The 57,671-nt window shown below is 64.2% G+C and carries 44 protein-coding genes and 1 pseudogene (2 of these 45 cut by a window edge); 21 read left to right on the top strand and 24 right to left on the bottom strand.

All coding sequences use genetic code 11. The features are described from left to right. On the bottom strand, positions 1 to 344 hold the start of the coding sequence (locus tag R2N16_RS11885) for a LysR family transcriptional regulator (RefSeq protein WP_316665875.1). The gene continues 574 nt to the left of window position 1, outside the view; only the first 344 of its 918 coding nucleotides appear in the window; its start codon is at positions 342 to 344; its stop codon lies off the left edge, out of view. A 133-nt stretch (positions 345 to 477) separates the two neighbouring features. Here R2N16_RS11885 and R2N16_RS11880 point away from each other — a divergent pair, with 133 nt between their 5' ends. From R2N16_RS11880 to fahA, 3 genes are all read left to right on the top strand, one after another. Next, positions 478 to 1,875: an MFS transporter gene (locus tag R2N16_RS11880; protein ID WP_316665874.1), complete on the top strand. Its 1,398-nt coding sequence runs from the start codon at positions 478 to 480 to the stop codon at positions 1,873 to 1,875. A 55-nt stretch (positions 1,876 to 1,930) separates the two neighbouring features. Then, the gene (gene hmgA / locus R2N16_RS11875; RefSeq protein ID WP_316665873.1) at positions 1,931 to 3,286 is read left to right on the top strand and encodes a homogentisate 1,2-dioxygenase; all 1,356 of its coding nucleotides are present in this window, start codon (positions 1,931 to 1,933) and stop codon (positions 3,284 to 3,286) included. 316 nt (positions 3,287 to 3,602) lie between these two features. Continuing rightward, complete coding sequence (fahA, locus tag R2N16_RS11870; RefSeq protein ID WP_316665872.1) at positions 3,603 to 4,874, top strand: fumarylacetoacetase; 1,272 nt, start codon at positions 3,603 to 3,605, stop codon at positions 4,872 to 4,874. 39 nt (positions 4,875 to 4,913) lie between these two features. Here fahA and R2N16_RS11865 read toward each other — a convergent pair whose 3' ends face one another. Together R2N16_RS11865 and R2N16_RS11860 are read right to left on the bottom strand one after the other, a co-directional pair. Then, positions 4,914 to 5,552, bottom strand: a complete 639-nt coding sequence (locus tag R2N16_RS11865; RefSeq protein WP_316665871.1) for an FMN-binding negative transcriptional regulator — start codon at positions 5,550 to 5,552, stop codon at positions 4,914 to 4,916. 103 nt (positions 5,553 to 5,655) lie between these two features. Then, positions 5,656 to 6,813, bottom strand: coding sequence for an acyl-CoA dehydrogenase family protein (locus R2N16_RS11860; protein ID WP_316665869.1), 1,158 nt, complete (start codon positions 6,811 to 6,813; stop codon positions 5,656 to 5,658). Positions 6,814 to 6,937: 124 nt separating this feature from the next. On the opposite strand from R2N16_RS11860, the gene R2N16_RS11855 reads away from it, so the two are divergent. Beyond that, the gene (locus tag R2N16_RS11855) at positions 6,938 to 7,855 is read left to right on the top strand and encodes a LysR family transcriptional regulator (protein WP_316665868.1); all 918 of its coding nucleotides are present in this window, start codon (positions 6,938 to 6,940) and stop codon (positions 7,853 to 7,855) included. On the opposite strand, the gene R2N16_RS11850 is transcribed toward R2N16_RS11855, so the two are convergent. Further along, the gene (locus tag R2N16_RS11850; RefSeq protein ID WP_316665867.1) at positions 7,856 to 8,773 is read right to left on the bottom strand and encodes a LysR family transcriptional regulator; all 918 of its coding nucleotides are present in this window, start codon (positions 8,771 to 8,773) and stop codon (positions 7,856 to 7,858) included. It abuts the gene before it with no gap. A 124-nt stretch (positions 8,774 to 8,897) separates the two neighbouring features. On the opposite strand from R2N16_RS11850, the gene metE reads away from it, so the two are divergent. Continuing rightward, entirely contained in the window at positions 8,898 to 11,228 is a 2,331-nt protein-coding gene (gene metE, locus R2N16_RS11845) for a 5-methyltetrahydropteroyltriglutamate--homocysteine S-methyltransferase (RefSeq protein ID WP_316665866.1), read from the top strand. Positions 11,229 to 11,302: 74 nt separating this feature from the next. Here metE and R2N16_RS11840 read toward each other — a convergent pair whose 3' ends face one another. The 3 genes from R2N16_RS11840 to R2N16_RS11830 are packed head-to-tail and all read right to left on the bottom strand — an operon-like array spanning position 11,303 to position 13,065. Further along, positions 11,303 to 11,965: a DUF799 domain-containing protein gene (locus tag R2N16_RS11840; RefSeq protein WP_316665865.1), complete on the bottom strand. Its 663-nt coding sequence runs from the start codon at positions 11,963 to 11,965 to the stop codon at positions 11,303 to 11,305. Beyond that, on the bottom strand, positions 11,965 to 12,330 hold the full coding sequence (locus tag R2N16_RS11835; protein WP_316665864.1) for a DUF4810 domain-containing protein: 366 nt from the start codon (positions 12,328 to 12,330) through the stop codon (positions 11,965 to 11,967). Before R2N16_RS11835 ends, R2N16_RS11840 begins: the two co-directional genes overlap by 1 nt. A 51-nt stretch (positions 12,331 to 12,381) precedes the next feature. After that, positions 12,382 to 13,065 carry a CsgG/HfaB family protein gene (locus tag R2N16_RS11830; protein WP_316665863.1) on the bottom strand — a complete coding sequence of 228 codons (684 nt, stop codon included), beginning with the start codon at positions 13,063 to 13,065 and terminating at the stop codon, positions 12,382 to 12,384. Between the two features lie 425 nt (positions 13,066 to 13,490). Between R2N16_RS11830 and R2N16_RS25505 the strand changes: the two are divergent. Both R2N16_RS25505 and R2N16_RS11820 read left to right on the top strand, forming a co-directional pair. Beyond that, positions 13,491 to 13,643 (top strand): annotated as a pseudogene (locus tag R2N16_RS25505) (hypothetical protein); the annotation flags it as partial. A gap of 534 nt (positions 13,644 to 14,177) precedes the next feature. Further along, positions 14,178 to 16,055 carry an ankyrin repeat domain-containing protein gene (locus R2N16_RS11820; RefSeq protein WP_316665860.1) on the top strand — a complete coding sequence of 626 codons (1,878 nt, stop codon included), beginning with the start codon at positions 14,178 to 14,180 and terminating at the stop codon, positions 16,053 to 16,055. A gap of 55 nt (positions 16,056 to 16,110) precedes the next feature. Here the strand turns inward: R2N16_RS11820 and R2N16_RS11815 are convergent, their stop codons facing one another. The 5 genes from R2N16_RS11815 to yddG all read right to left on the bottom strand — a co-directional run bounded on the left by R2N16_RS11815 (position 16,111) and on the right by yddG (position 23,303). Continuing rightward, a complete protein-coding gene (locus R2N16_RS11815) occupies positions 16,111 to 19,206 on the bottom strand; it encodes an efflux RND transporter permease subunit (protein ID WP_316665859.1) in 3,096 nt (1,031 codons plus the stop codon). Then, complete coding sequence (locus R2N16_RS11810) at positions 19,203 to 20,354, bottom strand: efflux RND transporter periplasmic adaptor subunit (RefSeq protein ID WP_316665858.1); 1,152 nt, start codon at positions 20,352 to 20,354, stop codon at positions 19,203 to 19,205. The genes R2N16_RS11815 and R2N16_RS11810 overlap by 4 nt, the downstream gene beginning before the upstream one ends. After that, on the bottom strand, positions 20,351 to 21,910 hold the full coding sequence (locus tag R2N16_RS11805; RefSeq protein WP_316665857.1) for an efflux transporter outer membrane subunit: 1,560 nt from the start codon (positions 21,908 to 21,910) through the stop codon (positions 20,351 to 20,353). The genes R2N16_RS11810 and R2N16_RS11805 overlap by 4 nt, the downstream gene beginning before the upstream one ends. Positions 21,911 to 22,054: 144 nt before the next feature. After that, positions 22,055 to 22,210: a DUF3309 family protein gene (locus R2N16_RS11800; RefSeq protein WP_316665856.1), complete on the bottom strand. Its 156-nt coding sequence runs from the start codon at positions 22,208 to 22,210 to the stop codon at positions 22,055 to 22,057. A 172-nt stretch (positions 22,211 to 22,382) separates the two neighbouring features. Continuing rightward, entirely contained in the window at positions 22,383 to 23,303 is a 921-nt protein-coding gene (gene yddG / locus R2N16_RS11795; RefSeq protein WP_316665854.1) for an aromatic amino acid DMT transporter YddG, read from the bottom strand. 179 nt (positions 23,304 to 23,482) lie between these two features. Between yddG and R2N16_RS11790 the strand changes: the two genes are divergently transcribed. Together R2N16_RS11790 and R2N16_RS11785 are read left to right on the top strand one after the other, a co-directional pair. After that, positions 23,483 to 24,364, top strand: a complete 882-nt coding sequence (locus R2N16_RS11790; protein WP_316665853.1) for a Rossmann-like and DUF2520 domain-containing protein — start codon at positions 23,483 to 23,485, stop codon at positions 24,362 to 24,364. Positions 24,365 to 24,455: 91 nt separating this feature from the next. After that, positions 24,456 to 25,682 (top strand): CynX/NimT family MFS transporter, encoded by a 1,227-nt coding sequence (locus R2N16_RS11785; RefSeq protein WP_316665852.1) that lies wholly within the window; start codon positions 24,456 to 24,458, stop codon positions 25,680 to 25,682. Between the two features lie 22 nt (positions 25,683 to 25,704). On the opposite strand, the gene R2N16_RS11780 is transcribed toward R2N16_RS11785, so the two are convergent. The 5 genes from R2N16_RS11780 to R2N16_RS11760 form a co-directional block, all read right to left on the bottom strand. Next, positions 25,705 to 26,250, bottom strand: a complete 546-nt coding sequence (locus R2N16_RS11780) for an NADPH-dependent FMN reductase (protein ID WP_316665851.1) — start codon at positions 26,248 to 26,250, stop codon at positions 25,705 to 25,707. 74 nt (positions 26,251 to 26,324) lie between these two features. Next, positions 26,325 to 26,882 carry a DNA-3-methyladenine glycosylase I gene (locus R2N16_RS11775; RefSeq protein ID WP_316665850.1) on the bottom strand — a complete coding sequence of 186 codons (558 nt, stop codon included), beginning with the start codon at positions 26,880 to 26,882 and terminating at the stop codon, positions 26,325 to 26,327. A gap of 10 nt (positions 26,883 to 26,892) precedes the next feature. After that, entirely contained in the window at positions 26,893 to 27,864 is a 972-nt protein-coding gene (locus tag R2N16_RS11770) for a magnesium and cobalt transport protein CorA (RefSeq protein ID WP_316665848.1), read from the bottom strand. Positions 27,865 to 27,893: 29 nt separating this feature from the next. Beyond that, a complete protein-coding gene (locus R2N16_RS11765) occupies positions 27,894 to 28,391 on the bottom strand; it encodes a MarR family winged helix-turn-helix transcriptional regulator (protein ID WP_316665847.1) in 498 nt (165 codons plus the stop codon). A gap of 60 nt (positions 28,392 to 28,451) precedes the next feature. Continuing rightward, positions 28,452 to 30,044 (bottom strand): MFS transporter, encoded by a 1,593-nt coding sequence (locus R2N16_RS11760; protein ID WP_316665846.1) that lies wholly within the window; start codon positions 30,042 to 30,044, stop codon positions 28,452 to 28,454. 238 nt (positions 30,045 to 30,282) lie between these two features. Between R2N16_RS11760 and R2N16_RS11755 the strand changes: the two genes are divergently transcribed. After that, positions 30,283 to 41,604 (top strand): LWXIA domain-containing protein, encoded by an 11,322-nt coding sequence (locus R2N16_RS11755; protein ID WP_316665845.1) that lies wholly within the window; start codon positions 30,283 to 30,285, stop codon positions 41,602 to 41,604. 62 nt (positions 41,605 to 41,666) lie between these two features. Here R2N16_RS11755 and R2N16_RS11750 read toward each other — a convergent pair whose 3' ends face one another. Together R2N16_RS11750 and R2N16_RS11745 are read right to left on the bottom strand one after the other, a co-directional pair. After that, a complete protein-coding gene (locus R2N16_RS11750) occupies positions 41,667 to 42,665 on the bottom strand; it encodes an NADP-dependent oxidoreductase (RefSeq protein ID WP_316665844.1) in 999 nt (332 codons plus the stop codon). A gap of 157 nt (positions 42,666 to 42,822) precedes the next feature. Beyond that, positions 42,823 to 43,404 carry a TetR/AcrR family transcriptional regulator gene (locus R2N16_RS11745; protein WP_316665943.1) on the bottom strand — a complete coding sequence of 194 codons (582 nt, stop codon included), beginning with the start codon at positions 43,402 to 43,404 and terminating at the stop codon, positions 42,823 to 42,825. A gap of 318 nt (positions 43,405 to 43,722) precedes the next feature. Between R2N16_RS11745 and R2N16_RS11740 the strand changes: the two genes are divergently transcribed. From R2N16_RS11740 to R2N16_RS11695, 10 genes are all read left to right on the top strand, one after another. Then, positions 43,723 to 44,316, top strand: a complete 594-nt coding sequence (locus R2N16_RS11740; RefSeq protein WP_316665843.1) for a TetR/AcrR family transcriptional regulator — start codon at positions 43,723 to 43,725, stop codon at positions 44,314 to 44,316. Positions 44,317 to 44,411: 95 nt separating this feature from the next. Beyond that, positions 44,412 to 45,116 (top strand): SDR family oxidoreductase, encoded by a 705-nt coding sequence (locus R2N16_RS11735; protein ID WP_316665842.1) that lies wholly within the window; start codon positions 44,412 to 44,414, stop codon positions 45,114 to 45,116. Between the two features lie 103 nt (positions 45,117 to 45,219). Then, on the top strand, positions 45,220 to 46,221 hold the full coding sequence (locus tag R2N16_RS11730) for an NADP-dependent oxidoreductase (protein WP_316665942.1): 1,002 nt from the start codon (positions 45,220 to 45,222) through the stop codon (positions 46,219 to 46,221). Between the two features lie 75 nt (positions 46,222 to 46,296). After that, positions 46,297 to 47,559 carry an NADH:flavin oxidoreductase/NADH oxidase family protein gene (locus R2N16_RS11725; RefSeq protein ID WP_316665841.1) on the top strand — a complete coding sequence of 421 codons (1,263 nt, stop codon included), beginning with the start codon at positions 46,297 to 46,299 and terminating at the stop codon, positions 47,557 to 47,559. A gap of 191 nt (positions 47,560 to 47,750) precedes the next feature. Continuing rightward, positions 47,751 to 48,599 carry an alpha/beta fold hydrolase gene (locus R2N16_RS11720; RefSeq protein WP_428984121.1) on the top strand — a complete coding sequence of 283 codons (849 nt, stop codon included), beginning with the start codon at positions 47,751 to 47,753 and terminating at the stop codon, positions 48,597 to 48,599. A 92-nt stretch (positions 48,600 to 48,691) separates the two neighbouring features. After that, on the top strand, positions 48,692 to 49,537 hold the full coding sequence (locus R2N16_RS11715; RefSeq protein ID WP_316665840.1) for an alpha/beta fold hydrolase: 846 nt from the start codon (positions 48,692 to 48,694) through the stop codon (positions 49,535 to 49,537). A 66-nt stretch (positions 49,538 to 49,603) separates the two neighbouring features. Beyond that, entirely contained in the window at positions 49,604 to 49,978 is a 375-nt protein-coding gene (locus R2N16_RS11710) for a helicase (protein ID WP_316665839.1), read from the top strand. Positions 49,979 to 50,053: 75 nt separating this feature from the next. Then, on the top strand, positions 50,054 to 50,254 hold the full coding sequence (locus tag R2N16_RS11705) for a hypothetical protein (RefSeq protein ID WP_316665838.1): 201 nt from the start codon (positions 50,054 to 50,056) through the stop codon (positions 50,252 to 50,254). A 228-nt stretch (positions 50,255 to 50,482) separates the two neighbouring features. Then, positions 50,483 to 51,307 carry an SDR family NAD(P)-dependent oxidoreductase gene (locus R2N16_RS11700; RefSeq protein WP_316665837.1) on the top strand — a complete coding sequence of 275 codons (825 nt, stop codon included), beginning with the start codon at positions 50,483 to 50,485 and terminating at the stop codon, positions 51,305 to 51,307. A 113-nt stretch (positions 51,308 to 51,420) separates the two neighbouring features. After that, positions 51,421 to 51,876 carry a porin family protein gene (locus R2N16_RS11695; RefSeq protein WP_316665836.1) on the top strand — a complete coding sequence of 152 codons (456 nt, stop codon included), beginning with the start codon at positions 51,421 to 51,423 and terminating at the stop codon, positions 51,874 to 51,876. Between the two features lie 96 nt (positions 51,877 to 51,972). Here the strand turns inward: R2N16_RS11695 and R2N16_RS11690 are convergent, their stop codons facing one another. The 5 genes from R2N16_RS11690 to R2N16_RS11670 form a co-directional block, all read right to left on the bottom strand. Then, positions 51,973 to 52,974: a transketolase family protein gene (locus R2N16_RS11690; protein WP_316665835.1), complete on the bottom strand. Its 1,002-nt coding sequence runs from the start codon at positions 52,972 to 52,974 to the stop codon at positions 51,973 to 51,975. Further along, the gene (locus R2N16_RS11685) at positions 52,971 to 53,822 is read right to left on the bottom strand and encodes a transketolase (protein ID WP_316665834.1); all 852 of its coding nucleotides are present in this window, start codon (positions 53,820 to 53,822) and stop codon (positions 52,971 to 52,973) included. Before R2N16_RS11685 ends, R2N16_RS11690 begins: the two co-directional genes overlap by 4 nt. A gap of 49 nt (positions 53,823 to 53,871) precedes the next feature. Next, positions 53,872 to 55,197, bottom strand: a complete 1,326-nt coding sequence (locus R2N16_RS11680) for an MFS transporter (RefSeq protein ID WP_316665833.1) — start codon at positions 55,195 to 55,197, stop codon at positions 53,872 to 53,874. A gap of 97 nt (positions 55,198 to 55,294) precedes the next feature. Next, positions 55,295 to 56,044 (bottom strand): SDR family NAD(P)-dependent oxidoreductase, encoded by a 750-nt coding sequence (locus R2N16_RS11675; protein ID WP_316665832.1) that lies wholly within the window; start codon positions 56,042 to 56,044, stop codon positions 55,295 to 55,297. A 148-nt stretch (positions 56,045 to 56,192) separates the two neighbouring features. Next, positions 56,193 to 57,086 carry a LysR substrate-binding domain-containing protein gene (locus R2N16_RS11670; RefSeq protein WP_316665831.1) on the bottom strand — a complete coding sequence of 298 codons (894 nt, stop codon included), beginning with the start codon at positions 57,084 to 57,086 and terminating at the stop codon, positions 56,193 to 56,195. A gap of 497 nt (positions 57,087 to 57,583) precedes the next feature. Between R2N16_RS11670 and R2N16_RS11665 the strand changes: the two genes are divergently transcribed. Further along, positions 57,584 to 57,671: the start of a Crp/Fnr family transcriptional regulator gene (locus tag R2N16_RS11665; protein ID WP_316665829.1), read on the top strand. Its footprint extends 632 nt past the window's final position; the window shows 88 of its 720 coding nt (coding positions 1-88); it begins with the start codon at positions 57,584 to 57,586; the stop codon falls past the right edge of the window.

Here is a 57,671-nt window from a genome sequence, read left to right as displayed (position 1 = left end):
ACCGGCATGAAATACACCTCGCCGACGTCGCTCATCGCAATGGTGAAGGTGCGAGTGGAACTGGCGGCTTCAAAGTGCGTGCGCTGGCCGAAGGCGCGTTGAAGTGTGTCGAGCGCTGTGGCCACTGGTTCGGCCAGTTGCTCGGCAAGTGCGGTCGGCATCATGCCGCGCGGGGTGCGCACGAAGAGTTCGTCGTCAAAGGTCTGGCGCAGGCGCGACAGCGCGTTGCTCACCGCCGGTTGCGACAGGCCCAGCCGCTCGGCCACGACGGAAATGCGCTTTTCGCGCAGGATTTCCTGAAACAGCACCAGCAGGTTCAGGTCGACATCCCGCAGATTCAGCATGGCGGCGCCTCAACATTCACAATATCAATATCATGCATTCTCGCATTGATATTCCAAATTTTCATCCAATCCGGACAATACGCGCATACCGAAAAGCCAGAACAGAGCGGCAACGCCGCCACCGGAGACCACCATGCGCCCTGCCCCCGTCGCCCAAGAAGCGCCATCCGCGCCGATCGACCTCGCTCGCCTGATTGATCAGGGCAAGGTCGGCGGCTTCCAGATCCTGCTGCTCGCCATCTGCGGGCTGTGCCTGATCATCGACGGCTTTGACGTGCAAGCCATGGGCTATGTGGCGCCGGCCATCATCAAGGACTGGAACATCACCAAGGCGAGCCTCGGACCGGTCTTTGGCGCAGGGCTGTTCGGCATGCTGGTCGGCTCGCTGGTGTTTGGCGTGCTGGGTGACCGCTTTGGGCGGCGGCCGGTGCTGATTGTTGCCACGTTTTTCTTTGCGGCGTGCATGCTGGCCACCACACAGGTGGAAACGGTGCGGGCCCTGCTCGTCCTGCGCTTCGTCACGGGCCTGGGGCTGGGTTGCATCATGCCCAACGCCATGGCGCTGGCCGGCGAGTTCAGCCCGGCGCGCTCTCGCGTGACGTGGATGATGCTGGTGTCGTGCGGCTTTACCGTCGGCGCGGCGCTTGGCGGCTTTGTCAGCGCGGCGCTGCTATCGCGCTTTGGGTGGCATGCGGTGTTTCTGGTGGGTGGGCTGGTGCCGCTCGTCATTGGCGTGATGATGGTGCTGTGGCTGCCAGAATCCCTGCAATACCTGGTGCTCAAGGGCCGTGGGCAAATGGGGCAAACGCACCACCAACGTCTCGCTCGCTGGCTGAGCAAGCTTGATCCGCAACTGCAGGTGAACGCGCAGACGCAATTCGTGGTGCCCGAGGCGCCCGCGCGCGGCATGCCGGTCTCCGCGCTGTTCACGGAGGGCCGCGCCAAGGTCACGCTCGTGCTGTGGGTCATCAACTTCATGAATCTGATCGACCTGTACTTCCTGTCGAACTGGCTGCCCACGCTGATTCGCGATGCGGGTTATCCGACGGATACCGCCGTGCTGGTGGCGACCGCGCTGCAGGTGGGCGGTGTGATCGGCACGCTCACGCTGGGCCGGCTGATCGATCGGCTGGGCTTTGTGCGCGTGCTGGCCGTGTGCTTCCTGATCGCCTGCGTCACCGTGGGGCTGATTGGCCATGTGGCGGCTGCGTTGCCCATGCTGGTGGCGATGGTGTTCGTGGCCGGCTTCTGCATCGTCGGCGGGCAGCCTGCGGTGAATGCGCTGGCCGCCACGTATTACCCCACCACGCTGCGCGCGACCGGCATCGGCTGGAGCCTGGGCGTGGGCCGCATCGGCTCCGTCATTGGCCCGGTGATCGGCGGGCACCTGATTGCCATGCAGTGGGGCGGCCCAGCGTTGTTCTCGGCTGCGGCGATGCCGGCGCTGGTGTCGTTCGGCATGGTGCTGGCGCTCACGCTGGCCGACAGTGGCCCGGACACCGCACGGTTTGCTGCGCGCAAGCCCGCTTGAGTGCCTGCCAACGACTACGCTTTCCCTTGACGACGTTTTCTCCAAGGACTTCACCATGAACATGCTCGCCCCGACGGCCAAAAGCGCATTCACACCCGCGTCGCTGGACCGGCCCGCTTACCAGAGCGGCTTCGGCAACGAGTTCGCCACCGAAGCGCTGCCTGGCGCTCTGCCACACGGTCAGAACTCGCCGCAGAAGGCGCCGTACGGCCTGTATGCGGAGCAGATTTCCGGCACGGCGTTCACCGCGCCGCGTGCGCACAACCGCCGCTCGTGGCTGTATCGCATCCGTCCGGGTGCCGTGCACCTGCCGTTCGAGGCAATGGCGCAAGGCCGCTTCCACAGCAACTTCAACGAAGTGCCGCCCTCGCCCAACCAGTTGCGCTGGGACCCGCTGCCGACACCGGCTGCCGGTACGGACTTCATCGACGGCATCGTCACCTTCGCCGGCAATGGCGGGCCGGACGCGCAAACCGGCTGCGGCATCCACCTGTACGCCGCCAACGCGTCGATGACCGACCGCTTCTTCTACAACGCCGACGGCGAACTGCTGATCGTCCCACAGCAAGGCCGCCTGCGTCTGCTGACGGAAATGGGCGTGATCGACGTGGAGCCGCTGGAGATTGCTGTCATCCCGCGCGGCGTGCGCTTGCGCGTCGAGTTGCCGGACGGTGAAGCGCGAGGCTACATCTGCGAGAATTTCGGGGCGATCTTCCGCCTGCCGGACCTGGGCGTGATCGGCTCGAACGGCCTGGCCAACCCGCGCGACTTCCTCACGCCGCACGCATGGTACGAAGACCGGGAGAGCGCTTCGGGCAGCTTTGAACTCGTCGCCAAATTCCAGGGCAACCTGTGGCGCGCCAAGATCGGCCACTCGCCGCTGGATGTGGTGGCCTGGCACGGCAACCTCGCGCCGTACAAGTACGACCTGCGCCTGTTCAATACCATTGGTTCGATCAGCTACGACCACCCGGACCCGTCGATCTTCCTCGTGCTGCAAAGCCCGTCCGACACGCCGGGCGTGGACACCATCGACTTCGTGATCTTCCCGCCGCGCTGGCTGGCGGCCGAAAACACGTTCCGCCCGCCCTGGTTCCACCGCAACGTTGCGAGCGAATTCATGGGCCTGATCCAGGGCGTGTACGACGCCAAGGCCGAAGGCTTTGTGCCTGGCGGCGCCAGCCTGCACAACTGCATGAGCGGCCACGGCCCGGATGCCGACACGTTCGAGAAAGCCAGCAACGGCGACACCACCAAGCCGCACAAGGTGGACGCGACGATGGCCTTCATGTTCGAGACGCCCGGAGTGATCCGCCCAACACGCTTTGCGGCCGAATCGGCGCAACTGCAGGCCAAGTACTTCGAATGCTGGCAAGGCCTGAAGAAACATTTCGACCCGACCAAGCGTTAAGCACGATCGACGAATTCACATTGACGCCTACGCGAGCATCCAGAAGGTGTGGCCGTACCCTGCCCTAGATGGCGCCTTGAATTTCTGTTGCAGAGAGGAAAAAGGAAGGAGCCTTGTCTGAGCGCAGCGAGTTTGGCTCCTTCCCCTCTCTGCGACATAAATTCAAGGGGAGGTCGCCATCTCGGGCGCGCCTTTCTTTGCTTACTTTCTTTGGCAAGACAAAGAAAGTAAGTCGCCCCCGGCAGGGGGTGAAACGCAGGCTGCACCAGCAACGTCAAGCAATAACTGACTCAACAAACAAATCACCGCCCCCATCATGACCACCCGCCAATTAAGCTGGCTAGAATCCGCCAACACCCCCGACACCCATTTCCCCCTGGAAAACCTGCCCTTCGGCATCTTCTCCACCAAGGAAAACCCGTCGCCGCGCGCGGGCGTGGCGCTGGGTGATCAAGTCATCGATCTCGGCGTACTGGATGACGCCGGGCTGCTGCCCGCATCCACGCGCGGCACGTTCCGCACCGGCAAGCTCAACAGCTTCATTGCGCTGGGCAAGCCCGTATGGACGGAAACGCGCAAGAAGCTGCAAACCCTGTTCAGCGTGGCCGACACCCACGTGCGCGACAACGCCACGCTGCACGCGCGTGCACTGGTGCCGCAAGCACACGCCGTGATGCACCTGCCGATCGACATCCCGGGCTATACGGATTTCTATTCGTCCCGCGAGCACGCCACCAACGTCGGCCGCATGTTCCGTGATCCCGAGAATGCGCTGCTGCCTAACTGGCTGGAAATCCCGATCGGCTACAACGGCCGCGCAAGCTCCGTGGTGGTGAGCGGCACGCCGCTGCACCGCCCGATGGGCCAGATCAAGCTGCCGGACCAGCCGCGCCCGATCTTCACGGCCTGCCGCAAGCTGGATTACGAGTTGGAGATGGCCTTCGTCGTCGGCAAGCCGAGCGCGCTGGGTGAGCCGGTTTCCGTGGATGCGGCACCGGATCACATGTTTGGCGTCGTACTGCTCAACGACTGGAGCGCGCGCGACATCCAGCAATGGGAATACGTGCCGCTCGGCCCGTTCAACTCGAAGGGTTTCGGCACATCGATCTCGCCGTGGATCGTGACGATGGATGCGCTGGAGCCGTTTCGCGTGGCCAACCCGGCGCAATCGCCCGAGCCGCTGGAATACCTGCGCCAGAACCGTCCCAACGCTTACGACATCGCCCTCGAAACGGCACTGCGCCCCCACGGTGGCGAGCGCAGCACCATCGCCCGCACAAACTTCCGCGCGATGTACTGGACGATGGCGCAACAGCTCGCGCACCACACCGTGTCCGGTTGCAACGTGCGCGTGGGTGACCTGATGGGCTCGGGCACCATCAGCGGCACGACGCCGGATTCGTACGGCAGCCTGCTGGAGCTGACCGTCAACGGCAAGCAGCCACTTGATCTCGGCAACGGCACCACGCGTGCCTTCCTGGAAGACGGCGACGAAGTCATCATGACCGGCTGGTGCCAGGGCAACGGCTATCGCGTGGGCTTTGGGGAAGTGCGCGGCGAAATCCTACCGGCGCGCAGCGCGAAGTAATGCCTCAAAGTGCGGCGGACCGGCAGTCCGCCGCCTTCATCACGCTGGCTTTGCCGGCACCACGGCCAGCATCGCATCGCCGATCACGTGCTCGCCGCGGGCCTGGAGCGCCTCACCAGCGCCACGTGCATCGCGCGCTTCCCGGTTCTGGCCGAGCTTGAGCTTGCCTTCAAGCGCCGTGATCTCTATCTCGAGCCCGACAATCATCTTGAGCAGATCGTCGACGTAGCCGGCGGGGGCATCGGACATCTTCCAGGGCGCCGGCTGCACAGCCTCATGGGTGCGTGTCAGGCGGGCGACCACGCCGCGCACGAAGCGCTCGTCATCGCGAACGGTGATGCGCCCATGCGCATGCGCCACGCGGTAATTCCATGTCGGCACGTGCTTGTGATGCTCCTGCTTGCTCGGATACCACGTCGGCGAGATATACGCATCGCCCGCGCGGAAGATGACCAGCACCTCATCGCCATTGGCCACGTCTTGCCACACCGGGTTGGCGCGCGCCACGTGGGCATGCAGCGTGCCCAGCTTGCCTTCTTCGGGCAGCAGCAGAAACGGAATGTGGTTTGCGTCGAGCCCATTCTTGCCGTGTGTGACAAGCGAGCCGAATGGGTTCTGCGCGATCAGGTCGTGCAGCGCCTCGGGGCGTGATTCTTCAAAGTGGGCAGGCACGTACATGGCAACTCCGGCAACAACCGCGCAATCGACAGGGGAGCGCCCATTCTGAACCGGATCGTGGCCCCAACATAGAGCCAGATCTGATCAGATTGCTAGAGCCAACCTAGTCGCGCAGCAGGTTCTTGGCGATGATGAGCTGCTGGATCTGCGTGGTGCCTTCGTACAAGCGCAGCAGGCGCACATCGCGATAGAAGCGCTCGGCCTTGTACTCGGCAATGTAGCCCGCACCCCCGTGAATCTGCACCGCGCGATCCGCCACGCGGCCGACCATCTCGGTGCAGAACATCTTGGTGCACGAGGCCAGCATGCTGACTTCGTGATCCTGTTTGCCGACGGGCTTGGCGTCGTAGCGGCGCGCGCAGTCGCGCACCATCGACATGCCAGCGTACAGCTCCGCCTGGCTGTCGGCCAGCATGGCCTGGATCAACTGAAAGTCGGCAATGGGCTGACCGAATTGCTTGCGCTCCTTGGCGTAGGCCACGGCATCGGTAATCAGCCGGTGCGCCATGCCGCATGCCAGCGCCGAAATGTGCAGGCGGCCGCGGTCCAGCACCTTCATCGCCGTCTTGAAGCCCTGCCCCGCCACGCCACCAATGATGTTGGCGGCGGGCACGCGCACGTTATCCAGCATCACGTCGCACGTCTTGGTGCCGCGCTGGCCCATCTTCTTGTCGGGCTTGCCAAGCGTGATGCCCGGCGTATCGGCCGGCACGATAAAGGCCGAGATGCCGCCCGCGCCTTCGCTGCCCGTGCGCGCCATCAGCGTGAATGCCCCGGCACGCGGCGCGTTGGTGATGAATCGCTTGGTGCCGTTGATGACGTAGTGATCGCCGTCCAGCGTGGCGCGCGTCTGCAGCGATGCCGCATCCGACCCCGCGTTCGGTTCCGTGAGCGCGAACGAGATGATCAGCTCGCCGCTGGCAATGCGCGGCAGGTAGTCGGCCTTCTGCGCGTCGGTGCCGTCCATCAGGATGCCCTGCGAACCGATGCCGACGTTGGTACCGAACACCGAGCGGAAGGCCAGCGCCGTGTGGCTCAGGTCGTACACCACCTCGCACTCCTGCGCCATCGCCAGGCCAATGCCGCCGTGCTCTTCCGGAATCGACAGGCCGAAGAGGCCCATCTCTTTCATGTCGGCAACGATGTCGGCGGGCACGTCATCCTCGTCTTCGAGAATGTTTTCCGCCGGCACGAGCCGCTCCTGGATAAAGCGCTGCACCGATTGCTGCAGCAGGCCGAAGGATTCGTCGTCGAGCGCCATGTCGCTGGTTCCTGTGGGATGTTGTGCCTGATCTTACCGGGTTGGCATGTTTTGACAATCCGGCCGCCCATCAACAGAATGTCGAATTCGATTCACCAATGCAGCGCGCCAGGATAAGCCCGATATGGACCTGAATGCACTCAAGCTCTTCGTCGAGATCGTCGATGCGGGCAACCTGTCGGCGGCGGCACGCCGGCTGCAGACCACGCGCTCCAACGTAAGCCACCGGCTCAAGGCGTTCGAGCGCGCGCTGGGCGTGCAGCTGCTACGCCGGACCACGCGCCGCGTCGAGCCCACGGAAGTGGGCGCCGGCATCTACGAACACGGTCGCAGCATCCTGCGCGAAATGGCCGCCGCCGATGCGCTGGTCTCCTCGCTGGGCAAATCGCTACAAGGCAGCGTGCGGCTGTCGGTGCCGACCGGGCTGGGGCACTTGCTGGTGTCGCCGCTGCTGGTGGCGTTCAAGCGCGCGTATCCGGATATCCGACTGGATGTGCGATTCGACAACCGGGTCTCCGACCTGATTGGCGAAGATGTGGATGTGGCGCTGCGCATCGTCTCGAACCCGCCGGAATCGCTCGTCGCCACGCTGCTCGATGAAGTCGACTGGGTGCTGTGCGCCGCGCCGGATTACCTGGCCGCGCATGGCGTGCCGAAAACGCTCGATGCGCTGGCCAATCACACCATCGTCAGCGCGCCGGCCGTTGGGCAGCCCCTGCGGCTATCGGCACACCTGGGCGATACGCGCTCGCTCGTCACGCTCGACCCGGGCGTCTCGTCCGATAACTATCTGTTTTTGCAAGCCGCCGTGCGCGCCGGCAACGGGCTGGGCATCCTGCCCTATTACGCGGTCGCGGACGATCTACGTGAGGGGCATGTAAAACGCGTGTTGCCGAACTATCGATTCAGCGTCTTCGGCAGTCGCCTTTACATGCTGGCGATGCCAAGCCGGTATCGGACGCTGGCCACGCGGCATTTGCTGGATTTCTTGAAAGACGGGCTACAAGGCAAACTGCCGCGCCTGCCCCAGAAGCGCGCCTGATTACACCTCCAACGGCCTCAACCCCGGCAACTGCGCAAAGCAGATCGACTTGGCCGTCTCGATAAAGTCCTGCGCGAACGGCGCCTGTGCGTAGTCGCGCGTCATGGCGGCGTAGAGGTCGCTCCACAGGCCTTCCTTGCCGACGCGCTTGGCCACAACGTATTCGTAATCGACGTAGTTCTTGATACCCCAGCTCGGCAGCGCGGCCAGCCCGCGGCGGCTGGCAACGAGCTGGAGCACGGCGATGGTCAGTTCGGCTGTGCGGCGGCTGAATGCGATTCCGGCGGGTGTCAGCACCTGCCGGATCAGGTCGATGCGCTCTTCGGGCACCGGGTACGTGATGAGTGTCTGGTCAGTAAAGTCCTTCGCGTCCAGCCACTTCTTGCTTTGCAGCGCGTGGTCGACCGGCAGCACGGCGAGGATCTCGAAGCGGAACAGCGGCGCGAACACGACACCCCGTCGCATCTTGGCGTCGGAGCCGATGACGACGTCGGCGCGGCCGTCCTTGAGCAGTGCGAGCGGATCGGTGTGGAAGCCCGAGACAAGGTCCATCTCCACTTCGGGCCAGCGCTGGCGGAAGGTGTCCATCACGGGCATCAGCCAGTCGAAGCATGTGTGGCATTCGAGCGCGATGCGCAGCGTGCCCGCGGCACGGCCCTTGATGCGTTCGAGGTCTCGCTCGGCGGTCTGGATGTCGGCGACGACCTTTTGCGCGAGTTCAAGCATGCGCTCACCCGCTTCGGTCAACTCGACCGTCTGGCCCTTGCGGCGCACGACGGCCAGCCCATAGTGCGACTCCAGCGCGCGCAACTGATGCGACAACGCCGATTGCGTCAAGTGCAGCCGCTCGGCGGCGCGCGAGACGGAGCCCCCGTCGGCCAGGGCGATCAGCGTGCGTAGATGGCGGATTTCAAGCATGTTCGTGCGACGTCCAATGTATGAATCTCATTCAATGTTATCGAAAATAATATCATTTGATTCATGACACAGGGTCGCCCATCATCGCAGGACTGAAAAACAAATCGCCTCTCCTGCGACCACTATGACGACCATCCATACCCTCGGCTACCCGCGCATCGGCGCGCAACGCGAGCTGAAGTTCGCCCTCGAATCGTTCTGGAAGGGCGCCTCGTCCGAAGACGACCTGCGCGCCACCGGCCGCGCTTTGCGCGAGCGCCACTGGAATGCCCAGCGCGACGCCGGCCTCGACTTTGTCACCGTGGGTGATTTCGCCTGGTACGACCAGGTGCTGCAGACGGCCGCCCTGCTGGGCGCCATTCCCACGCGCTATGGCTTTGATGCCGCACAGCTGACGCTAGCGCAATCGTTCGTGCTCGCGCGCGGCAATGCCGACCACGCGGCCATGGAAATGACGAAGTGGTTCGATACCAATTACCACTATCTCGTGCCCGAACTCACGCCGGACCTGCTCGATCGGCAATGGGGCCCCGGCACCGAATGGCTGTTCGACGAAGTGCGCGAAGCCCAGGCCGCAGGACACCGCGTGAAGGTCGCGCTGGTCGGGCCGGTCACGTTCCTGCATCTGGCCAAGGCCCGTAACGGCCTGACCGACAAGCTCGCGCTGCTGCCGCAAGTACTCCAGGCCTACACGGCCGTGCTCCAGCGTCTGGCCGCACTGAATGTGGAATGGGTGCAGATTGACGAACCCGCGCTGGTGCTTGATCTGCCGCAAGCCTGGAAGGATGCATTCGGCCCCGCTTACCAGGCCCTGGCCGCCGCCAAGGGTCCGAAGCTGCTGCTTGCCACGTACTTTGAGGCTGCGTCCCACCACGCTGCATTGATCAAATCCCTGCCGGTCGATGGCGTGCACCTCGATCTCGTGCGTGCACCGGAGCAGCTTGGCGCCTTCGCGCCGTGGCCCGCAGACAAGGTCCTCTCCGTTGGTGTGGTGGATGGCCGCAACATCTGGCGCTCGGATCTCGCGCGCGTGCTGGCACGCCTGGCCCCGCTGGCCGAGGCTTTTGGCGATCGCCTGTGGGTGGCGCCGAGCTGCTCGCTGCTGCATGTGCCGGTGGACCTGTCTGCCGAAACCAAGCTCGACGACGAACTCAAGGGTTGGCTGGCCTTCGCGCGCCAGAAACTCGACGAACTGGCAATCCTCAAGCTCGCACTGGTCGAAGGGCCCGCTGCCGTGCAAACGGCGCTCGATGACAACCGCGCCGCCATCGCCTCGCGCGCCGAATCGCGCCGCGTGCACAACGCCAGCGTCAAGAAGCGCGTGGCCGCGATCCGCGCAGAGGATGCCGAGCGCGCCGCGCCCTACGCTGCCCGCGCAGAAGCGCAGCAAGCCCGCCTGAACCTGCCGCTGCTGCCGACCACCACCATCGGCTCATTCCCGCAGACGGCCGAGATTCGCCAGGCACGCGCGCAACACAAGCGCGGCGAACTGCCCGCGCTGGATTATCTGCAACGCATGCGCGCCGAAATTACCGACGTCGTGCGTCGTCAGGAAGCCCTGGGCCTCGACATGCTCGTGCACGGAGAAGCCGAGCGCAACGACATGGTCGAATACTTTGGCGAACTGCTGTGGGGCTACGCCTTCACCGCCAACGGCTGGGTGCAGAGCTACGGCTCGCGCTGCGTGAAACCCCCTGTCATCTACGGCGACGTGTATCGCCCCGAAGCGATGACGGTCGAGTGGTCCAAGTACGCGCAAAGCCTGACCTCCAAGCCGATGAAGGGCATGCTGACCGGCCCGGTAACGATGCTGCAGTGGTCCTTCGTGCGCGACGATCAGCCGCGCGAGCAGACCGCACTGCAGATCGCCCTGGCGCTGCGTGACGAAGTGTGCGACCTGGAAACCGCCGGCATTGCCGCCATCCAGATCGACGAGCCTGCCTTCCGCGAAGGCCTGCCACTGCGCGCGTCCGACGTGCCGGGCTATCTCGAATGGGCCGCGCGTGCGTTCCGTGTGTCGGCCTCCGGCGTGCGCAACGACACGCAGATCCACACGCATATGTGCTATTCGGAGTTCAACGACATCCTGCCCGCCATTGCGTCGATGGATGCCGACGTGATCACCATCGAAACGTCGCGCTCGAACATGGAACTGCTCGATGCGTTTGGCGAGTTTGCCTACCCCAACGAAATCGGCCCGGGCGTGTACGACATCCATTCGCCACGCGTGCCGCGTGTGGAAGAGATGGAAGCGCTGCTCGACAAGGCCGCGCAGGTTGTGCCCGTGCAACGCCTGTGGGTGAACCCCGACTGCGGGCTCAAGACGCGCGGCTGGCCGGAAGTGGAAGCGGCACTGCAAGGCATGGTGCAAGCCACGCGCCGCTTGCGTGCCAAGCATGCGAACGCGGAGCATGCGGGCAGCAAGGCCACGCAGGGTGAAAGCGCAACGGCATAAGCAACCGTAACGCCCAAAGAAAAACGCCAACCGGTTTGTTTCGGTTGGCGTTTTTTCTTGCAGGAAACAACAGCTTAGTCGGTGCCGTACTTCGGCGAACGCGGACCATACAACAGCCCGCCCGGTTGCCCGGCCGACAGCAGACGCGCGCTGGTCGTACCCGCCACCTTGTAGCCCTGGTCGGTCACGTTGGCGATGATCTGGTTGACCGCCGCCGACACCAGCATGCCGATCAGGCCGCCGCCGGAGTTATTGCCGCCTTCGTTGTTCGATGCGCTGGCATGGCCGGTCCACAGCGTCTGCCCGCTCTTCAGGTCCACCAGCTTCGCGTCGGCCGACACCACGGTGGCGCTGCTGACCACCATGTACTTGCTGCCGTACTGCGTGACCGTGATGTACAGCGCAGCATCGGCACCAAAGATGTCATGCAGCTTGGCCACCGGCACACCGTGGATGTCGCCTGCCGTGGTCAGACCGTTCTGGCGGAAGGTCTCGTCAACCAGCGCCACCGGCAGCACGTAGTAACCCGCCTCGGCCAGCGGCACCGTCACTTGCGAGAGCATGCCGTAGGTGGCACCCACGTCCGGCGATTCATTCAGCGGCGGCAGCACCACGATCGAACGCGGCTTGCTGGACTTGAACGCCGAGTAATCGATGTTCTTGGTCGGCGCGGCGCAGCCGGCCATCAGGGCGACCACGCTGGCTGCGGCACACAGTTTCAGAAAGCGCTTGGCCATCAGTTGGTCCCCTTCTTCACGTTCTTCATCAGGAAATCGATGTACACCGTCGATTCCGGAAACAGTGCCTTCTCGGTATTGAACTCCTGGACCATCTGGTCATCCTTGCCGAGCCCCGAATACAGCATGCCCAGTTGGGCGTGATAGCCCGGCGGCACGGCGCCATTGGTGGCCTTGATCTTCTCCAGGCCACGTTCGAGTTCCGTCACCTGGGCTTCCTTCGCTTCGCCCTTGAAGTACTGATACACCTGCGGTTGGTAGCCCTCCCACTGGTACAGCGGCTTCGGACCGGCGCAACCGGCCAGCATTGCACTCCCGACGGCCGCACCGGCCGCCACGCGCCACATCGCAAACACCTTGCTCATGACTGTTGTTACCCCTTATTTCCCGTTTTTTGTTTTTGACTGCGTGCGCGCTTACTGCGCGCCCGGCTTCCAGGCACCGCTCTCGATGCCGTTGACCAGGTTGTTCACCGCCTCGCGCATGGCCAGGTCCAGCACCTTGCCGTTGAGCGTCGAGTCGTAGCTGGCCGTACCGCCAAAACCGATCACTTCGCGGTTCGACAGCTTGTATTCACCCGCGCCGCCCACCGAATACACGACTTCCGAGGTCGAGATGTTGACCACGTTCAGCGCGACCTTGGCGTAAGCGACTTGCTCCTTGCCGCGGCCGAGGATGCCGAACAGTTGCTGGTCGCCGGTTTCCTTGCGGCCGAACTCGGTCACGTCGCCGGTGATGACGTAGTCAGCGCCCTTGAGTTTCTGCGCGGTGTTCTTGATGGCGGCCTCCTGCTTGATCTCCGCCATGTTGTCGCGGTCCAGCACCGAGAAGCGGTTCGTCTGCTGCAGGTGCGTGATCAGGATCGTCTTGGCTTGGCCGCCCAGGCGGTCCACGCCATCCGAGAACACGCCACGCATGTAGGCCGAGCGGTTATCGAATTTGCCCACGGCAATCGGAGCGCGCACGCCGGCGTAGGGGCGGCTCGCGCTTTCCACCTTGGCAACCGGCAATGCTTGCGACGATTCGGTCGCGCAGCCGCCGAGCATGCCGAGTGCCAGCGCGGCGGCGCCGGCAACCATCAATTTCGAGGTTTGCTTCATTCGACTTCTCCCTTAAAAACACTTAAATCTGATTTTCAGAAATATTAATCCGAGCACTCACACGAAGCGCGCAGGCGCTATCAGCACGGGACAACCCGTGTTCGATCGAAAACAGAGGAAATTTGGATTGGCCCGCAATGCTCCGCGCGACAGGGCCAACAAAACCCCTCGCGGATGCGCGCGCCGACAACGTTCGCAACGCTGTACGCCGTGACGAAACACTCCCACACCACCCTTGCAACCTGCATTATCTGGACGTCATTGCGTCCATTATTTTCAGCAAAGCGCGAATTGTACCGACTGACAGGGCCGATGAAGATAGTAATCGGTCAACTCGCGACCCCCTCGGATTTCGGGTTGACTTTTTAAACACGGAAAATGCATTGCTGTGGAAACGCGGCAGTGCTCCGGGCAAGTTGCTGCGCGACCTGGAAGCCGCCAGCATTGCCGCCATCCAGATCGACGAAGCCGCCTTCCGCGAAGGCCTGCCGCTGCGCGCTTCCAACGTGCCCGGCTACCCGGAATGGGCCGCACGCGCATTCGGCGTATCGGCCTCAGGCTTGCGCGGCAGCGTGCGCCAAGCGCCGCAGGCCCGACACCGCAGTGCCATTGTCAACCGGCAAGGCACCGTCGCTTCGCGCACGCGCTCACCATTTCGCAGCGCTGCACGTGGCTGACACGCGAAGAAAACACCATTGAACCCAGTGATTCGTGTTTTCTAATATCGATGGGACGATCCCATGAAAAGCCCGGTCTTCCTTGTTCGCAGTTGGCTCGGTGCGCCCGCGCCCACAAACCGTGTGGCCGATACCCGGCAGACGCCGGAGCAGACCAACAGCACAGGGCGCAGTCCTCGCAAAGCTGCGCCTCAACTCAGCCGACTGCCCGCACGCAGGCAAACTGGAACACCGCCAGCCATTAGCGCTTCCTCTGCAGCCAGCCCGAAGGCTGCCGGGCGCGCGTCCGCCGACCCCGAACTCCACGACGCCATCAAAGCGATTCGTGCGGGTGCGCAGTGGTCGCCAAGCACGAGCCGCCGAGAAGCGTCGTCCGCGACATCGCCAGAGAACAAGGGCACGGCACCGGCTATTCCACCAGGCGACGGCTGGGGGATGACCTTCCTGCATCAGGCCGAGAATCGCGCAGAGGTGCTCGACATGGTCTGGCAGCACGATTTTTCATCTGCGCGGCTCGATGACATTCTCGCGAAGCATCCCGACCTCGTGAATGCTGTTGACCACCATGGCGACCCGCTGCTCATGAGCGCCCTGGGCTGTGACAACTTCCGGCTGGCCAAGGCCTTGGTCGCGCACGGTGCGAATGTCAACGCGCAGGACAGCCTTGGCAATACGCCATTACATACCGCTGCGGGGCGCGACACGGCGCTCATGGAGCAGTTGCTCGAAGCCGGCGCCGATGTGCATGCAACCAACAATCAGGGCGCAACGCCGCTCTTTAACGCGCGCTCCGCAGAAGCCGTCGATCTACTCGTCCGAGCGGGCGCCCCAATCGATGCCCGCGACGCACGCGGCAATACGGCGGTCATGCGGCTGGCTCAGGCTGCGAACAAAGACACGGTGCTTGCGATGCTGGCGCATAACCCGGATCTGCGCACACCAAACAGCGCAGGCCGCACATTCGCGCGCGTTCTGACGATGCGATTTGGCGGATCGCCAGACACCATCCCCAACACGGGCATTGCGGCAAAGGCATTTCTGGAACTTGCCAAACGCGAGACCTTGATCGGAAACCTTCGTGACAAAAAACCCCTGCCCACCGACGCTGCAGCCACCCACACACGGCGCGCAGGACGCCCTGCGACTCCGCTGGCTGAGTTGCGGGTGGAGCCCGAACTCCGGTTGTCGCCGGCGAGAGCGCACACGGCCAAGCCGGCCATCAACGATCTGAAATCGGGCCGCAAGATCAACCTCGTGCACGACGCGCTGCGCACGTTTGACGAATTGCCTGAACGGGATGCCAGTGCGCTTTCCGAGGCATTAGGGTTCGGTGCCCTGTCAGCGGAAGACGTGGACGTACGCGCCCAGCAGCGGGTCGCCATTCGCGAGACGTTTTCGAAATTTGCCAAGGAAATTGACGGCAACTTCAGGAATTACGGTCTTTCAGCGCTGCAACATCCCGCCCTGTCGGAGGCACTGACAGAGGGCGAGCATGCCGAACTGATCAACGCCATGAAGATCGCCCACATCGGTGTTGCGTTGGAACCCGCGCCCACCAACGCCACCGAAGGGCCGCAGCGCCTGCGCATGTTCTTTGGCGGCACCCAGAACCTCAGAGATGTGCGCCAGGACATCAGCAGCGCATTCGGCCGGATTGGCGATGTGGATCGCGCGACCAAGCGGGCGGGTGAATTGTTCGCGAAAATTCTGTCCCGGCCAAACCATGTCGAACTTGATTTCATCGCCGGGGCTTCGATGGGTGGCGCCATGGCGCAGAGCTTTCGCGCGACGGTCGAGAGCCGTGTTCTGCTGCCAAAGCAGCCGTCCATGATCCTGCTCGACCCGCAACTCCTGAACAATAACCAGGGCCGTCGCGCCACCAAGGGCGGCCCGCTGGATGTCGATTACGGCAAGCCCCGCGGCGTGGCGCTCACCCTGGACTACGCCAAGGCGCCGCATCGCGGGCTGATGGGCATCATGAAGGGCCCGGGCGGTTACCGGTATCCAGGACTCGTACAGCTCAAACTTGGCTTGGCCGACACCGACGGGTACAACGGCAAACGCCCGCAAACCAGCGGCCCGCCCGGACTCGGCTATCACGCAGACGCACGCCAATTTGCGGCCGCGCTCTCGCGCTTTTCGGTCGATCACGAGAATGCAGTCCTGGACAACCCTGCATTCGATTCCGTGCGCGCGCCGCGCTGGTCTCGGCAACAAGGTCCGGTGCTGACCTCTGCAACGCTGCCCGCCGTGGCGCGTCGGGGGCGCCGTCCGATGGAATCGATTGCCGAAGACGGAGACGCTTCCGCGTAGGGATCCAGGAGGGGTCGCTTCTGCGCTCTCCACCGGGTAACGGGCGGCGGCGCCGCTAACGCGGCTCATGCCGTGATGCAGGCTCCGGCTCGAGCCCGTGATGGCGCGCTCCGCGGAACTTGCGCAGCGCCCATTCTTTAACGTCATCCACCTTCTCGAACACCACCGGCACCACCAGCAGGCTCAGCAGCGTGGACGTCAACAAGCCGCCGATCACTGCCACCGCCATCGGCGCGCGGAAACCCGCATCGCCTTCCAGGCCGAGCGCCATCGGCACCATGCCGGCGGTCATGGCCACCGTGGTCATGACGATGGGGCGGGCGCGCTTGTGGCAGGCATCGATGATGGCCTCGGTGCGCGACATGCCCAGATCGCGCCGCGCAACAATGGCGTATTCGACCAGCAGGATCGAGTTCTTGGTCACGATGCCCATCAGCATGAGCAAGCCGATCAACGCGGGCAGCGACAGACTGAAACCGAACAACGCCAGCAGCCCGAACGCTCCGCCCACCGACAACGGCAGCGCCGCCAGGATCGTCACCGGCTGCGTGAAGTCGTGGAACAGCAGCACGAGCACCGCATACACGCACAGCACCCCCGCGAACATGGCGAGGAAGAAACTGCTGAACAGTTCCTGCATGCCCTCCACGTCGCCCGAGGCAATGCGGCGCACACCTTGCGGCAGGTTCTTGATGGACGGCAGCGCCTCCACCGCCATGTTGGTATCGCCCAGCGCGCGGCCCTCCAGCCCCACGCTGATGGTGACGTTGCGGCTGCGGTCATAGCGGTCGATCTGCGCGGGGCCGCTCCCGATGGAAATGTCGGCGATGTTTTCTAGCGGCACCGCACCGTTGCGGCCCGGTACGCGCAACTGACGGATCGTATCGATCTGGTTGCGTGCCTTCGGATCGAGTTCAACGCGGATGTACACCTGCCGCTCGGGCAGGTTCAGTTTCGGCAGGTTGACGTCGTAGTCGCCGGCGGTTGCCACGCGCACGGCCTGGCCGATGGCGGCGGCTGTCACCCCTTGCTGTGCAGCACGCGCAAAGTCCGGGCGGATGACGATTTCGGGCCGCAGCAGACTCGCCGACGAAGTGACCGCACCGAGCCCTGGCACGGTACGCAGATCGCGCATCACATCGCGTGCGGCTTGCTGAAGCGTGGCAGGGTCGTCGCCGGTCAGTACCACCTGCAGTTGCTCACCGGAGCCCACGGCGCCAAACGAGATCCGCACGCCCGGCACGCCTTCCAGCATTTCGCGCAACTGGCGCTGGACGCCCTGCTGCTTGATGTGCCGATCATGCCGGTCGGTCAGCGAGATCGTGAGCGTGCCGTTGCGCACCTCACCGCCGCTGGAGCCCGGCACACCCGCCATCACGCCCGAGCCAATGGCCGTATAGACGTGACGGACTTCCTTGTGCTGCATCACGATCTTGCGCACGCGCTCGGTGTTCTCGCGTGTTTGGGCGATGGTGCTGCCAGGCGGGCTTTCCACCGTCATCTGCAACTGCGCCCAGTCTTCGGGCGGCAGGAACGTTGCGGGAATCAGCCCGATGATGGCGATCGACACAACGAAGAACGCCGCCGCCATGCCGCCCGTCTTCCACGGGTGCAGGAGGCACCAGCGCGCAGCCTGCAGGTAGCGCGTCATGATCCAGCCGTCGCGGTTGGGCTCGTCCTGCGGCTTGAGCATGTAAGCGGCCATCATGGGCGTGAGCAACCGCGCCACCAGCAGCGAGGCCAGCACCGCCAGCGAGGCCGTCCACCCGAACTGCTTGAAGAACTTGCCCGAGATGCCGCCCATGAAGGCCGTCGGCAGAAACACTGCCACTAGCGTGAGCGAGGTCGCCACGACGGCCAGGCCAATCTCCTGCGCCGCTTCCAGGGCCGCCTCCAGCGGCTTCTTGCCATTGCGCAGGTGGCGCACGATGTTCTCGACCTCCACGATGGCATCGTCGACGAGAATCCCGACCACCAGCGTGAGCGCCAGCAGCGTGATCCCGTTGAGCGTGAAGTCGAGCAACTGCATGGCAGCGAATGTCGGGATGATCGACAGCGGCAGCGCCACGGCCGACACAAATGTGGCCCGCCAATCGCGCAGGAACAGCCACACCACAATCACCGCAAGGATGGCGCCTTCGTACAGCGCGTGCATGGACGCGGTGTACGCATCCGACACCGGCTTGACCATGTTGTAGACCTCGGTCACACGCACGTTGGGCCGTTCGGCCTGCAGCGCGGCCAGCGCTTCGCGCACGCCCTTGGCCACCGAGATTTCGCTCGCGCCGCGCGAGCGGAATACCTGGAAGCTCACGACCGGCTTGCCGTCGAACAATGCCATCTGGCGCGGCTCGGCCGCGGTGTCGCGCACGTCGGCCACATCCGACAAGCGGATGCGCCGGCCATCGGACAACGGGATGTCCATCTGCGCGAGTTCGCGCGCGCTCTTCACCGTACCGAGCGTGCGCACCGCCTGCTCCTGGCCGCCGACGTTGCCGCGCCCACCCGGCGCCTCCTGCTGCATGCCGCGCACTTGCGCGCTGATGTCCGCCGCCGAGACGTTCAACGCCTGCAGGCGCACGGGGTCGAGCTGCACGCGCACTTCACGATCCACGCCGCCCTGGCGCGTCATCTTGGCCACGCCATGCACCGACAGCAGCCGCTTGTTGACCGTGTTGTCGACGAACCAGGAGAGATCCTCCGCATCCATGTCCGTCGATTCCACGGCGTATGTCAGCACCGGCATGCTGGCGAACGTCACGCGCGAGATGACCGGCTCCTGCACGTCAGAGGGCAACTGCGCACGGATACGGCTGACCGCATCGCGCACGTCGTTGACGGCTTCCTGCACATCCTTCTCAAGCTGGAACTCGACCATCGTGGTCGAACTGCCGTCGTTGATGGTGGAGGTGATGTGCTTGATCGCGCCGATGCTGGCAATGCTGTCTTCGATCTTGCGCGTGACTTCGGTTTCCATCTGCGTGGGCGTGGCGCCCGGCAGGCTGGCAGTCACGGATACCGCAGGAAAGTCGATGTCCGGAAAGTTCTGGATCGACAGCATCTTGAACGACACCAACCCTGCCACTGTGATCAGGATGAACAACAGGATCGACGGGATCGGCTTGCGGATCGCCCACGCAGAAAAGTTCATGGCTTGGCTCCCGCTGCCGGCGCCGATGCGACGGGTGCGGGGGCTGCACCGGCGGCAGCCACGCGCACCACATCACCATCGTTCAGGAAGGCGGCGCCCGCAGCGACCACGCCATCGTTCGCGCCGATACCCTGCACGATTTCGACTTGCCGGTCCTGGCGGCGGCCGACCGCGACCTTGGTCTGGCGCACGCGGCCTTGCTGGCCGATCACCATCACGTAGTCGTAACCGTCGCGTGAGAATACGGCCGTCTCCGGCAACGTCGCGGCCGGCGCGTCGCCCAGCAGCACATCGCCAGAGAGATACATCCCCGCCTTTACGCCAGATGCCGCAGCTTCCGGCGGCAGATCGACATAGACGAGACCATTGCGCGTGTTGGCGTCGACCGTGGGGGCGATCTGGCGCACGCGGCCGTTCACCATGCCGCCATCCATGCGGCGCAGCTGGGCGGCCTGGCCGGGTTGGATGCGGGGCAGGACATCGCCGTGCATCTCGGCACGCCATTCCAGGCGGTTCTTGCGGATGAGCTTGAAGAGTTCGGTGCCGGAGGACACCACCGCGCCCACGGTTGCCGTGCGTGCGCTGATCACGCCGTCGTCGGGCGCCACCACACGCGTGTAGCGCAAACGCAGTTGCTGGCTATCAAACTGTGCGCGGGCAGCGGCCAGCTTGGCAGCAGCGGTCTTGGCCTGCGTGTCGTACTGGATCAGATCCTGCTGGCTGATGGCGCCGCTCCTGTCGAGTTCGTGCGCACGGTGGGCTTCGCCTGCAGCTTGCGCGGCCGAGGCCTCGGCTTCGGCCAGGCTGGCGCGTTGGGCGGCCACATCGGCGCGCACGGTTTCATCCGACAGGCGCGCAAGCAATTGGCCTTGCTTGACCACATCGCCCACGTTGACAAGCACTTCCGCCAGCCTCAACCCGTTCACCTCGGCACCGATGCTGGCTTCCTGCCACGGCTGTACAGCACCGCTGGCCGTGGCGATGCGCGGCCACGCATGCTGCGCCAGGTGCACGACGTTGACGGCCAGCGCCGGCTTGGCAGGCGGCTGTTCCTTGTTCTTGTTCTCGGGCGCAGATTTGCCGCACGCCGCCAGCGCGCTGGCCAGCAACACCGCCAGCGCGGCCGTCCAAACTCGTTGTCCTGTCATGAAGCGCTTCCGGTATGCGCCACGCCCTGTGCGGTCGGCGCAGTGATCTTGGTATCGGGATGAGGGTTGGGTGCATCGTCGCGCCAGCCGCCACCGACAGCCTTGTACAGCGCCACCCAGGCCTGTGCGCGTTCAAGCTTGACGGCCGCCAGGGATTGCGAAGCCTGCAACGCCGTACGCCGCACGTCTTCCAGCTGCAGCAGGCTGCCGGCACCCAGGCGGTAGCGCGCGTTGGACGCTTCCAACACCTTGGCGTATTGGCTATCGGCCATCGTGGCTGCGTCGACACGGCGCTCGGAAGCGTCCAGGCGCACCAGCGCGTCTTCCACTTCCTGCACGGCTTGGCGCACCTTGCCCCGATAGCTGGCCAGCGCCTGGTCGTAACGGGCACGCGCCGTTTCCACGCGCGCCGCGCCCGTGCCGCCATCAAAGATCGGCAACGACACCGACGGCCCGAACGACCACGATTTGCTCGTCAACGATTGACCGCCCAGGCGATACGAGTTGATGCCGATGGAGCCCGCCAGCGTGATCGATGGCAAGCGGCTCGCGACCGCCACACCGATATCGGCGCTTGCGCCCGCCACCGCACGCTCGGCCGACGACACATCCGGCCGTTGCGACAGCACGTGCGCCGGCACATCGGGCACGCCGGCCTGGGGGGGCGCCGGAATCTGCGCGCTAGCGCTGGACAGCAACGCGTTCAGCGCATCGTGATCCATGCCGGTGAGTGTGACGAGCTTGTCGACCCCTTGTGCACATTGCGCACGCTGGCCTTCCAACGCATTGACAGCGTCGCTCACGGTAGCTTGCGCTTGCGCAAAATCGGCCGGCGCAACAAAACCCGCGCGGAATTTGCGTTCAGTCAGTTGCAGCGTTTCTTGCCGCGACGACAGCGTGGCCGCGCCGATGTTGACCAGCGCCTCGCACTCGCGTTGCTGCAAATAGGTGTTGGCAACCTCGGCGGCAAGCGATACGCGCGCGTCGTGCCAATCGGCTTCGCTGGCGGTCAGGCGCGCATCGGCGCCTTCCAGGCTGCGGCGTTTGCCCCCGAAGAGATCGATCTCCCACGACGCGTCGGCCTGCGCCGCCAAGGTCGTGATCGTGCCCAGCCCCAGCGTTGGGCTGAGCCCACCAGCAGACAGCCCGCCCGTGCCGCCGGCAAACTGGCTGCCGCCAAACCCGCCCTGCCGCATGGCGGAGCCGGAACCTTTCAGTTGCGGGAAGAGCGCCGCCTGGCTGGTGGAAACGTTCGCACGTGCCTCGCGCACGCGCCCGACGGCCTGCGCGATCGTGGGGCTGGTGGCGTCCGCCTGCTCCACCAACTGGGTCAGTACGGGGTCGTGGAACTGCTCCCACCAGCGCGCCAACGCCATGCGGCTGCCGTGGTGCGGGAGCGTGGCGTGCCAGCCTTGGGGTGCTTCGGTACCGCTCAGTGACGGCGTGCGGTAATCGGGCCCGACCGCGCAGCCGGCCAGCAGCAAGGCCAGCACCAGCGGCGCGATTCGGGCGCAACCGCCGGGCGCACGGCTGCCGGCGTGTCGACCTGTCTTCATGGGAAGTGTCCTTCGGGAACGCAGCTGGGATTATGCCCAGTCAAGCGTCTGCAAGACACCCGCCCCGCCACGGCACTCAGCCAACCCTCGACAACCGGTCAGGCGATGCTCAGAACCACGCGCACATCCGCGCCGGCCGTGGCGTCAGATATAGCCCAACAACACAAGAATGATGACGATCACCACGATCAGCCCGAGCCCGCCCGTCGGCCCGTAGCCCCAACCCCGGCTGTACGGCCACGACGGCAGCGCGCCGATCAGCAGCAAGATGAGAACGACGATGAGAATGGTGCTCAACATGATGCCTCCTGTTTCTGTGTTGGGATGCCGCCGTTCCGTCGTGGCGCAGCGGCTTACCCGGCATCTAGCACGCCCCGTTCCCGTGGTGGCTATATCTGCGGTTTTTCTAAAATCTTGGCAGTTAATTGCGAATATTAAACACTGCGGATGCCCGCGTGCGGCCGTTCTTATGTCAGGCGGAAGACTTGGGCGAAGACAACGTCTTTGCACGACCACCACGCGTCGCAAGCCAGCACAGGATCGATCCGGCAACCACCATCAATGCGCCCTTCCAGAACGCGAACGAAAGCGGAGCGTGCAACAGCGCAGCGGCCAAGGCAGCAGAAAACACGGGGATGAAATATGACGCGCCTGCCAGCACCGTGACATTGCCGTGCAGGATGCCGACGTTCCAGGCTGCGTAGCCGAAGCCCATTGCTGACGCGGCCAACGCAAGGTAGACCAGCGCCGACACGCTGAAGTGCATCGCCCCGCCGCCGGTGGCAAAAAACTTGATCCACAGGGCCAGCGCGGTCAGGATGAAGAACAGCGTTGCGCCGTTCTTGCCCTCGGCAATCCGGCTGGTGACCGTGCAGTACGCCGCCCAGATCACCGCGCCCGTAAAGGCCAATCCGTAACTGAGCGGGTTGTCTTTGACGTTCTCGGCCATGCCGGCGATATCCAGCCCTTGATCCCCGCCCAGCACAAGACAGATTCCCAGGATGGAAACCAGGACGCCGGGCACGATCAGGGCATTCGCACGCTGCTGGTTGAAGGCAATGGCCGACAGCATCGTGAACGTCGGCCACAGGTAGTTGACCATCCCGACTTCGATCGCCTGCCGCCCGCTGCTGGCATAGCCGATCGACAGAGACAAACACAACTCGTACGACACGAACAGCAGGCTGCCCCACACCAGGTAGCGCCGCGGAAACGTCTTCAGATTATTGAAGCCAACCGTGAACACCAGCAGCACCGACGCGACGGTATAGATCATGGCAGCGCCACCCACGGCCCCCAGGTGTTGGCTCACACCCCGGATCAAGCCGACGATCGAACTCCACAGCAGCACCGCGATGAGCCCGATGAGGGTTGCCCTACTTTTGCTTTGCATAACGCCTGCGTGCACTGACATGTCCGCCTGAGAAAAACCGTTTGCTCACGCCCGCCCCAACGCGGCCGGTGAAGGCGTGCAGTTTACCGGCCGCGCCGCCTGATCGCCTGATGTGCGCATCTCCGTCCCCGGACTTCGCTTCGCTATAAGATGCTGGCGATGAAAAATCGAGACTTGCTATGACGTCTTTTGCAATCGAAGCGCCAGTTTCGGTGGGCTGGATTGGCGCGGGGCGGCTGGCGCGGGCATTGGCCACGAGGGCGCACGGCGCAGGCGTACGCACCGTGGCGGTGGCCAGTCGCTCGCCCGCGCCCGCGGCGTGGCTGGCGCAAGCCACCGGTGCCAAGACCGTCGATGCACAAGGCGTGGCGGACGCCGCCGACTGGGTGTTCGTGACCGTGCCGGATGACGCCATCCCGGGCGTGGTCGATAACATCCGCTGGCGCCCGGGTCAACTCGTGCTCCATTGCAGCGGCGCCGGCGAACGCGGCTTGCTGGATGCGGCCCGCCAGGCCGGCGCGGATACCGCCAGCTTTCACCCGCTGTTTCTCTTTGCCGGCTTGCCGGACGACGCCGAACGTCTGAGGGGCGCCTCCATTGCCATTGACGCCGATGCGCCGCACGACGCAGCGCTGGCGAGCTTTGCACTGCGGCTCGGCTGCACGCCGCTGAAGGTGCGTGCCGGGCAACGCGCCCTGTATCACGCCGGAGCCAACTACGCGGCCAGCTTCCTGCTGTGCGCACTCCATGAAGCCGCCACGTTGTGGGAGGCCGCAGGCATCGACCGTGATGCCGCTGTCGCTGCCATGTGGCCGCTGGTGGACGGCACACTGGCCGCGGCCCGCGCACGTGGTTTGGCTGGCGCACTGGCCGGCCCGGTCTCGCGCGGAGACGGCGGCGTGATCGACAAACATCTGCAAGCGCTCGATGCACTCGACGCCGATCACGCCGCCCTGTACACCGCACTCACACGCCGCGCCCTGGCATTGGCAGCCGAACGCGGCGCCCCCTCCGCCGACGTGCTGGCCGACCTCGCCAGGCGGCTCGACCGGACGCAATAGCGCAACCATCATCATTGGGATTGGAAGGCGCGCATGCACCAATCCGGCGCCCGCCCTACAATCGGCAGCTTGCCCGCAAGCCTGTTCCGCCATGTCCCAAACACCGCACGCCTCGCCATCTCCTGCCACGCATGACGCCGTTGACCGCCCCTCGTCCGGCGCGCTGATCCTGCTCGTGGTCGGCCTGGTGCTGGTGGGCGTGAACCTGCGGCCGGCGCTGTCGAGCCTGTCGCCCGTGCTCAAACAGGTGACGGCGGGCACGGGGTTGTCGGGTGCCACGGCGGGCTTGCTGACGACCTTGCCGGTGCTGTGCCTGGGCTTGTTTGCGCCGGCCGCAGCGGTGCTGGCCCGGCGTTTTGGTGCAGAACGCGCCGTGGGCGGTTTGCTGATTGCTTTGGCGGCAGGCATCGCCTTGCGCAGCGCGGGCGGTGTCGCACCGCTCTTCATCGGCACGCTGGCAGCGGGCGCCTGCATCGGCGTGACGGGCATTCTGCTGCCGGGCATCGTCAAGCGTGATTTCGGCCGCCAAGCTGACCTGATGACCGGCGTCTACACCATGGCGCTGTGCTTTGGTGCGGCGGTGGCGGCCGGTGCAAGCGCGCCGCTTTCGGCATGGCTGGGCGGCTGGCAGCCGGCGCTGGCGTTCTGGGCCCTGCCCGCTCTGCTGGCGTTTGTCGGCTGGTGGCCGCATATGCGGCATGCGCACGGCAAGGGCGCAGCCACTCGGCTCCAGCGCGTGTCGCTGTGGAACAAGCCGATCGCCTGGCAGGTGACGCTGCATATGGGGCTGCAATCGTCGCTGGCGTATTGCGTGTTCGGCTGGCTCCCCGTGATCCTGCAAGACCGTGGGCTGTCTGCCGTGCAGTCGGGCGTGGTGGTGGCGGTGTCGATTCTCGTGCAGCTCATCACGGCGCTGGGCGGGCCGTTTGTGGCCCGGCTCGGGCGCGATCAACGCCCCGCCGTGTTTCTGATGATGCTGATGTGCTGGGCCGGCCTGATCGGCTGCCTGTATGCGCCGCTGTCAACGCTGTGGTGGTGGGCGGTGTTGCTGGGGCTCGGCCAGGGCGGCAATTTCAGCGTGGCGCTGTCGCTGATCGTGCTGCGTTCGGCCGATGCGCGCGTGGCGGCAAGCCTGTCGGCCATGACGCAGGGCATTGGCTACACCATGGCCGCCGCAGGACCGTATCTGATGGGTGTGCTGCACGATCTGACCGGCAGCTGGGCCGTGATGGGCTGGCTGTTCAGCGCGATTGCGCTGGCATCGCTCGTGGCGGGCTCACTCGCCGGGCGCGACCGCACGCTGCACGCCGACGAGTGAGTGACCTACCGCAAGGTTTCGCTCAAGCCTTGTGCCTCAACGTCCAATTGGCCAGCGCCTGCATCTGTTCGGTGATCAAGCCGGCAATGCGCTCGTCGGTCAGATCGCCATCGGCAGTGAAACCGCCGGCAAACGCGTTGGCAAACACTTCTGGCTTGTTCAGCGGATGCAGGTCCAGATACACGCACACCTGACGCAGGTGGTACTGCGCACGCGACGTACCCATGCCGCCGCCCGCGCCCAGGATCGCAACGGGCTTGCCTGCCAGCAATGCATTGTTGGGCTCGCGGGAAGCCCAGTCCAGAATGTTCTTCAGCGCCGGCGCCAGCGAGTAGTTGTACTCAGGGCAGGCCAGCACCAGCGCATCGGCGCGCCCGATCTGTTCGAGCACGCGCACCACCGAAGCGGGCTTGGCCGTAATGTCGGCGTTGTAGAACGGAATATCCGTCAAGTCGGCCAGATCCATTTCAACGCCCGCGGGCAGGCGGGTGGACGCCGCACGCAGCAGGCCCTGGTTGGTTGACTTGCGGCGCAGGCTACCGGCAATGCCGAGAAAATTCAGGGACATGAACAACGACTCCGTCAATGTTGGGACTGGCGAGAATAACGGACATTCGGCCAATCAAGAAGAGGCCTCATACGCTAAGCCTTCCCAGCGCGAAAGCATCCGGCTTCATGGTCATCGACCATGCCGGTGGCCTGCATGAAGGCGTAGCAGATGGTGGGGCCGACGAACTTGAAGCCGCGCTTGACCAGCGCCTTGCTCATGGCCTTGGACGCATCGGTGGCGGCGGGCGCGTCGCGGTAACTTTCCCAACGGTTGACGATGGTCTTGCCATCGACAAACGCCCACAGGAATGCGTCGAGCGAACCCACTTCTTCCTGCAGCTCCAGCACCTTGCGCGCGTTGATGACGGCGCCTTCGACCTTGGCGCGGTTGCGCACGATACCCGGGTCAGCGAGCAGCTTTTCGATGCGCGCCGGCGTGAAGCGCGCCACGCGTGCCGCATCAAACCCCTCGAACACCTCCTGGTAGCGCGCCCGCTTGCGCAGGATGGTTTGCCACGACAACCCGGCCTGCGCACCTTCCAGGATCAGCATCTCGTAGAGATGGCGATCATCGTGCGAGGGCACGCCCCATTCCGTGTCGTGATACGCAATCATCTGCGGGTCTTCGCCCGCCCAGCAGCAACGCGCCATCTCTTGTCTCCTAGATCCAGCCCGACTTGCGCAGCTTGCGATACAGCCACACGCAAGCGGTGGCCGTGCACGCCAGCACGATGGGATACCCCGCCGGATGCTCCAGCTCCGGCATGCCCTTGAAGTTCATGCCGTAGTTGCTGAATACCACGGTCGGAATGGCCAGAATAGCGCCCCACCCTGCCAGGCGCTTCACAATGTCGTTCTGCGTGACCGACACCAGCGCCACGTTCACGGAGATGGCCGTGGTCAGCATTTCTCGAATCACGTCGAGTGCGCCTACCGCGCGGTGCGCATGGTCGGCAATATCACGGAAATACGCACGCAGCTCTTTGGGCACCACGTCTTCATGCAGGCGCACGAGCTGGCCGGCGATGTCTTCGACTGGCAGCGCGGCGTTGCGCAGGCGCAGAAGCTGGCGCTTGAGCGTATAGAGCCGCTCGATGGCCACGCGATCGAACGTGTCGCCAAAGATCTGGCTTTCGATCTGCTCGAACTCTTCCTGCATGCGCTCAAGCACGGGCTGATAGTTGTCGACGACAAAGTCCATCACCGCGTACAACGCAAACGGTGCACCCTTGGCCAACAGTTGCGGTGTGCGCTCACAGCGCTCGCGCACCGGCGAATACGACGCCGACGGCCCATGCCGCACCGAGACGAGAAAGTCCCTGCCGACAAACAGGTGCGTCTCGCCAAAGACGACGTTGCCGTTTTCCATCTGCGCGGTGTTCAGCACGATGAAGAGCACGTCGCCGTAAAGCTCAAGCTTGGGCCGCTGGTGCGCATTGCGCGCGTCTTCAATGGCGAGATCGTGCAGGCCGAACTCCTCCTGCACGCGGTCGAGCATGGCGTTGTCGGGCTCATGCAAGCCTAGCCAGACAAACGAGCCCGGCGTGTGCAGCACGTCGCTGATGGCCTCGACGGAAAGGTCACGCTCGCGCTTGCCGTTGCGGTACAGCGCGCTGTTGATCACCATGGACATGGCTGTCTCCGGAACGCATTCATCGCGCATTAGCGGTCTGCGTGCTGATCTGCGGTCTTGGTATCGGATGAGGGGGAGGCCGCGGCGGCCAGCGCCGGCACTTCGGCCAAGCGTGTTTCGATTTGTGCCAGCGCTTCGGACAGCGCGTGGACGAGATCGTCCGGCAGCCCATCGAGCGTGGCATTGATGAAAGCGATACGGCGCGGCATGCATTCGAGCACGATGGCCAGGCCAGCGTCGGACAGCGACACGTTGGTCAGGCGGTTGTCGCGCGCGTCCGTTGTGCGTTCAATCCAGCCGAGCTGGTCGAGCACCTTGAGCTGACGGGTGAGCGCGCCAGGGTCCATCTGCAGGCGCTCGGCGAGCTGCTTCTGGGCCATCCCGCCGCCCGTGTTGTCATGCAGCGCCAGGAGGATGCGCCAGCGCGGCATCGGCTGGCCGACATGCGCCTCGAATGCGGCCATGAACGCACGATAGGTGCGGCCAAACTGGTGCATGACGGCGAAGCGTTCGCGTTCAGAAGTCATCGATCAGGGGCTGAGATTGCTGGGAAACCGCGCATCCTAACCGCTCCGGCGTGTTATCGCCTATTCCGTATGTTGCACAGGCTCGACATGGTGCAGCACCACGGGCGGCACCCGGCGCACATACCAGAGCCCGACCAGCGCCACCACCGTCGCCACGATCAGGCCGATATGGATGGCGCTCACCAGCACATGGCGCGCGGCTTCGAGCAACCCCGCGCCGTCGTGGCCGGCAGTATGCAACTGTGAAAGCAAGGCGGCTTGCGCGTCATGATCGATGAGAATTTCGGGATCGGCAAGCTGGTGCAGCCACTGCGTCGCGCTGTCGGCGCGCAGCGCATTGGCAACGCCCGAGGCATAGCGCTCGCTCACCAGCGTGCCGACCAGCGCCGTGCCCACCATGCCGCCCACCATGCGCAGCGATTGCAGCAGCGCCGTGGCAATGCCCAGATGCGCGCGTCCGACCGTCTGCTGCGCAAACACGGTCAGATTGGGCAGCACGAAACCGAGGCCCAGACCGGCCAGCAGCATCAGCAACGTCAGCACCGTATGTGGCATGTCCTTGGACGACACCGACATGCCGGCCACCGCCACCGTCAGCAGCGCAAAGCCGGCATACAGCATGGCGTTGGGCTTGGGAATGCGCGTGACGATGCGCCCGTTGATGATGCTGCCCAGCGTGATGCACACCACCAGCGGCGTGATCACCAGGCCGGCTTCCTGCGGCGACATGCCAAAGCCGCCCTGAAACAGCAACGGCGCATAGAACAGCACCGCAAACATCGAGAAACCCGACAGCAACGCCAGCATGAACAGCGCGGCCAGCGACGGATTGCGCAGCATGTCGAACGGCAGCAGCGGCTGTTCGGCACGCTGCTCCCACCACCACAGCGCCACAAACGCTGCGGCCGACAGCACCAGCCAACCAAGCAGCGCCAGCGTCAGGCCATGCCGCGGCAGCCATTCAACAAACAACTGCAGCGCGCCAAGCGCCACCGTGATCAGCACCGCGCCCTGCCAGTCCAGCCGGATGCGCCCGGTGTGCACGTTCTGGCGCAAATGCGGCAGGAAGCGCCAGGCAAACCACAGCCCCAGCACGCCAAACGGAATGTTCACGTAGAACACCGAGCGCCAGCCGAACGCCTGCGTCATCCACCCGCCCAGCGTCGGGCCGATGGCGTTGGCGATACCAAATGAGGCGCTCAGCATGACCTGCCAGCGCAAACGTACACGCGCATCGGGAAAGAGATCCGGAATGCACGCGTAAGCCGTGCCGACCAGCATGCCACCACCAATGCCCTGCAGCGCCCGCGACCACACCAGAAACGTCATGCTGCCCGCCATGCCGCACATGACCGACGCCAGCGTGAACACCACGATGGAGGCAATCACGAACGGCTTGCGCCCGTAAAAATCCCCCAGGCGGCCAAAGATCGGCACCGTCACCACCGACGTCAGCAGATACGACGTCGCCACCCACGCATACAGCTCAAAGCCTTTGAGTTCGGCCACCACCGTCGGCAACGCGGTGCCAACCACCGTCTGGTCGAACGCCACCAGAACAACGACAAAGCAAATGCCGATCATCGCCAAGAGCGATTCCTTGAACGGCAGAACCTGGGTATGGGAGTGCGGAAGCGCGGTATGGACAGCCATCGTGGAGGGGCGGCAAGACAAATGATACATCAACGATTGATGCGTCAATTATTGTAGCGGGATCTGGGATGGCTTGCTGGTGCTGGCGATTCCAAGGAAAAAGCCGCTACGGGATCGCGTAGTCCGCAGCATGGAGGCGGCCGGTCTCGCGCGCTTTTCTACGAATTTTCCGGATAGGCTTGTTTGGCAAGCGCGGCAATCATGGGCGAGTGCTCGTAGTCTGCCCAGGAGAACCGTTATGCTCAGAGCCATCGACGGCGGCGGTGGCGTCCCGACGCTGCCCAAGCCCGTCCAACCGCCGCCGGCGCCCAGTGCGCGCGATGTGTCCGATGCCGAGACGGCGCTGAAGAATGCGCTCCAGGGCAAGGCACCCGACGATACCGCGGCGCTGAAGGCTGCCATTGAGAAAATCCAGCAGACGCAGCCCTCGGTCAGCCGAGAGGCGCTTGCGCGGGCCGCCATCCTGCTGCAGGCCGCGCACAACGGGCCGGCGCATACCACGGCGCAACCCAAGGTCGACGCGCTCGAGCAGGCCGCCAGCCAGGTCGGCCTCACGCACGTGTTCGACAACACCACGCTGGACAGCGCCACGCAGTCGCTATCCGCCAAACCGCTGGCAACCGACAAGGCCCCGCCAACGCAAGCCGTGACGCTGCAAGACGCACGGGCCGCCATTCAGGCCGGGCTCGACGGCGGCATGACCGAGGCCGAAGCCGTCAATGCGGCGCGTGCCCAGCTTGGCGGCAGCGAGCAAAACGAGACGGTCCTGAGCGAAGCCGCCCTGACCATCGCGGCCGAAAAAGCCGTGGCAGACGGCAAGGTCCCGGCCGATGCCGACCCCATCCAGAGTGCCGCCAAGCAGGACGTCTGGCTCGGCATTTTCTCCAAACCCACCATCGACAACGTGGTGAAGGCGCTGCACGTCGAACTCAAGCCGGCCGCCAACCTGGACGACACTGTCAAGGCGAACCAGACCGCCTTCGAGACCTGGCAGAAAGACAAGGCCGCCAATGCCGACGCGGCCACACTGGCCCGCGACAAGCAGGCCTACCACACCGCCCTTTCCGAGGAGCTGAACGCCGCTGCCGGCCAGCCCGACAGCGAGTGGCGTGCCGATCCGCTCCAGACCGAGCGGCGCCTGCTTGCCGAGCGCCTTGTCGCGCAATGCAATAGCGCCGCAAGTGGCACGCAAGGCGCACCTTCGGCGGCCAGCGTGCTGAACGACCTGCACGCCGCCGAGATCGTCGACGCCGCTCAGGCCGCCCGCGCGTCGGGCGGTGCCGATGGCAACCTCAAGGCAGCGCAGGCGCTCACCCAGCAGTTGCGCGGCGTGGCCAACACCGACCCGCTTTATGCCAGCGTCATGGACGACGCACGCACGCAGGACATCCAGTCTGGCGCGCTGCAGGACATCACTCACGCCAGCGGCAAGAACCCGCGCGACACGCTGGTGGCCGAAGGCAACGCGCTATCGCGCTACAAGGACACGGTGCTGTACAAAGGCCTCGTCCAATCGGTGCTGAATGCCGGCATCACACACGACAACATCACCAAGGTGGGCACGCCCGGCGAACTGCGCGACATCGCGGCGCTGCTCGAAGACGTGCAGCGCGCCTCACCAGAACTGGCGCAGACGCTCTACACGCAAAACCTGCAGGGCAAGATCGACAGCAAGATCAAAGCGGGCGACCCCGAGGTCTACGCCCCGTCCACGCAGACGCTGGACAAGCGCGACGACTACTACGGCCCCATCAGCCGCATCGTCAATGCGCTGGGCGGCCCGAAGAGCGACGGCGCAGCACATGTCATGGGCAGCCTGCGGGCCTTCCTCTACAACGCGCAGGCCGACCAGGACCGCTACAAGGAAAACGGCTACACGCCGCCCAGCACGCCCTTCGACACGCTGGGCCTGGCCAAGGCCAACAATGCATCGATGGCGCCGTACCAGACGATCATCGATGACGACCCGAACGGCGCGCTGTCGAAAACGCTGCAGAAGCACACCGGCCTGAAGCCATCGCCGCCTACGGTGCAGGTCGGGCCGGACGATGCGGCCCACCTATCCAAGGCCCAGGCGGCGCTGAACAAGGCACTGGGCGGCGGCACGGCCGATGCGGCCGGCCTGCAGAAGGCGCTCGATGCCGCGCGCAACGACAAGGCCAACGCCGACATCAGTAACCGGACATGGGCCCAGGCAGCGGTGCTGGCACGTGCCCAGGCGGTGACCGTGGCGCAGCAACAGGACAACACCGGCGACAAGACAGGCGACAAGGCCGGGCAGCCGCCCAGCGACCCCATCGACCAGGCCACCAAGGACGTCGACGCCGCCCAGCTTTTTACCGAACAGGACCTGCAGGACGGCGTGAACGCCCTGCGCAAGGGCGACTTGGCGGCTACGCCGGATGCCAAAACGCCCGACACGCAGCGCGACGGCGCCCAGCCCGACACCACCGCCCATCTGGGCCAACTGGTGGCCAGCGGCATGACGCTGCCCGAGGCCATTGCCGCCACGCGAGCTTGGCTCGGCGGCAACGAACAGAACGAGGCGATGCTGACGCAATCCGCACTGACGGTGGCTGCGCAGCAGCATCTGGAGGACTACTACCAAGACCCGACCCAGGACCCTGTCGATGCCGGGGCCCAGGACCTCGCCAAGCTGAACGTGCTGGACCCGGACGTGTTGCGCGTGACGGCCGGCATCATGAAGCAGGACATCAAGCCCGACCAGAAGGCACTGGACGGCGCGGTCACGCAGGCCCGCACCGACTACGCAGCGTGGCAAGACGCCAAGGCCAAATCTGACAAGGCGCCCGACAACGCGGACCTCAAAGCCGCTGCCGCACGCGCCCTGCAGTCGTATCACAACGATCTCGACCAGGCGCTGAACGTAGCCGCCGGCCGCAAGCCCGAAGATGGCGATTGGCAGCTCAACCCCGACAACGTCGATACCCTGTGGAAAGCGCAGAACGCCGTCACCATGGCCGGCATCGCGCCCGAGATGGAGGCGGCGCGCGGCACCGGCAAGGACTCGCCCGAGTTCAAGCAGCTGCTGACGAGCTTCCAGCAATGGCAGACGGGGCTTGGCGCGCAACAGGTGCTGCACATCGCCGCGCATGCCCTGCAAACCAACGGCGGCCCGGGCAAGGGCGACGCGGCGGCGGCCAAACGGCTTACGGGCCTGCTCGCCGGCATGCAGTCCGGTGACCCGGTGTTCGATCAGGTCATGGGAGACGCGAGCATCTCCGGCTTGCAGCAGCGCGCGCTGCAATCCATCCTCGACCATGCGCCCATGATGTGCATCGCCGCCAACAACGGCAGTGATTCGCCCCAGGGCCGGCTCACCGCCATGGGCACGTCGCTCGATGTCTACAAGGGCACGATTTTCTACGCGCAACTGCTGGACGACACAATCCAGGCACCGCAGACCCAGTCGCTGTTTCAGCAGAGCGGCGCCCAGGTATTCGGCAAGGACAAGGCAGACCAGGCCAACGCCGCGGCCGATCAGATGAACGGCGTCGCGCCGGACCTGGCCGCTGCGCTGTACCACAGCCAGTTCCAAGGCAAGCTGGACGTGACTGACCTGAAAGCCATGTCGCGCATCTACGCGGCCGCGGGCGGCGCGCGCAACCAGGACATGACCGACCTGCGCAAGCAGATCGAGGGCCTGATGCTCAAGCCCATCGACAAGGGCGGGCTGGGCACCGAATCGGTGGATTCGCGGCTGAACACGACGTACTTTGTCGGCGGCGATGGCATGGCCGTGGTCACCGGGCAGGATTTCGGGCTGAAGGATGTGAAGGACGAGAACGTCCCGATGCAGCTCACGCAGGACATCCTCGGTGACAACATCGGCGACGACGTGAGCAAGGAGATCCGGCGCGAGACCGGCTTCAAAGATTCCCCCAAACCGCCGGCGCCGGTCAGCACCGCCCCGAACGCGAGCCCACGGCTGCAGAACGACCTGCACTGGATGCCCGACACCGCAGGCGTCAGCTCGGGCACCACCGCCGGTGTCACGGCCAGCGGCAACACCATCGGGTTGCCCTGGCAGGACGGCATGCACACCGTCACCAGCCAGGCCCAGGTGTACAACGCCGTGGGCCAGGCATACGGGCTGGACCCGACGTACACGGCACGCTCGCTGGACGAGCAGCAAGCCATGGCCGACGGCCAGTTCGCGGAATACAGCGGCAACGAAGTCGTCTACGACCACAAGGGCCACAAGACCACACTGGCCCAGGTGGCCAGCCAGCTCATGCACGGCGAAGGCGTGAACACGCCCAGCGGCGCCACGCCCGTGGCGCTCACCTCGCTGTCGATGCAGTGGTGGGACAACCGCGAGGGCAAGGGCGACGCAATGCGTCTGGCCATCATGGAGGGCATCGGCACGGACGGGCGCTATGTCGACGTGGGCCCGGCCGATACCACCGTGCGCAACGGCTATGGCGACTGGCAGTCGCACAGCGGACTGGATCGCGGCCTGCTGATCGCCCAGCCGCACTGGGTGGTCGATGCCAACGGCAACCTGATGACCGACGACGGTTACTGGAAGACCTACAAGCCCGACGACCACTGGTACAACTGGGAGCACCTGAAGACCGACCTGGAGATCGGCCTAACGGTGGCGGCCGGCATCATCACCACCGTCGTGCAACCCGAGACCGCTGCGCTGTGGGCCGTGGTGCTGTCGAACCTGGCCGATGCGTACTTTGCGGTGACCGCCGTGGCAGGGGCGGCACACTCGATCAATGCGCTCTCCACCGCCAAGGGTCGTGAAGACCCGTGGAACTGGGTGGGCCTGGGTGCCAACGTGCTGGGTGGCGCAGCAGGCGTAGGCGGACTCGTCAACCGCACGGCCGTGGCCGCCGCGCGCGTGGGCGCCTACAACGCCGACTTCATGGAGGCGATCAACGCAGTGCGCATTGCGCGCGGCGCCAGCGCGGAGGATGCTGCGCGCATCAGCCTGCTCAATGGCAATCGCTGGGCGTTGCGCCCGTTCCAGAACAACCTCACCAACGCCGTGCTCAGCCGCGCGCTGTACGGCTCGCCCGCGGCAACCACCAACGCGGCGCAACGGCTGAATGCCGTGTTCGGCGTCACGCGCAACCCGGGTGTCGCCGCCGATCTCACACTAGGCACGATGCGCCTGCAGCGGCTGAATGAAGCCATCCCGTTGCTCAACCGGGCGGACGTGCTCGCCAGGCTGCCCGCACGCCTGCGCCGGCTGGCGGGGCTGCAGTTCCTGGGCGGCGGCGCCCTCGCCTATCGACTGATGGGCACCGGCGCGCTCAACACCAACCTCGCGGCCATGCTGCATCAGGGGCAATCGCTGGCGGCGTCCGACGGCCAAGCCACGGGCGAGGACTGGGTGCAGTTCTTCACCTCGGCCGGGCTCATGGGTGCCGGCATGGGCGTGGCGCGCCAGCATGGCGCATCGCAACGGCAGGCCTACGAGGCGGCGGCAGCCAACCTGGCGGCTTCCGGCATGCGCATGCCGGGCGTGGCGCCCGACCCGGGCAGCACGCCGGTACAGCGCGTGGTGCCCGAGCTGGGGCCGCGTGGTGCCGAATCGGCACTCGAGTCGCAGCAGGCGTTGCTTGCCAGGGTGCAGGCAGATGGTGCAGACGGTGCAGGTGGTGCATTGAGCAACGACGCGGTGTATCGCATGTACGCCCGCACGGGCGGCGTCACGGGCCCGGAAGACGCCATGCCGGGCGACTTCTATTTCCCCCGCCTGATCGCACTGGCAGAGCAGCGCCCCGAAGGGGCCTACAGCGTGTCGCAAGCCGACGGCGCCTTTATTGACAGCACAATCCCAACGGAAGGCCGCGCGCGCACCACGTTCTATCACTTCATGCGCGAGGACGGCCTGGTCGACCCGGATGCCGTCACCGAGCGCGTCTATGTCAACGCAAAGACGCCGCATGTGCTCGATGTGCTCGACTTCCTTGTGCGCGGCGTGGTGGACCAGCCCGGTCGCTTCCCGGGCGTCTATGCCGCCAAGGCGGCCGGCCCCGACGCCGCCGGCCCGCGCGCCGACAACATCGTCGTGTATGCCACCGACCGCGCGGCCGTCGACCGCGTGGTAGAGGCGCTGCGGCATTACCAGCAGCAGCATCCTGACCACTTCCACGACACCGTGCCGTCGATGACCGAGGCGCAGATGCGCGGGGTGTCCACCGCAGCGGAACCGACCCCCGCGATGGTCGACCGGCTACTCAGCGCCATCGACAGGTTTGCAGCCGGCAACACGCAATTTGGCGCCACCGACATCGGCCGCACGCCCAGCGCGGAACAGAGCTTTGGCAGCATCCGCGCCTACGCGATCTCCTTGGCCCAGCACGACACCGTGCTGGCGCAGCAGGCCGCCGCGCAATACGGCGTACCGTTCGATTACAGCGCCGCGCTGCAGAAAGCCACCAGCCGGCGCTTTGCCGAGATCGGCATCGACCCCGCCAACCCGGCGCGCAACCTTGGCGGCCCCGTGGCACGCCCGGCCGGCTCGCCCGACTACAGTGGCACCGGCACGCAATACCGCCCGGACGACGGCACCTACCAGACCACGCCGGCCGACCGCGTGACGATGTCGTTTGGCGGCGCACCGCTGCCGCCCAGCGCCCGCGCACTGATTGGCGCCTCCGACACGCTCACGCGCCAATTGCGCCTGCTGCACGACGCCGGCTGGACGGTGCGCTTCGGACGCAGCAACCGGGGCTCTGCCGTGGATGCCGAGCGCAAGACCATCACGCTCGACGCCAACGCGCCCGACGTCGGGGCGCTGGTCTACACGCTGGGCCATGAGGCCGACCACGCCGTGAAAGTCGAACTCGATCTGCTGGGCCTGCAAGGCCACAGCGAGGGCAGCTTCGTGCAGACCTCGCTCGCCGCCGAGGCCAGCGCGCAGGGCAATGCGTTCAACGTACGCGACGAGGTGCTGGCCGCAACCGGTGTGGACATCGGCGCCCGCGCGCAGATGCCGCAGCCCCTGGAACAGGCCTATGCGCAGTGGGATGCCGGCAACCCCGAGGCCTACCTGCGCCTGGCGCAGACCATGGGCAGCATGCGCACGTCCATCGCGCCGGACCAGACCTACGCGCAGTACTACGCCTCGCGCTGGAACGGCGCGGCGCCCGGCACACCACACATGCCGGCTCCGGCGTCGGCATCGGCGTCCAGCGCCCAGAAAGCCGCCGCGCAGGCCGCCGAATGGCTCGACGTGAAAGACTTGCGCACGCTGCGGCACGTGCCCGGCGCCGAGGTGCCCAGGCTGAGCGATCTGGCCGGCAAGGCCGGCAGCAAACCGGTGTTGATCGCGCTCAAAGGCAGCAGCCAGCCAGACGGCACGCCCATCATCGTCGCCACCACGCAACTGCGCGACGACGGCACCTTCGCCCCGCCCCAGGCGGTGGGCGGGGGTAAGGTGGACACCCTCATCAAGCGGGCTGTGCGCGGCGATAACGCGCCCATGCGCAAGGCCCGCAAGGACGTCGACTTCTACATCAGCCCTGTGCCATACGAGCGGTTGCAGGCGTTTGGCGGCCCGTCGCGCATCAACAGCGGCGACACCTCGCACGTGCTGTCGCCCACGGCCGACCAGATCGACGCCAAGGTCGTGGCCGACATCCAGCAGCTCGGCGCGGCCAAGCGCTACAAGAACGTGCAAGAGGCCACCGGCGCCGCGCAGGACAGCGACGTCATCTACGTGATCGACAAGAAGGGCGGTGCCCCGAAGGGCCATGCCAAGCGCGGCACCGACGGCACATGGACATACCAGGTGGATGCGCCCATGGACGGTGCCACCGTGCCCGAGCGCAGCCTCGAAGCCGCCTTTGCCAAGCAGCAGACGCACGGCGCACGCACCCTGCGCAGCGCGCCGCGCGGCGTGCGCTTCGTGGTCAGCTCGGTGCAGCCCGAGACGGTCAAGGAACTGGGCGGCTTCCTTGAACCGCGCACGCTCTGGAAGCAGGCCGAATACGGCATGCCGGCCTTCAAGCCGGGCGAAGTCGCACAGGCCGCCACCACACTGAGCCGACAGGTCAACGGCGGCTTCCTGCGCGGGCGCGCCGCGCAGCTTCTGCAATGGCGGCAGCGCACGCTGGAAACACCCGTGACGACCGGCACGCCGCTGCAAGCCTCGGCTCACGCCTACGCCGGCAGGCGCATGCTGCCCGAATCCGACGCCCATGCGCTCGACTACAGCGGGGCGAACATCGCCCACCTGCGCGACCTGGTGAAACAAGGCTGGCTCGAAGCCGGCACGCACTACATCTACGTCTACGAGACGGCCGACAACGCCGGCAATCTGGGCGGCCATACGCCCACCGGCCGCCTGGAGCCCAAGGGCAGCACCCTCACGTGGTATGACGCCTGGAACAAGGCAGCCACGCGGCACAACGGCACCCCGGCCAACGAATTGGCAATCGGACACGACAGCTTTGGCGCGGATACCCACTTCCTGCTCACGCGTCTGCCACCCGACCAATTCGAGGCATGGCAGCGCAGCGGCACCGGCCTGGAGATCGGCGTGTTCCAGCCGGTGCTCTCCAGCACCACCACGGCGGCGCTGCCACCCGACGCACCCAAGCTAGGCAACCTCACCCGCCCGCTGGACGCGGTCGAACTGCTGGCCGGCAAGAAGACCGACCCCTATGCCAGCAATGTCGAATTCAAACCCGTCAAGGACCGCGCGCCCGAGGTGGTGATGGCCGACGCGCAGCTCTGGCGCAAGCTCAAGCTCAAGCTGCGCGTGGCCCGCGACGTGGCCGCCAACACCGTGTCGCGCCGCGTGCCATTCGCGGGCAAGCGCATCGCACAGCAGTTCTCGGCGGCGGCCACGGCTGACCGGCACATGGTCAACACGTTCCTGCGTTCGGAATTCCCGCTCCAGGCGCGGCTGGCGCCGATGGGCCGGGCATACCGCCTGCGCGACGACCCTGCCCGCGCACTGGCGTTCATCAAGAAAACGGGCGGCGCCATGCCGGTGATCTCGCTCGTGGTCGACCCGTATTCGCTGCGCGCCGCCGTCGGCAAGCGCCAGGATCCGAGCTTTGTGCAAGCCGCCAAGCAGATCGACGTGAACAACGCCACCATCGATCATGCGAATGCGCAGATCAAATCCGGCGACGGCGCCGATCAGAAGAAGCTGTTCCTTGACGATCTGCACCAGTCGCGTCTCGACAAATGGCTCGACCTGTCCTCGCAGACCGGCGTGGTCATCCGCCTGGAGTTTGCGCCGTCGCGGCCGCTGATCGGCACCAACGGCCACTTCACCGCGCGCACCAATGACGCGTACGACAACCACGTGCGGCTGTTCTCGATGCTCGAGAAATGGGGTAGCACCCACGCCGATGCGCCGCCGCCCCACGTGATGGTCAGCTTCCACGGCTGGGATACGGTGCTCGAGCCGGTGCCGGGCGGAGGCAACGCCAAGCTCGTCGAACAGGTGCTGGAGCGCCCGACGCTGCCCTGGGTGCATATGGGCGTGTCGTACGCCACCAATGGCGCCGACGCCATCGCCAACGAGCGGCTGAACACCGCCGTCGCCGACATGGTGCTGCGCTTCGAGCGCGACGGCGCGCCCACCCAAGGTCGGCTGCACGGCGACGATGCCCTCACGCGTGTGTTCGAGCGTCCGTCCAAGGGCCAGTACGACGCCCAGAACCAGGTGCTGCTGGCCGAGATCGCGCGGCTGGGCAAGCAGAAGTACAGCCTGTCGGACAGCCAGGTCAACGCGATCATCGACCGCGTCTTCAACGGCAACACGAGCGCGCTCGTCAATCGCGCCCGCGCCACCGAGATCACCTTTGCCAAACCGCTTTGGGAAGCCAAGCGGCGCCTGAGTCCGACAGAAAAACGCGCCAGCCAGTTTGCCGACCAATGGACGACCGAGATGGGCGTGGCTGCGCGCCCTGCGGGCGCCAAGGCGCTGCCGGCATCGGCCAGCAACCCGGCCGCACCCCTGCCCACCTGGAGGCAGATGGTGGAAAACGAGAACGCCCTGTCGGTGGACACGTCCGGCGAGCCGCAGAGCGCCGGGCGCGTGGAAACCACACAGACCGCACGCAAGGTGCTGCTCAAACCCGAACAGGCATCTGCGGAACTCAATGCGCTTGGTGTGGAGGGCGCCAAGCCCAAGCTTGGCACGCGTGCGCGCGAAGTGGTGACCGTGGGTGCCTCCGTGGCAGGGGGCGCGGGTGCGGTGCTGATCGGCATACCGGGCACCGGCGCCAATACCATTTCGCTGGCCAGCAACCCCTCCATGCTGCTGCTGCGGCTCGGACGCTCGGCGCAGGTGCTGCATCAGGCATCGATGGCGACCATCGAGCGGGCAGACCCGCGCGTCTTCAGCGAGGCCACGCAGACGATGGTCGACCGGCTGGTCAAGGCACTGCCAGACCACACGTCGGAGAAGACCGTGCCGGCCAACCTGGCAGAGATCGAGGGTCGCCTGCGCACGTTCGTTGCCGAAGCCAACTGGAGCGTGCACAACATCTACCAGCGCCTGGGCAATCGGGAAATCACGCGCACGCAGGCCAGTGAGGCCACGCAGGCCGTGTCGGCCGATCTGGTCAAACAGATCCAGGCCATCTTCAGCGGCACCGGGCTGCAGCAGGTACACCTGGGCCACCCGCGCACCAAGCTCGGCTATTGGGGCCGGCAGATCGCCATCGGCGGTTACAGCGCGGGGCTGGCCTCGTATGCGCATGCGATGGCGACCAAGGCGTGGACACTGGCGCACGATTCGGCCGTCTGGTATGTGCTGCCCACGGGCGGCACAGTGGCGTCGATCGCCTACACCACCGGCGTGCTGCTCGGGCGCGGGCGCAACATCGACATTGAGCAGCGCAGCCGCACGGTGCGCGGGCTCGATATCTCGGCGGACACGCTGGCCGCCACCGGCGGCATGCTGCTGGGCGCCGCGCAGATGGCGGGTGGCGACTACATCAAGGGCGTGCCGATGCTGCTGTCGTCGAGCGCGCTCGGCCTCTCACGCTTCAGCTCGCACTTTCCGAATGCGGCGGAGTTTGTCAGCAAGCACAAGATCGCCATCGCGCTGCTGCCGCTGTCGGCGTATGCATTCAACCTGATCAAGCCGTTGTTCATGCAGGACGACAAGAACAAGCGCCCGCCCGGCACATCGGCTGTCACGCCGTCGCCCAGTGCATCGGCATCGCCTTCGGTGTCGCCGTCGCCGTCGCCGTCGGTGTCGCCATCGGTCTCGCCGTCCGCGTCGGTCTCACCGTCCACCTCGCCTTCGCCATCGGCCAGTCCGACTGCGCCGTCAACCAGCCAGCCGCCCAGCACACCGGCCACCCCGCAACCCGCGCCCACGCATTCCGAATACGTGGTGCAGCCGGGCGATACGCTCAACGGCATTGCCGACCGGTATCGCACTCCGCTGTTGCACGAGGCGCACGTCTCCGATGCGCAGCGCCAGGCCATGTCGGACGAGCAGCAGATCGAAGCAGCCCTGGCGCAGTTGGTGCAGATCAACCCGCAGTTCGCGCATCGCAATGTCGGGCTGATCCACCCGGACGAGCCTATCGTCATCGTGCCGTGAGCCGCGTCGCCGGGTGGGGTTCCCACCGCCCGCGGGGCGACGCGGCCGTCCGCCCCTGATCGTCATCGCATCTTGATGACGACCTTGCCTTTCGCGCGGCCGTTCTCGACGTAGGCCAGCGCTTCTTTTGTGGCCTCGAACGGAAACACCCGATCCACCACCGGCTTGATCACTCGAGAATCGATGAGCGAGGCAATTTCACGCAATTGGTGTCCGCTGGCGCGCATGAAAAGAAATGAGTAACCGACCTGTGCGCGCTTTGCCCGTTGCCTGATGCGATAGCTCAAGAGTCGCATTGCCAGCTTCACGACCCAGTTCGCTGAAATGGCTTTCGCAAAGTCCGGATCAGGCGGCCCCGCAAGGGTGACGACTTTTCCGCCGGGTTTCAGTACCTGCAAGGATTTTTCGAGTACGTCGCCACCCTGTGTGTCCAAGACCAAATCGTAATCTCGCAGCGTGGTTTCGAAGGCAGTCTTCTTGTAATCGATGACGATGTCGGCACCCAGGGCTTTCACCCAGTCGAGGTTGGCCATGCTCGTGGTCGTTGCCACTGTCGCGCCCAAGTGCTTCGCCAGTTGGATCGCGAATGTACCCACGCCGCCCGAGCCTGCGTGGATGAGCACCTTCTGGCCGGGCTTCAAGTTCGACCGCTCGAACGCCTGCCATGCAGTCAGGCCAACCAGGGGAATGGATGCGGCATCTTCCATTGAGAGCGTTCGCGGCTTGAGTGCCAGGTCGTCTTCTCGTACCGCAATGCTCTGCGCGAACGTGCCGATCCGATCCTGGTCCGGGCGCGCATACACCTCATCGCCCGGTTTGAACCGCCGCACACGAGGGCCAACCGCAACCACCACACCGGCAAAGTCGTTGCCTAGGATGAGCGGTAATCGATACGGTAGAACCAGCTTGAGCTGCCCATCTCGGATCTTTAGATCTAACGGGTTAACGCTGGCCGCATAGATCTGGACCAGTACGTCATCGTCCCGGAGCACTGGCTCTGGCATTTCGCCGGCACGCACGCTGTCGTTGCTTCCATAACGATCGATGATGAATGCCTTCATGAGGATGTCTTTTTCGTTTGTGGAACTTGATCCGAGCGCTCACGCACGCGCGACAGGGTTGTGATGGAACGCAGCATTCCTCTACCAGAACCAGAATATGATGAATATCATATTTGCGCACGAAAAAACGCAGCCGATTTCCTGTCCGCGCACATCGTCAACCCGCAGCAGAAGTCACGTGATTGAGCGCAGCCGCGCGTAGCGCGTCAGAAAGTTTTGGATCGTCGACCGCGCGTGCGAGCGTCAATGTGCCAACCATCAAGGCGACAGTGACCAATGCGTGTTCGTGTGCGCTCGGTTGACCCCAGTCTGGCAACTGGCGCGCAACGAGATCGATCATCTCCTTGATGCGACGCGTTGCGGCACGCCTGACCTCTGGGGCTTGACGCGGCATTTCCGAGGCGAGCGCGGCGGTTCCACAGCCGGTCTCTACACCCTCAACGTGCTCTTTCGAAAGATAAGCCTGCGCCATCGCCAGCAGCGCCTCCTGAGGCGGTGCGGTGGCAGCGATGTGCTCCATGAGCGCCACGCCTTCAGCCCCAGCACGATCCGCAGCCTCGGCAAGCATTGCCTCACGCGATTCGAAGTGCGCGTAGAAGCCTCCGTGCGTCAATCCGGCATCCTTCATGATGTCGGACACGCTCGTGCCGTTGTAGCCGCTTCGCCTAATTGCGCGCGCGGCAGCTCCGACGATGCGCTCATGCGTGATTTCTTTGGGACTTGGGGCAACTCTTTTCATATGATATCCAGCATATTCGAATGCCCTGCCCGATGCAAGCAGGGACTTTGACAGCGCGCATCGATCGGCCAACGGAGCCTCCGTAACCGGGTGTGCGACCGCGCTGCGAGTCTAGCGCAATGGCGCTGACGCATTGCCGTCAAACCAACCTGCCGCACCTGCCACTGATAATGAAGAGGCGGAGGTAGGAAGTTCGGCTCGTCTAAGTATCACTGGCGCACCAAGTACATAGGTTGCGCACCACATCGCGACACAAACTCGGCTTGACAGTTGATGACCCTCTTCATATGATGCTCATCATATTTTAGGCATCCATCAATGAAGCCCACGTTCAACAGCCGCAAGAGAGAGACGCACGAGCGCATCGTGGATGTGGCTGCACATGCCATCCGCAGCCGCGGCTACGCTGGCGTGAGCGTGGCAGAGGTGATGAAGAAAGCAGGATTTACGCATGGCGGCTTCTACGCACACTTCGAATCGCGCGATGCGCTGCTTGTGGAGGCACTCGACTGCGCCAGCCGAGACATTGCTGCCGAGGCCGCACGTGTGACCCGCCTGCGCGCTGGCACGGGCGCCAGCGAATTTCGCTGCCTTGTCGAAGCGTATCTTGCAGATCAATACCTGGGCGCATTGGAGAACGGCTGTCCGATCGCTGCGCTTGCCGCCGAAATGCCGCGTCAATCGCGGGCTGTGCGCGAGGCATCCATAGCGAAGGTGCACCAACTCGTCGCGGCGGTGCGTTCAGCACTTCCTGAATCGCGCCGGGCGATGGCAAGTGTGATCACTGGCGCGCTGGTCGGTACGTTGCAACTTGCGCGTGCGCTCGGCGACAACCCCAAGGGGCGTGAGGTGCTCTCGACCGCTCGCGAATCGCTCATTCAGCTCTTCGACATGCCCGAACCTGCTCACTGAAATGCTCGGCCACCCTTGCGCCAACGCTTTTGCTCGCCCGCAAATATGATGCTTATCATATTTATACCAACCCAGCCGACCCAAAGGAACCTCTCGTGAAAATTGAAAACGCTGTTGTTCTCATCACCGGTGCCAATCGCGGCATTGGCCTCGCGTTCGCACGTGCGTTGCTGGCCCGTGGTGCCAGCAAGGTATACGCCGGTGCACGTGATCCATCGACGATCACGCAAGCGGGCGTGGAACCCCTGCAACTCGACGTCACCAAGCCAGCAGAGATTGAAGCCGCCGCTGCGCGTGCCAGGGACGTGACGCTGGTCATCAACAACGCCGGCATCGCCCAGCCAGGTGGCTTCCTCACACACGACAGTGAAGAGGTTTCGCGCCGACTGTTCGAGACCAACTTCTTCGGCATGTTGCAGATGAGCAAGGCCTTCGCGCCAGTACTCAAGGCGAACGGTGGAGGTGCGCTGCTCAACGTGCTGTCCGTGGCCTCCTGGGTGAATGGCGGCGAGCTGGCGGCCTACTCAGCCAGCAAGTCGGCAGCGTGGTCGCTCACCAATGCGCTGCGCAACGAGTTGGCCGCGCAAAAAACGCAGGTCCTGGGCTTGCACATGGCCTACGTGGACACCGACCTCACGCGCGGCATCGACAGCCCGAAGAGCAGCCCCGAAGACATCGTCCAGCGCGCGCTTGACGGTCTCGAAGCCGGCCTTGACGAAGTTCTGGCCGATGCCCTGACTCAGCAGGTCAGGCAAGGCTTGGGCGCCCCGCGCCCCGTCTACCTTCCCCAGGCCTCCTAAGCCCCCTGCCCCTCAATCGAAACAAAGGCTCATCATGCTTTTTGAACCGCTCACCGCGCCTTTCCTCAAGCAAACGCCCCCGCAGCATCACCCCCGAAACATGATGAAGGCATTTATCGTCGATCGATATGGAAGCAAGAACGGCTTGCGACTCGGCGAGGTGCCGATTCCAGAACCGCGCGAAGACGAGGTGCTGGTCCAAATTCATGCTGCCGGCGTGAACCTGATCGACTCCAAGGTCAAAAGCGGAGAGTTCAAGCTCATCCTGCCCTACCGCCTTCCGCTCGTCATGGGGCACGACGTTGCTGGCGTGGTGATCAAAGTCGGGGCGCGGGTGCGGCAATTCAAAGTAGGCGACGAGGTTTACTCCCGGCCAGATGACTTCCGAATTGGCGCCTTCGCCGAGTACATCGCGATTCGGGAAAGTTCACTGGCGATCAAGCCCAAGGCACTCACCATGGAGGAAGCCGCCTCCATTCCGCTGGTGGGGCTGACCGCATGGCAGGCACTGGTCGAAAGGGCGAAGCTCAAGAAAGGGCAACGGGTCTTCATTCAGGCGGGCTCGGGAGGCGTCGGGACATTCGCCATCCAGTTGGCCAAGCATCTTGGCGCGACTGTTGCCACGACCACAAGCACGGCCAATGTTGGGCTGGTGAAGAGCCTTCGTGCCGATGTCGTGATCGACTACAAGCAGCAGGACTTCGAACATCTCTTGCGGGACTACGACGTGGTCCTGAACAGCCAGGACGGCAAGACACTCAACAAGTCCCTTGGTGTCCTCAAGGGAGGCGGAAAGCTCATCTCCATCTCCGGACCGCCCGACCCTGAGTTCGGCAGCGAGATTGGGGCGCCCTGGTTCGTCAAGCTGGTCATGCGGGTGCTCAGTGCCGGCATCCGGCGAGAAGCGAAACGCCGCGGCGTCAACTTCTCGTTCCTCTTCATGAAGGCGGCAGGAAATCAGTTGCGCGAGATCACGCACCTTATTGATGCCGGGAATATCCGCCCTGTGTTGGATCGGGTCTTTCCTTTCGAGTCGACCAACGAAGCCATGGCCTACGTCGAAACAGGGCGGGCGAAAGGAAAAGTCGTCATCAAGATCAAGTGAGCGGCGGGTCGGTTCGGAGGCGGTCATTCCCCCGAAATCATCTTCTACACGCACGCACCCTTTCGAGTATTCGTCATGCGCAATCCGCCTGCATCTAACGTCAGCCTGCTGAATCAGCCCCTGCGCCTGCCTAATGGCAGCATGATTCGTAACCGTCTCGCCAAGTCGTCCATGAGCGAAACGCTGGGCACTTACGACAACCATGCGACGCCCAAGCTCGTCGAGCTGTATCGGCGCTGGGCCGCTTCTGGCATCGGACTGCTCCTGACCGGCAACGTCATGATCGATCGTCGGGCGCTAGGCGAGCCCGGCAACGTCGTGATCGAAGACGAGTCCGACCTGCCCATCCTGCAGCAATGGGCTCGTGCGGCCACTGATCAAGGTGCGTCCCTGTGGGTACAACTGAACCACCCGGGAAAGCAATCGCCCAAAGGCCTGAACGCCAGCAATCTCTCGCCATCGGCCATCCCGTTCCGGGAGGATATGGCGGCGTTCTTTGAGACACCGCGGGAAGCCACCACCGCAGAGATCCAAGACCTCATCCAGCGCTTCGGGCGCAGCGCCGGCATCTGCAAGAAGGCCGGTTTCAGCGGCGTGCAGATCCATGGCGCCCACGGCTATCTGATCAGCCAGTTCCTGTCGCCCCATCACAACCATCGCAATGACGAATGGGGCGGAAGCCCAGAGAACCGGCGCCGCTTTGTGATGGCTGTCTATGCGGAGATTCGTCGTCAAGTTGGCACGGATTTCCCGGTGGGCATCAAGCTCAACTCGGCCGACTTCCAGCGCGGTGGCTTCACCGAAGAGGAGTCGATGGCCACGATCCGGGCGCTGGTCGAGGCGGGCATCGACCTGATCGAAATTTCCGGGGGCACCTACGAGGCACCCGCCATGAGCGGTGCCTTCCAGCAACCGAAAAAAGCCTCGACGGCAGCGCGCGAAGCGTACTTCCTGGAGTTTGCGGAGAAGGTGCGTGCGGAGGTCCAGGTGCCACTGATGGTCACCGGCGGCTTCCGCACTGCCGAGGGGATGAACGCCGCACTGCGCTCAGGTGCACTCGACATCGTTGGTCTTGCACGGTTATTGGCGATCGATCCTGATGCGCCCGCTGCGTTGCTGCAAGGTCGTGACAGCACGCAACGCGTACGGCCGATTACCACCGGGATCAAACCGGTGGATCGCATGGGAATCATGGAAGTCCTCTGGTACACCCGCCAACTCAAGCGCATTGCCAAAGGCGGTAACCCGCGGCCCAACGAAAGCGGCCTGGTGGCCTTTCTCAAGAGCCTGGTGAACAGCACCTGGGGCAACTACCGCACCAAGCGGATGCGGGCCTGATGTTCGTCACCCCGCCCTTTCATTTCGCCAACCAACCTGTGCCGCGCACCCAACTCCTGGAGATCAACGCAATGCGTCATCTACTCAAAACAAGCCTGGTCGGACTCGCTCTGGCAGCAACATTCATTTCATCGACAGCGGCGGCCGCAGACACTCCCGCAGACGGGGCGCAGATGAGCCCGCCGCCAGCAATGCAGGCACAGGAGGTCAACTGGAAGACCGTGCCAACGCAAACCATCACGGCAGGCGGAGTGGATTTCGCATACCGGGAACTCGGCAAGCAGCATGGCGGCACACCGGTCGTGTTTCTTACCCACCTGGCTGCCGTGCTGGACAACTGGGACCCTCGCGTCGTAGACGGCTTTGCGGCTGTACATCACGTTGTCACGTTCGACAACCGCGGGGTAGGAGCCTCCAGTGGCACACCGTCGAAATCGATTGAGGAGATGGCTGATGACGCCATTACCTTCATCAAAGCCATGGGGTTTAAGCAAGTGGACCTCTTCGGCTTCTCGATGGGCGGGATGATCGCTCAGGAAATCGTGCTGAAGGAGCCGCAACTCGTCCGCAAGATGATTCTCGCGGGCACGGGGCCGGCTGGCGGTGAAGGCATCAGCACCGTCTCGGGCGTGACGTTTTACGACATGGCGCGAGGCCTCTTCACCGGCCAGGACCCCAAGCAGTTCCTGTTCTTCACCCGCACCCCAAACGGCATCGAGGCCGGCAAGGCATTCCTGGGGCGCTTGAAGGAGCGCACGGAGAATCGCGACAAGGAAATCAGCGTCACCGCGTTTTTGGCGCAGTTGGAGGCACTGCGCGTCTGGGGGCTCAAAGCGCCGGCGGATCTGTCGGTCGTGAAGATCCCGGTGTTCGTTGCCAATGGCGACAGTGACCGGATGGTGCCCAGCAAGAACTCGCAAGACCTTGCACAGCGCCTGCCCAACAGCAGCCTCGTCATCTACCCCGATGCTGGCCATGGCGGAGTGTTCCAGTACTACACCGAGTTCGTACCCAAGGCACTCGAATTTCTTGCTCGATAGGCGCTGAAGGCAACGCGCGTTCTGGCGCCCAATCGCCACGATCGGCTGCGCCGAACAACCGGCCTGCCGACTTCAACGCGGAGATACCCAACATGACTGACACCCACTTCACCGCCCCGACCCGCTTCGTGGAAATCGAAGGCGACCGCTTCGCCTACCGCCGTTGGGGCAACCCAACGACAGGCCAGCCGCCGTTGCTCTTTCTCCAACACTTCCGTGGCGGCATGGACCACTGGGACCCGCTCATGACCGATGGCCTGACATCCGGGCGCGAAGTGATCCTCTACAACGGTCGCGGCGTTGCATCCTCCTCAGGTGCGCCACGCACTCGCATTGAACACATGGCCGACGACGCGGCCGCAGTGCTACGCGCGCTGGGTCTCGCCAAGGTCGATGTTCTGGGTTTCTCGCTTGGCGGTTTTCAGGCTCAGGACTTGACGCGACGCCATCCAGATCTGGTCCGCAAGCTCATGTTGCTGGGCACCGGGCCGCGCGGCGGAAATCCGGATTCTGATCCCGGTGTGCTGGAAGTCGCCCCACGTCCGGTGCCAACAGTGGACGACTTCCTGTTCCTGTTCTTCGGCCGGTCGGAAGCCGCACGACAGGCAGGACGTGAGTTCTGGGAGCGCCGTCATCAGCGCCTGGACCAGGATCCGCCCAGCTCGCCGGCAGCCACTCAGGCCCAAGTCGAGGCAAACATGTACTACCTGCCAAAACTCGATCCCAAGGCGCCCTTCGCCCACTTGCGGGAGATCAAGCAGCCGACGTTCATTCTGAACGGTGTGAACGACGTGATGATCCCGACCATCAATTCCTGGCACATGGCTCAGAACATTCCGAACGCACAGTTGTTGATTTATCCAGACGCGGGCCATGCAGCGCAATTCCAGTATCCCCAGAGATTCTTGAAGCACGCCATCCAGTTTCTGGACGAATGACGCAAGGAAGCGCGCGCGAAGGTTACTTCAACGCGCTTTGCTTCAAAAATAAGCGATCACATCATCATGATTCAATTCAAATTCCTTCTGTGGGCTCTATCAAAACTCCTGAAAAGAGCCACAAAAAACAACCCGGAATGTGCCAAATACATTGACGGCAAGGATCTGACGTTTCAAATCAGGACGCGTGGCGGGATTGGGCGGTATTTCACGATAAGAAGCGGAAAAATTGACTCCACCTCAGGGCTCGCTAGCAACCCAAAGTTCACCATGACCTTCAGAGATGCCGCCAAGGGGTTTTCAATTCTGTCGGCAAAAGATTCGAAGGAAGCCTTTCTGACGGCGCTACATCAGCAAGATCTCAGTATCAGTGGGGATTTTATTGAAGTGATGTGGTTTCAGGGCTTGACCGAGTACCTGAAGCCCGCAAAGCACGCATAACCTCAATTTAACCACCCATGCCATAGCGATAACAAAAGCTCTGGTTTTGGCAAAGACTGAAGAAAGGAGGCAATCTTGTCCAAGCCGATTGCAAATAGCGATGCAACGTACTCCGAGGAGCAAACCGACCTGTTCAGCGAATGGGTCAAGCATTTCGGAGCGGTTGACGCCAGGGAACTCGATCTTGGGACGTTGATGGTGATCCGTGAACTCGTCGTAAACGGCTCGGCGCCAGGCGCTCCAGAGCGCAGACGATCATCTGCGCCCGCATGCTAGATCGAATTTTCCTAGGCCAATTACCCAGGCGTCCGACACCCATCGTGATCGGTCCCGGTGCACCCTGGCACGCAAGAAGCTGAAGACCCGCCGCGCCGCGGAAGGCTAAGGCGCTTTACCGGCGATTGGCGGTTCATGGGTGGAGTACCCGTTCGCTTGATTGCGCCCCACTCAACTAGACATAGGTCGTAGGCCGAGGCCAGCCTTGGCCGCTCACAGGAGAGCAACTTGAATACATACACCGGGGGCAACTCTAGAACGCGTGCCCTGGTTACAGGGGCATCGAGCGGCATTGGCGCAGCAATCGCGCGCGAGCTAGCGACGCTCGGTTTTGATCTCGTGCTGACAGCGCGGCGCCGAGCTGCACTCGACGAGGTGGCCGCGATGTGTCAGGGCGTGAACGTCGAGATCGTGACCGCCGATCTTGGCAAGCCGGATGCCGCACGCATGCTTTGGGACAAAGCGACCGCAAACGGCCCGATCGACATCCTGATCAACAACGCGGGTTTCGGTTACTTCCGCCGCTTCGACGAGGTTGACTGGGCGCGCGATGCAGAACTCGTTCAACTCAACATGACGTCCCTTGTGGCGCTCGCTCGGTGCTTCGTAGACGCGCACAAGGCCAGTACAAGACCTGCCTACGTGGTGAACATTGCGTCGACCGGCGCATACCAGTCAGTACCGAACATGGCGCTGTACGCCGCATCGAAGGCTTTCGTGCGCAACTTCAGCGAGGCGCTTCATGACGAGCACCACGGCACGCCGCTGTCGGTAACGTGCATCTGCCCGGGAGGCACCGACACGGCCTTCCACGCTGCCTCGGGCGGCGGCAGCTACTCATGGATTGCCGATGCATCGACGAAAAGCGCAGAGTTCGTGGCCCACGCCTCGATCCGAGCGATGCTGCGCCGCCAGCGCACGGTCGTGCCCGGTCTGTTCAATAAGCTGTCGTGCTTTGGCATGCGTTTCGTGACCCGACGGTTCGCCTCACGTCTATCAACTTACGTGCTGGGCAAGCCGCGGCTCATGCTTCCGAATCGACAAGAGGCATAAGGGGCCGACCAGCAAACACCGGTAGCGCCGATGCGCGCTGGCCGGCCATCGCGAAGATTCCGCTGTGTCTCCAGGCGCTCGTCTCTCTGCGAGCGCATTGGATTGGGGCGTCGATGCACATCGACGCTCATTTTTTTTTGAATCGGCATACGCGCTTTCCAGCGTATCAGCTGCGCCGCGCTTCCAAACGGTCGTCACTGGCCTGTGCTGACTACCGGTCCTACGGGCACAAGGAAGCTACCTTTATCTACAGCAATGTCTACCCTGCAAACTACCGCAATGACTCGTTCTCCGTTGCGGTGAGCTATCCGCTCACGGCTGCGCTGGACCTGAAGCTGCCCGTCTACGTGGACCGTCTCAAACATGCCGGCCAAAGCGGCACGCGCATCACCGGCGGCCCGCTGCTCGACTACAACCTGAGCAAGCGTACGGACGTCTACGCGGGCGTGGACTACACCAGACTGACCGGCGCATGGACAACGCTAGCCGGCACGTCGGGATTCACGCTGCCGATCAGTGGACGTAACTCGGTGTTCGAGGCCACGGTGGGCCTGCGGCACAAGTTCTAACGGTTTGACGACCGGGGAACGGCATGGCGATATCTCATCCACCATGCCGTTCCCCCGATGCCTCGCGTTCACGGAAAGCGCAAGCTACCCCGGCCGTCAGCCCAGCCAACCACGAATGGCCGATGCCATGACGTTTGTGGAGATCCCGTAGCGGTCATGCAGCGTCGGGAGTGCGCCGGCATCCAGGAAGGCATCCGGCAGGCCCACCTGACGGAACGGCACGCTCACCCCGGCACGCATCAGGGTGCCGGCAACGGCCTCGCCAAGGCCGCCGATCACGGTGTGGTTTTCCGCCACCACCACAAGCCGCCCCGAACGCTGCGCCTCACGCAGGATGGTTTCGGTATCCAGCGGCTTGATCGTCGGCACGTGCAGCACGCCCACGCCAATGCCATCGCCCTGCAACGCCTTGGCGACTTCCAGGGCACGCATCGTCATGATGCCCGACGAGATGACGAGCACTTCGGCGCCGTCTCGCAGCAGCTTGGCCTTGCCAAGCTCGAACTGATAGCCGTATTCGTCGAGCACCACAGGCACGTTGCCGCGCAGCAACCGCGCATACACAGGCCCTGCGTGCGCGGCGATGGCGGGCACCATCTGCTCGATCTCCAGCGCGTCGCACGGGTCAATGACGGTCATGTTGGGCATGGCGCGCATGAGCGCCAAATCTTCGGCGGCCTGGTGGCTCGGCCCATAACCGGTCGTCAGACCGGGCAGCGCGCAGACGATTTTCACATCGAGGTTGTCCTCGGCAATCGTCTGGTGCATGAAGTCATACGCGCGGCGCGTCGCGAAGACAGCGTAGGTCGTCACGAACGGCTGGGCACCTTCGTTGGCCAGGCCGGCGGCTGCGCCCATGAGCAACTGCTCGGCCATGCCCATCTGGTAGTAGCGGTCCGGAAACTCCTTCGCAAAGATGTGCAGGTCGGTGTATTTGCCGAGATCTGCGGTCATGCCGACCACGTTAGGCTTGACGCGCGCCAACTCTGCCAATGCGTGGCCGAACGGCGCCGGGCGGGTTGCCTGCCCCTCCCCGGCAATCGACGCAATCATTGCCGAGGTCTTCAGCTTGGGCTTGTTGATAACGGTGCTGCTCATGCGGTCCTCCCGGCTTCCAGTGCTTGCAGCGCGAGCTGCCATTCGTGTGCGTCGACGCGGATGAAGTGATTCTTTTCGCGCTGCTCCAGGAACGGAACACCGCAACCCATGCGGGTATCGCAGATGATCATGCGCGGCTGCGCGCCCTTGTGCGTACGCGCAGCATCGAACGCGGCCTTGACCGCATCGATGTCGTTGCCGTCCACACGCTGCGTGAACCAGCCAAACGCTTCCAGTTTCGGTAGCAGCGGCTCGAACGCCATGATCTGCGTTGATGGGCCGTCGGCTTGTTGGTTGTTCACGTCCACCACCGCGATCAGGTTGTCAAGCTTCCAGTGCGCGGCGGAAAGCAGCCCCTCCCACACGGCGCCCTCATCCAGCTCGCCATCCGAGAACAGCGTGTAGACGAAGGCGTCTGAGCCCTTACGCTTGAGGCCAAGGCAGCGGCCCACGGCAATCGTGAGCCCCTGTCCAAGCGAGCCGCCGGACATCTCCATGCCGGGCGTGTAGCTGGCCATGCCGGACATGGGCAGGCGGCTGTCGTCGCTGCCGTACGTCTCAAGCTCTTCGGCTGGCAGGATGCCGGCTTCGAGCAGCGCGGCATAGAGCGCGATCGCGTAGTGGCCGTTGGAGAGCAGGAACCGGTCGCGGCCCTCCCACTGGGGGTCTTCGGGCCGGTAGCGCATCGCACCGAAGTAGGCGACGGCCAGCACGTCGGCAATGTCGAGCGCCTGCCCGATGTAGCCCTGGCCCTGGACTTCGCCCATCAGCAAGGCGTTGCGGCGGATACGGTAGGCGCGCTCGGCCAGAGGCACAGCGTCAGTTGAGGGCAATGATGTGGAAGTCATGGTTGTTCCTGGTATGAAGCGGGAATCATGGACAGAGACAGCGGCCGACTCAGCGGTTGACGACCTTGGCGGGAACGAAGAACACCAGCACGGCGCCAAGCACGATGGCCGAGGAGATGAAGATCAGCCCCGCAGTGGATTTGCCCGTGAGGTCATTGAGCCACCCGACGATGGCCGGCGAGAAGAACCCTGCAAGATTGGCGAAGCAGTTGACGGCAGCGATGCCTGCAGCGGCCGACATGCCGCCCAGCATGGCGGTGGGCAACGACCAGAACTGCGATGACGAAGACAGGATCCCAGCTGCGGCAACGCTCAGACACACCAGCGCTGCGCCCACGTTGCCAATCAGCGGCAATGCAGCGAACCCGGCGGCAGCCACCAGCATCGGCACTGCGAGATGCACGCGGCGCTCGCGGCGGCGGTCTGCGCTCATACCGATCAGCGGCAGCGCGACGATGGCGCACACGTACGGCACCGCAGTGAACACACCCACCCACAGCGGATCGGCCACACCGGCCTTGCGGATCAGCGTCGGCAGCCAGAACGTCAGCCCGTATTGCCCGAGCACCACGCAGAAATAGATGGCGGCCAACAGCCACAGGCGGCGGTCTGCAATGAAGGCGCCCACGGAGCCATGTGCGGTCTTTTGCGCGTTGTCTCCGGCAACGTTGCGCTCGAGCAGCGCCTTTTCCGCATCGGTCAGCCATTTGGCGTGTGCGATCCCGTTGTCCAGATAGAACAGGATGGCCACGCCCAGCAGCAGCGACGGCAAGGCCTCGATCAGGAACAGCCACTTCCACCCAGCCAGCCCCGCCGCGCCGTGGAACGTGTGCAGGATGTAGCCCGACAGCGGCCCGCCGACGATGCCGGCCAGCGGGATGGCCATGAAGAACATCGACAGTGCCTTGGCTCTGCGCTGGGACGGAAACCAATACGTCATGTACAGGATGACACCCGGCGCGAAGCCGGCTTCAGCCACACCGAGCAGGAAGCGCAACACATAGAACGAAGTCGGCGTGTTCACGAAGGCAAAGCCCGCTGAGATGACAGCCCACGTCAACATGATGCGGGCGAGCCAGTTGCGGGCGCCGACCTTATGCAGGATCACATTGCTCGGCACCTCGAACAGAAAGTAGCCGAGAAAGAAGATGCCGGCACCCAGGCCATACACCGTCTCGCTGAACCGCAGATCATTGAGCATCTGCAGCTTGGCGAACCCTACGTTCACGCGGTCCAGATAGGCGCCCAGATAGCAGATCATCAGGAATGGAATGAGCCGGCGCGCAACCTTGGCGTAGGTGCGGGACTCGAACGTGGCCGCGCCAGCGCGCGCCGTCTCATCGCCCGGCAGGGGCGAAGCAAGCTTCGTGGTCATGGTGTCTCCTACCATGTGCCCCGGGTGGGCCCGGGTGCGTGTGTCTCGAAGAGGTCCACGGCCGATATGCGAGCCGTGGCGGTAAAGGTCGTGTCGTTCAGTGAATCAGCATGCCGCCGTTCACGTCGAGCGTGATGCCAGTCATGTAGGCAGACAGATCACTGATGAGGAACAGGCACGCGTTGGCAACGTCGGCCGCATCGCCAAGCCGGCCGAGCGGGATGCCCTTGATGATCTCGGTGCGCATCTCGGGCGTGAGCTTGTCGCCGGTAATGTCGGTCTGGATGAGCCCCGGCGTGATGGAATTGACGCGGACATTGTCACCACCGAATTCCCGCGCCATGGCCTTGGCCAGGCCCAGCACGCCCGCCTTTGCGGCGCTGTAGTGCGGGCCGCCGAAGATGCCACCACCGCGCTGTGCGGACACGGACGACATGCACACGATGCTGCCGCGCTTTTGTGCCTTCATGTGCGGCAACACGGCCTGTGACATGTAGAGCGTGCCGCGCAAGTTCACGTCGAGCACGGCATCGAAGTTGCCTGCTTGAATGTCGAGTGTGCGCAGCGGCTGCGTGATGCCCGCGTTGTTGATGAGACCGTCAAGGCGGTCGTATTTGGCGAGTACGGCTTGGACAGCCGCATCGCAAGCGTTGCGATCGGTTACATCGCAAGCAAGGCCGAGGTGGCCTTCACCCAGATCGCGTGCGGCCTGCTCTGCATCTTCCAGCCGCAGATCCAGCACCACCACCAGTGCACCGTGCGCGGCAAGCGTTTTTGCTGTCGCCTTGCCAATACCGCGCGGCGAGGCCGCCCCGGTCACGATCACCACCTTGTTCTCGAGCAACATCGTTGTCTCCTGCCTGTTGGAATCTTGTTGATTGCAGTGTTGTTCCTGCAGGCAATTCGATCAACGCAGTTGGATTCAACTATGGCTGAGAAATTTTCAGATAAGGGCGGGAGGGCTTTGGTGCAACGCACCACGCCGCCGTGGCGGACTAATTCGCCCTTGGCATCTTCAGTTGCCGATCAACCCAGGCAAGGAAACGGGCCACGCGCGGCAAATCCGCATTCTGCGGCGGGAACACGATGTGATGCCCGGCAACCTCGAGCGCGTGCTCATCGCCAAACACCGGCACCAGCCGTCCCTGACCAACCAGGACCGACGCGAGCAGCGTGCTCTCCAACGCCACGCCGAGCCCAAGCGCAGCGGTCTCGAGCGACATGTACGAGCGGTCGAACGCAAAGTCGAACGACACGTGCATGTGCTCGACGCCAACACGCGCGAACCACTGTTGCCACTGCACAAGCGGCGTCTCCGAGCGTATCAACCGATGTGCGAGCAAATCTTCTGGAGAAGGCACCGGATGGTTTTCGAGATACGCGGGCGAGGCTAGCGGAACGATGCGCTCGCCTTGCAGCGTCTTGATCTGGACGTCGCGCCAATGTGCGTGTCCATAACGGATATCGATGTCGTAGAAGCCGCTCGTGAAAGACACGTCCTCGTACGAGCACGACACGTTGAGACGGATATCGCTATGGTCTTGCTGGAACGCAGCCAACCTGGGCAGCAGCCACATCAGACCAAAACTCGGGCTGGAATGCACGCGCAGGATCTCCACATCGGCGCGGCTGGCAGCACGCTCGGTGGCGCGTCCCAAGTCGGCCAGCGCGCCCGTCACGTCGCGCAGGTACTGCTCACCCACCGGCGTCAGTACCAGGCCGCGCCCTTGCCGGAAGAACAAGGGTTGGCCAATCGCCGTCTCCAGGTTGCTGATCTGGTGGCTGACTGCAGAGGCAGTGAGGCCAAGTTCTTCCGATGCCCGATTCACGCTCTTTGTCCGGGCGACGGACTCGAACGCGATGATCGCCTTCATGGGAGGAATGCGCATATGCGACGTCGGTGAGAGTGGCAGAGTGGATGGAGGTGGCCAGCCATCCTACCGCAGTAGTTGAGCACCCCGGTTGTCGACTGTTTTGCTCGATTGCGCCAACTCTCGTCGTCGGATGGCAAAAGGTCCCTTCGCCTTATCCTCGCCAACGAAATCGTTTTCGGGCTTTTGCAACTCACTTTTTACCCACTCGACCAAAGCACGGATCCGACTAAAAAGTCCACCGGCATGGATATATAGGCCAAGCGGCCTACTAGCTCGGCTGCACATGAAGTGATCCAATGACGGAGGCGTTGGCCTGAGCCGCGAACCGATTGACACAGCAGCTTTCGCGCAAGCTGGATTCTGGCGTGCTTGAGTGTCGGGAGAAGCAGATGTAGCTTTATCACAGGGCTTAAGCAACGACGCATGCTGGCGCACGAACCCGGCTGTTCCCGGATTTACGCCGCGGTGAATGGTCGAGGCTTGAGTCTGATCCGCTCTGAAAGGAGGCGGCCATGAAAGCCCAACCCAATCCGAAGCTGAATCATCTGTTGTCCGTGCTTCCTCCTGACGAGTGGTCGAGAATCGCGCCGGAGCTTGTCC

Origin of the sequence: Ralstonia psammae (assembly GCF_958405935.1) — a bacterium.
GTDB lineage: Bacteria > Pseudomonadota > Gammaproteobacteria > Burkholderiales > Burkholderiaceae > Ralstonia > Ralstonia psammae.
Note: the sequence above shows the minus strand (reverse complement) of the source record. Positions and strands in the feature narration are given on the sequence as shown.

Excerpts from the sequence above, each read along its gene's own strand:
- R2N16_RS11880 (WP_316665874.1), top strand. The coding sequence starts at position 478 with ATGCGCCCTGCCCCCGTCGCCCAAGAAGCGCCATCCGCGCCGATCGAC.
- hmgA (WP_316665873.1), top strand. The coding sequence starts at position 1,931 with ATGAACATGCTCGCCCCGACGGCCAAAAGCGCATTCACACCCGCGTCG.
- fahA (WP_316665872.1), top strand. The coding sequence starts at position 3,603 with ATGACCACCCGCCAATTAAGCTGGCTAGAATCCGCCAACACCCCCGAC.
- R2N16_RS11865 (WP_316665871.1), bottom strand. The coding sequence starts at position 5,552 with ATGTACGTGCCTGCCCACTTTGAAGAATCACGCCCCGAGGCGCTGCAC.
- R2N16_RS11860 (WP_316665869.1), bottom strand. The coding sequence starts at position 6,813 with ATGGCGCTCGACGACGAATCCTTCGGCCTGCTGCAGCAATCGGTGCAG.
- R2N16_RS11855 (WP_316665868.1), top strand. The coding sequence starts at position 6,938 with ATGGACCTGAATGCACTCAAGCTCTTCGTCGAGATCGTCGATGCGGGC.
- R2N16_RS11850 (WP_316665867.1), bottom strand. The coding sequence starts at position 8,773 with ATGCTTGAAATCCGCCATCTACGCACGCTGATCGCCCTGGCCGACGGG.
- metE (WP_316665866.1), top strand. The coding sequence starts at position 8,898 with ATGACGACCATCCATACCCTCGGCTACCCGCGCATCGGCGCGCAACGC.
- R2N16_RS11840 (WP_316665865.1), bottom strand. The coding sequence starts at position 11,965 with ATGGCCAAGCGCTTTCTGAAACTGTGTGCCGCAGCCAGCGTGGTCGCC.
- R2N16_RS11835 (WP_316665864.1), bottom strand. The coding sequence starts at position 12,330 with ATGAGCAAGGTGTTTGCGATGTGGCGCGTGGCGGCCGGTGCGGCCGTC.
- R2N16_RS11830 (WP_316665863.1), bottom strand. The coding sequence starts at position 13,065 with ATGAAGCAAACCTCGAAATTGATGGTTGCCGGCGCCGCCGCGCTGGCA.
- R2N16_RS11820 (WP_316665860.1), top strand. The coding sequence starts at position 14,178 with ATGACCTTCCTGCATCAGGCCGAGAATCGCGCAGAGGTGCTCGACATG.
- R2N16_RS11815 (WP_316665859.1), bottom strand. The coding sequence starts at position 19,206 with ATGAACTTTTCTGCGTGGGCGATCCGCAAGCCGATCCCGTCGATCCTG.
- R2N16_RS11810 (WP_316665858.1), bottom strand. The coding sequence starts at position 20,354 with ATGACAGGACAACGAGTTTGGACGGCCGCGCTGGCGGTGTTGCTGGCC.
- R2N16_RS11805 (WP_316665857.1), bottom strand. The coding sequence starts at position 21,910 with ATGAAGACAGGTCGACACGCCGGCAGCCGTGCGCCCGGCGGTTGCGCC.
- R2N16_RS11800 (WP_316665856.1), bottom strand. The coding sequence starts at position 22,210 with ATGTTGAGCACCATTCTCATCGTCGTTCTCATCTTGCTGCTGATCGGC.
- yddG (WP_316665854.1), bottom strand. The coding sequence starts at position 23,303 with ATGCAAAGCAAAAGTAGGGCAACCCTCATCGGGCTCATCGCGGTGCTG.
- R2N16_RS11790 (WP_316665853.1), top strand. The coding sequence starts at position 23,483 with ATGACGTCTTTTGCAATCGAAGCGCCAGTTTCGGTGGGCTGGATTGGC.
- R2N16_RS11785 (WP_316665852.1), top strand. The coding sequence starts at position 24,456 with ATGTCCCAAACACCGCACGCCTCGCCATCTCCTGCCACGCATGACGCC.
- R2N16_RS11780 (WP_316665851.1), bottom strand. The coding sequence starts at position 26,250 with ATGTCCCTGAATTTTCTCGGCATTGCCGGTAGCCTGCGCCGCAAGTCA.
- R2N16_RS11775 (WP_316665850.1), bottom strand. The coding sequence starts at position 26,882 with ATGGCGCGTTGCTGCTGGGCGGGCGAAGACCCGCAGATGATTGCGTAT.
- R2N16_RS11770 (WP_316665848.1), bottom strand. The coding sequence starts at position 27,864 with ATGTCCATGGTGATCAACAGCGCGCTGTACCGCAACGGCAAGCGCGAG.
- R2N16_RS11765 (WP_316665847.1), bottom strand. The coding sequence starts at position 28,391 with ATGACTTCTGAACGCGAACGCTTCGCCGTCATGCACCAGTTTGGCCGC.
- R2N16_RS11760 (WP_316665846.1), bottom strand. The coding sequence starts at position 30,044 with ATGGCTGTCCATACCGCGCTTCCGCACTCCCATACCCAGGTTCTGCCG.
- R2N16_RS11755 (WP_316665845.1), top strand. The coding sequence starts at position 30,283 with ATGCTCAGAGCCATCGACGGCGGCGGTGGCGTCCCGACGCTGCCCAAG.
- R2N16_RS11750 (WP_316665844.1), bottom strand. The coding sequence starts at position 42,665 with ATGAAGGCATTCATCATCGATCGTTATGGAAGCAACGACAGCGTGCGT.
- R2N16_RS11745 (WP_316665943.1), bottom strand. The coding sequence starts at position 43,404 with ATGAAAAGAGTTGCCCCAAGTCCCAAAGAAATCACGCATGAGCGCATC.
- R2N16_RS11740 (WP_316665843.1), top strand. The coding sequence starts at position 43,723 with ATGAAGCCCACGTTCAACAGCCGCAAGAGAGAGACGCACGAGCGCATC.
- R2N16_RS11730 (WP_316665942.1), top strand. The coding sequence starts at position 45,220 with ATGAAGGCATTTATCGTCGATCGATATGGAAGCAAGAACGGCTTGCGA.
- R2N16_RS11725 (WP_316665841.1), top strand. The coding sequence starts at position 46,297 with ATGCGCAATCCGCCTGCATCTAACGTCAGCCTGCTGAATCAGCCCCTG.
- R2N16_RS11720 (WP_428984121.1), top strand. The coding sequence starts at position 47,751 with ATGCAGGCACAGGAGGTCAACTGGAAGACCGTGCCAACGCAAACCATC.
- R2N16_RS11715 (WP_316665840.1), top strand. The coding sequence starts at position 48,692 with ATGACTGACACCCACTTCACCGCCCCGACCCGCTTCGTGGAAATCGAA.
- R2N16_RS11710 (WP_316665839.1), top strand. The coding sequence starts at position 49,604 with ATGATTCAATTCAAATTCCTTCTGTGGGCTCTATCAAAACTCCTGAAA.
- R2N16_RS11695 (WP_316665836.1), top strand. The coding sequence starts at position 51,421 with ATGCACATCGACGCTCATTTTTTTTTGAATCGGCATACGCGCTTTCCA.
- R2N16_RS11690 (WP_316665835.1), bottom strand. The coding sequence starts at position 52,974 with ATGAGCAGCACCGTTATCAACAAGCCCAAGCTGAAGACCTCGGCAATG.
- R2N16_RS11685 (WP_316665834.1), bottom strand. The coding sequence starts at position 53,822 with ATGACTTCCACATCATTGCCCTCAACTGACGCTGTGCCTCTGGCCGAG.
- R2N16_RS11680 (WP_316665833.1), bottom strand. The coding sequence starts at position 55,197 with ATGACCACGAAGCTTGCTTCGCCCCTGCCGGGCGATGAGACGGCGCGC.
- R2N16_RS11675 (WP_316665832.1), bottom strand. The coding sequence starts at position 56,044 with ATGTTGCTCGAGAACAAGGTGGTGATCGTGACCGGGGCGGCCTCGCCG.
- R2N16_RS11670 (WP_316665831.1), bottom strand. The coding sequence starts at position 57,086 with ATGCGCATTCCTCCCATGAAGGCGATCATCGCGTTCGAGTCCGTCGCC.